This window comes from Paraburkholderia humisilvae (genome assembly GCF_902859855.1).
Lineage (GTDB): Bacteria > Pseudomonadota > Gammaproteobacteria > Burkholderiales > Burkholderiaceae > Paraburkholderia > Paraburkholderia humisilvae.
In genome coordinates, this window is record NZ_CADIKH010000016.1 from 54,186 (window position 1) to 111,856 (window position 57,671).

The following is a 57,671-nucleotide window of genomic DNA, read 5'->3' on the forward strand; positions in this document are numbered from 1 at the left end:
GAGGCGGCGCGCCAGCACTATAGCCATATCCCTGGTCGCGATCGCCGTACCGGTTGTCATGGCGATGATCGTCATGTCGGTATGCCTGCCGGGGGGCGGCGGCGTGTCCCCCGCTATGCCGCTGGTCTCCGCGGTGAGCATCCTCTGCTCGCAGAGGCGTGGTTGCGAAGATGCAGGAAATCGCTAATGCGAAGCCGACTGTCCTCAGGTACTTCGCTCTCGTAGGACGTTTGCCCGGCGCGCGCGTGTTTGGGGTTTTCATGGTGTTCTCCTGTGTGTGGACCGTCGCCTTTGCCATATCGCGCGGTGCCGGTTCGCCGTCGACTGCGGGGCCTGGCCCGGGGTCAACCCTTCTTCGCAGCATGGTGGTGGTCACTGCGGAAGATGAGATCGGCATTGTGCTTCTGCGTGTCCGACATGCTGTTATAAAGCGGTTCGAAGGCCGAAGTGAGTTTTCTGACGCCATCCGCATGAGCATCGACAACCTGGCCGTACGCGCGTAGATCGTCAATCGCGCTCATGCTGTTTGCGGTAGCGGCACGGGACTGTCTGAGCGAATCCATGGTGCTGGCGTTATCGCGCATCGCCTGCGCGACCGGCTGCCAGAGCGATTCCTGAGCAGCGGTAATCTGAAGCCTCGTATGCAGGTTGTCGATGCGCGTATCGACCGGCGTGTGAGCGGCCACGGTCATGACGTGCGCGCCCGGCGCGGGCTGCGCTGGGGAGTCGGCACCTGCCGCATGCACGGACATCGCGATGCCGAGAAACAGGCTCGCGGCGAGCACAGCTTGGGTTCGTAGCTGGAAGAGAGTAGGTGTGTGTTTCATGAGGGTCTCAAAAGGGATTCGAACGGTCTGGGGCGAGCGAGCCGTGCATCCCTGCAGGGCTCTTACGCTTCGCGATTTTCAAAGTGACGCGAGCCGGGTGACCTTGGTGCCTTGCAACGATGCGCCCGCCATCAAGCCAGTGTTAGTGAGAACCAGAACGTCGACCTGTCCGCCGGCGGTGCTGGTGTCGAGCGCGCCGTTCGCGCCGACTTTCAATACGGCTACGGAGGCATCGCCGCCAGCCGACCATCCCTCTGTGCTGCGGAAGCGGTTGAGCGACTCGTCGGTCATGAACAGGAATACGATCGCGCGCGATTGCGCGCCGAGCTGCCAGCCGATCGAACCTGTTGTGGTGCTGTAGTAGCCGATCGTCTTTCCGCCGACGCGCAAAGATCCTTCGCCATACTGACCACCGACCACGAAGCCGACGTCGATCACCGAAGGGAACGTCAGTACGCCATGCGCCTTGGCGACCAGTTCACGCGAACCGCTGGCGACGCCGTATAGACGCGTCAAGGTGGAGTCGACATCGGCATCAATGGCGCGGCGCTTGTCTATCTGCTCACCGCGGCTCGCGTCGGAGGTCGGGGTGGTCGTGCAAGCTGAGATAGCGGCGCCAAGCGCGAGTAGCGATCCCGGTGTACTCCAGATAAAGGTTCGTCTAAGCATGATTTTCTCCCGGTTGATCGACGATAGAGGTCACGCTACGCGCATGCGAAGGAGAATGCGGTACGACAGCGTACAGACGCTGGTCAGGTTGGTCGAGGTTCGACCGCAGCGTCTTTGCCATCCGTCGCGATGCCCTTGTCGCGATGGGTCGCACGCGATTCGGTCCGCGTCAGTATCCACGGCCGGTGCACGCTGGATCGCGTCGATCGCGCTTGATGACATCGCTTATGGCACGCACGCGTACGATGCGTCGAACAAAGACGTCTTTGATTGATCGCCGGGTGAAGCACTTTCGCATGGTGCGTCAGGTACTGGAAAGCGGGTCGCGAATCGCCGCGCGACTAGGATGGATCGTCCGCGGCGGCAGCGCGCATGTGGGCTGTTATCGCAGCCAGAACGGCCGGGAGGTCGGCCGGCTTGACAAAATGGTGGTTGAATCCGGCTGCGATCGATGCGGCCTGCTGGGCGGGCGACGTCAGCGCGCTAATCGCCACCAGTAACGGGGGCGGTGCGGATCGCAGGTGCCGGATCGCTCTAGCCACGGCACGCCCGTCCATACCCGGCATCTGAATGTCGAGCACAACGGCGTCCGGACGCCAGGCGCTGTATTCGGCAAGCGCGTGCGCGCCATGTCCCGTGGTGCGGGTGTCGTACCCGTGAGCGTCGAAGAAGAGCACGTATGCCGCCAGTGAGTCCGGGTCGTCGTCGGCGATGAGCAGACGCGTGGTGTTGACGGGCGACATCGAATTCTCCTGTTTGTTGACAGGCAGCAATCGTCGGACCCGACGACCCCATATCGTGGGTTTGCCAATTGCCAGGGATTCCGCAAAAATGCCTGATACGAAATCAAGACATTTCGGTCCGTCTCAGGGGTAAACATGCGATTAGCTGACTTCATCCTCGACCATATGGAAGCTATTTTGTCGCGATGGGAGGCGTTCGCCGGCACCCTGTTGCCCGCAGCGACCGGCATGAAATCGCTAGCCTTGCGGGACCATGCGCAGCAGCTTTTGCAGGCCATCGCAAAGGATCTGTCCACTCCCCAAAGCGAGGATGACCAGGTCGAGAAGTCGATGGGGCGGGCGTCCAAAATGGCCGGCGCTCCGGAGACAGCTGCACAAACGCACGCGCTCATGCGCGCGCGAAGCGGCTTTGACATCAACCAGCTGGTTGCCGAATACCGCGCTCTGCGCGCCAGCGTGCTCCGGCTATGGACGGAAGGTCGTGAGCCCGACAGTCATCACGTGGATGACATGGTCCGCTTCAACGAGGCCATCGATCAGGCCATCGCCGAATCGATCAGCTATTTCAGCGCGCATGTCGACCAGGCTCGCAATCTGTTGCTTGGAATGCTCGGGCACGACATGCGCAGTCCGCTGCAGACCATCCGGATAACCGCGGCCTATCTCGCGGCGCTGAACGCCGGTGAAAAAGTGTCGAGCGCCGCGTCCCGCTTGATCAGAAGCGGTGTACGCATGCAGGCGTTGCTGGACGATATGGTTGACTACAATCGGACGCGGCTTGGGCTGGATATCAGTATCGCGCCTGCCACCACCGATCTGGCGTTGCTGTTTGCCGATGAGCTGGACCAGTTGCGAGTCGTGCATCCAGACCGTCAGGTCGATCTGGACGTGAGCGGTGACTGCGTCGGGGTTTGGGACGGCAGACGTCTGCAGCAGTTGCTTGGCAATCTCGTCCTGAATGCGATCAAGTACGGCGCGCAAGACTCGCCGGTGCGGGTGACGGTGACCGGCAGGGACGCGGACGTGTTGCTGGACGTCACGAACGCTGGCGTTGCCATTGAGCGCTCGACCCTCGAGCGCATCTTTGATCCACTACAACGTGGCCCGAACCATCAAGGCGGAAATGCCGATGGTAGTCTCGGGCTGGGGCTGTATATCGCGCGCGAGATTGCCAGGGCTCATGGGGGTGAGATTGGTGCGCGATCCGACGAGACCGAAACGGTGTTCTCGGTACGCCTGCCTCGTAGCTTGACAGGCTGATCGCGTTTGCGCGGAACCCTGACCCGGGATTTGCATTGCATTCCTGAATCCAGCAGATCGTATCCGGCCGACACGAGCAGATTGCCGTATTGCGCGTTGAAGTTCTTCGTCACACCAGGCGTAAAGTAATTTCGCCAGTCTCCCGCGATGCCTTTGCGCTCGTGAGACATGCGGTTTTCCTCTTCGGGCTTTCGAAGCAGGTCTTCATAGCGAACGAAATTTTCCCCGGACTAGCCGATCCAGGTGTTTGGACTGCGGGTTAACACCTATCAATCGACGGTTGTGCGTTGCAAGTCTGACCTGCCTGCGCGAATGGTCGGTGGCAGCGCTCGTTTGCGCACCGCGTTCCATGGCTCGGTATACGATATCAAGTCATTGTTTTGTTGAAGGTTTTTGAATCTGGAGCGGGTGCTTGAGATGGCGCAAGTTCAAGGTTAAGTGAACAAAGTTCAAACTTGAGTGAGTCTCGACAGCGGCCTGATTAAGTGCGCTCACGCTTCTTGAATTTGTCACTCCCTCTCCATATAATTAGCACTCGTCGCACCCGAGTGCTAACAGTTTCTCCGGCCGGGCTCGCCGGTCGGGTTGTCCTCAGCGTTCTTCAGTCTCAACCAAGAGAGGAGTATGTATGAACCTTCGTCCTTTGCACGATCGCGTGATCGTCAAGCGTCTTGACCAGGAAACCAAGACCGCTTCGGGTATCGTGATCCCCGATGCCGCAGCGGAAAAGCCGGATCAAGGCGAAATCCTCGCAGTCGGCCCGGGCAAGCGTGACGACAAGGGCGCCCTGATCGCGCTCGACGTGAAGATCGGCGACCGCGTCCTGTTCGGCAAGTACGCTGGCCAGACCGTCAAGGTCGACGGCCAGGAACTGCTGGTGATGCGCGAAGAAGACATTATGGCTGTGGTGAACAGGTAAGTTCACGTCCCAGTTCATTCAAAAGCATTCAAGGAGTTAGAAGATGGCAGCTAAAGACGTCGTATTCGGCGATTCCGCCCGCTCGAAAATGGTCGAAGGCGTGAATATTCTCGCCAACGCAGTGAAAGTCACGCTGGGCCCGAAGGGCCGCAATGTCGTGCTCGAGCGCAGCTTCGGCGGCCCGACGGTCACCAAGGACGGTGTGTCGGTCGCGAAGGAAATCGAACTGAAGGACAAGCTCCAGAACATGGGCGCGCAAATGGTCAAGGAAGTCGCTTCCAAGACCAGCGACAACGCCGGTGACGGTACGACGACGGCTACCGTGCTCGCGCAATCGATCGTTCGCGAAGGCATGAAGTACGTCGCATCGGGCATGAACCCGATGGACCTGAAGCGCGGTATCGACAAGGCGGTGACCGCTGCGATCGAAGAGCTGCGCAAGATCAGCAAGCCGTGCACGACGAACAAGGAAATCGCGCAAGTTGGCGCGATCTCGGCGAACAGCGATTCGTCGATCGGCGATCGTATCGCTGAAGCGATGGACAAGGTCGGCAAGGAAGGCGTGATCACCGTCGAAGACGGCAAGTCGCTGCAAGACGAACTCGACGTCGTCGAAGGCATGCAGTTCGACCGCGGCTATCTGTCGCCGTACTTCATCAACAACCCGGACAAGCAAGTCGCCGTTCTCGACAACCCGTTCGTGCTGCTGCACGACAAGAAGGTGTCGAACATCCGCGATCTGCTGCCGGTGCTCGAGCAAGTGGCGAAGGCTGGCCGTCCGCTGCTGATCATCGCTGAAGACGTCGAAGGCGAAGCGCTCGCGACGCTGGTCGTCAACAACATCCGCGGCATTCTGAAGACGGTTGCCGTGAAGGCGCCGGGCTTCGGCGATCGTCGTAAGGCGATGCTGGAAGACATCGCGATCCTGACCGGCGGTCAGGTGGTCGCGGAAGAAACCGGCCTGTCGCTCGAAAAGGCGACGCTGCAAGAGCTGGGTCAAGCGAAGCGCATCGAAGTGGGCAAGGAAAACACGACGATCATCGACGGCGCGGGCGAAGCCGCAACCATCGAAGCGCGCGTGAAGCAAGTGCGCACGCAGATCGACGAAGCGACGTCGGACTACGACCGTGAAAAGCTGCAGGAACGCGTGGCGAAGCTGGCCGGCGGCGTGGCAGTGATCAAGGTCGGCGCTGCGACCGAAGTCGAAATGAAGGAAAAGAAGGCGCGTGTCGAAGACGCGCTGCACGCTACGCGCGCAGCCGTTGAAGAAGGCATCGTGGCCGGCGGTGGCGTTGCGCTGATCCGCGCTCGCGCTGCAATCGCAGGCCTGAAGGGCGAGAACGCCGATCAGGACGCGGGTGTCAAGATCGTGCTGCGTGCAATGGAAGAGCCGCTGCGCCAGATCGTGGCGAACGGCGGCGAAGAAGCCAGCGTCGTGGTCGCATCGGTGTCGGCCGGCAAGGGCAACTACGGCTACAACGCGGCAACCGGCGAGTATGTCGACATGGTCGAAGCAGGCGTGGTCGATCCGACGAAGGTCACGCGCACCGCGCTGCAAAACGCAGCTTCGGTCGCCGGCCTGCTGCTGACGACGGACGCAGCCGTATGCGAACTGCCGAAGGAAGACGCACCGATGCCTGGTGGCATGCCCGGCGGTATGGGCGGCATGGGCATGGACATGTAATTCGGCGTCAAGCTGGAGAGCATCGGAAGGGCGCGCCGTGAGGCGCGTCCTTCGAAAAGAAAACCCGCAGCGTGAATTTTTCACGGTGCGGGTTTTTTTCTGCGCGCGCGGTTTGCGTGCCGTCTGCTTGTGGGTCTGCGAAGGGCATCTGGCGCGTCGCGTGAAACGCGCGCCACGCTGCCGCACCCCCGGCCACCACGCCGCTGAATCAGTGCCGCGCTTCTCCTCCCGGCGCTCCGCCTTTGCCCGCAGTGGCAGGCTTGTCTTCATCACCCTCCCGCGCCCAGAAGAACCGGTCCGGCAAATACGCACCCATGCCCGGCCTGAACGCGTTCTGCATCGCCTGAAACAGATACTCCTGTGCCTCGCGTACCGCTTCCGCCGGGTCCTGCCCATTTGCGAGCAATGCCGCGATCGCCGCGCCTAGCGTATCGGTCATGCCCGCCACGCGTTGCGTGCCGCGATCCCACATATCCTGGCGCAACTGGCCTTCCTCGCAGTAAAGCGTGTTGACGAGCCGATGCGTGCCCGTTTCCATTGACAGGATGTACTCGCAGCCTTGCGACAGCAGATGCGACACCGCCGCGTCTAGCGTCGGCGCCTCGGCGTCGCCGTCCGGCTGCGCGAGCGCGAGCAGCGTGGCGTGATCGGCAATGAGCAGCGTCGTTTGTGGCGCGAGCAGGTCGGCGATCGCTTCGCGTAATTCGTCGGCGGCGAGCACATGCTCGTCGTCGAGTGTGAAATCAGGCGCGAGGATGAGCGGGATGTCGTCATAGTCGGCGACCACTTCCGCGATGGCGCTCACCACTTCGGCTCGCGTGGCCGCGCCAACCTTGAATGCGGCGATTGGCATGTCTTCGAGCAGCATGCGGGCCTGGGTTGCGACGACTTCCGGGTCCAGCGCGGTGACTTCGTCGCAACTCGCGGAGTCGCGCACGGTATAGCCGGTCAGAACAGTGACACCATGGCAGCCCATGCTGGCCAACGTCATCAGGTCGGCTTGCAGGCCGGAGCCGCCAGTGGGGTCGGAAAGGCCGAAAGTGAGGACGATCGGAGGGGTGTCGCTGGGCATGAAAAGTGGCTGGTAAATGTGCAACGGGTGGACACAACGCATGGCCGCCATTCGGCGAGCCTGTCGAGACCATTCGGGGACCCGGCCGGGACATTCATTCGATTCGCAAGATGCACCCTGTACCCGGCGCGGCCGACTCAATTATGCGGCTTTATGCTGCGGCGGGGCGGTTTTTCGCTGCGCACCGTACGGCTGCACCCGAAGGCCGCGATGCTGCAGCGCATAATCGCGCATGCCTTTCGCTAGGCATGGGGGCGGCAACACGGTACCATCATGGCTCCCGATTTAACGGACTTTTCGACGCGCAAAAGAATGGAATATAGAAGCTGGATGTGCCTGATCTGCGGCTGGATTTACGACGAGGAAGCCGGCTTGCCGGAAGAAGGGATCGCGCCGGGCACGCGCTGGGAGGATGTGCCGATCAACTGGACCTGCCCCGAGTGCGGGGCCCGGAAGGAAGATTTCGAAATGGTCGAGATCTGACCCGTTCGCGGGTTGTTTCCGCGTTGTTGCCACGTATTGTCACCCATTGTCGCAGGCGTGCCGGGGTGCACGCGGCGGCTCGCACCAGAAGCGCGCACGGCGCGCATCACGTGTGACGGGTAATGCGTGGCGCGGCAGCGGTCCAGTGCCGGGGCGTACCGGGGGCGCGAACCCTACATGGTCGGCCGTTGAGATCGTCAAGCGAGGTCGCGTCGACACGTCGCACGTCGGTCAATCGCTGCACTGCTGACGTGACCCTGGTCGATGTGATCGATACGTTGGCGTACATCGCGCACGCATCCCGCGGCCATCCTGGCGGAGGTCCTTGCAGGTATCCTCGGAAGGTCCCTTTTCCGCAGATCCCGCGAGACCAGTGCGGTGATACCGCCGTGTCCGTTTCAGCATCGGTTTCGGTCCGTCGGCGTTCCAGCTAGCGATCCCATGACGACACCTCCATCCGCTCCCGGCAGCACCCTCGAAGCGTTGCCCAATCCGCGCGGCGGCGCCGTGCGCGCGGCCGAAACCGCACTTGCCGACGCCCTTTCCGCACACGAACAGCATCGCGACGCGGCATTGTCCGTTTTGCACGCCGCGCACGCGCTGCGCGAAGCAGGGTGGCTTGCCGCCCATCGTTTTGCCGACGCGTTGGTGTTGGCTTCGCCGCTTGCGTTCGATACTGCCGATGCCGCCCGTCCCGCTCATCTCGCCGGCGCCGCTGCAACGGAGAGTCCGGTCCGCACCGAATTCGGAGCGGCGCTGCGCGCGTTTGCGGCCGCGCTTGGCAGGCGCAACCTGCAGGAGCTGTCGTGCTCGCCGTCCCTGTATGTGCACTATCGCGCGCTGTCGGCGCTGATCGCGCAGCACACGCCGGGCTTTACCGTTGCATTCGAAAATCTCGCGCTGGCGGGTCGGCCGGTTTCGCCCGCGATGTTGCATACCCAGCCGGCGCAGCGGCTCGCGCATCTACGGGCGCGTTACGAGCAGGCACTGCTGCCGGTATTGCGCGCGCAGACGGGTGACGGCGTCATGTCGGCAGCGACGCTCGTCGTGAAGGCCGCGCTCGACGAGCTCGAGGCCTGTATCGCCGAGCTCACCGGTCCCGATCCCTATGATTTTTGGCGTCTTGCAGGCGGTTGCGCCCGCGCGCTGCGCGTGAGCGGTCACTTAGCCGGAGACCGCGCTGGCGACGCGGACGCGCGGCGTTTCTTCGCACGGTGCAACCTCGCGCTGGCGGATCAGGCACGCGGCATCCCGTTCGCGCCGCGCTCGCTGGTGCGCGCGACGCTGGCGTTGTTGTGGCGCGACTACGCGCTGTTTGGCGCAGCGGCCGAAGATACCGACCCGGTCGAACTGCTGCGCGATTACGGTCTGACGGTGGTCTGGCATGTGGCGGGCACGAGCGCATCGGAGGCGCTGTGGGAGGCGCAGGCCGCGGGGGCGGGTGCCCATCCGTCGGCCAGCGAAACGCAAGACCATCCGCGATTCAGCCCGACTGACCCCTCAGCCACCCCATCCGACGCGCATCAAACCCATCCTTCATCCACTCAACCGGCACCGACCCGAGCACTCGGCGCAGTCACCGTTCACGCGAACGCGTACGAAGATTTTCTTCAGACCGCGGATGCATCGATTGCCGCCCTGTCGGAACACGCTCGCGCTGCCGATAACCCGCAAAAGGCCGACCCGAGCGCAGCGTTACAGGCGGGTGACGCCGCGTACCGGCTCGGTGCGTCCGCGTGCGCGCTCGGGCTCGGCCATGTCGCGCTGCTGTCGGATGCGCTAGGCCTTGCGTGGCGACGTCGCGCGCACGCTGCAGCGGTGAAGCCCGACGCGCGGACACTGGTGAACATCGAAGCACCCGATGCGGCGACGCTCGAACATGCGGCGCTTGCGTTGCGCGCGATGCTGCACCAGATCGCGGCAGGTATTGCGCCGCCACAATCGGGCAGCGCGCTCGCGGCGTTGACGCGCGCCATCGAATTGGGCGGCACGGCTACGTGAAGTACCGCGCACATGGCATGCAACACAACGCGCTCGCGCCATCGGCCGGCCGTAAGTGCGTGTTAGAGTGCACCTATGGTCCGCCGTCCGTGGAGCGCGGAAGTGTTGCGTGGCGCATCACGCGCGGTGCATAGGCGGTCTGCACTTCCACTCGTCTTTGCTAGAATTTGACCTATGTCCAAGAGTTCCGACCGCATCAATCTGACCAACCAGTTCCTGATCGCCATGCCCAACATGGCGGATCCGACGTTTTCAGGGACGGTGGTCTACCTTTGCGATCATAGCGAGCGCGGCGCACTCGGTCTGGTCATCAACCGGCCGACTGATATCGATCTGGAAGCGCTGTTCAATCGCATTGATCTGAAGCTCGAAATCGAACCCCTGCTGCATGTCCCCGTGTATTTCGGCGGCCCGGTGCAAACCGAGCGCGGCTTTGTATTGCATGACGCGGGGCAGGGCAGCTCATACACGTCGTCGATGCAAGTGCCGGGCGGCCTCGAAATGACCACGTCAAAAGACGTGCTCGAAGCGGTCGCGAACGGCAAGGGCCCCGGGCGCTTTCTGCTGACGCTCGGCCATGCGGGTTGGGGCGCGGGCCAACTCGAGGAAGAAATCTCGAAGAACGGCTGGCTTACCGTCGAGGCCGACCCGAAGATCGTCTTCGATGTGCCGGCCGAAGACCGCTTCGAAGCGGCGCTTGCGCTGCTCGGTGTATCACTTTCGATGCTTTCCGGCGAAGCAGGTCACGCATGAGCGTTGCGCCCGAACGTGAAGCGACGCTGCTTGCGTTCGATTATGGCGAGAAACGCATTGGCGTCGCCGTTGGCAATTCCCTGACGAAAAGCGCGCGGCCGCTCGTGGTCGTGCAGAACCGCAACCGCGACTATCGTTTTGCCGAACTCGGCAAGCTGATCGGCGAATGGAAGCCGGATGCGCTGGTGGTCGGTCTGCCGATGCATCCGGATGGCACCCCGCACGCGATGACCCAGCAGGCAAAACGCTTCGGCAATCAGTTGAACGGCCGTTTCAATCTGCCCGTGACGTGGGTCGACGAGCGCTATTCGTCGGTCGAAGCCGAAGCCGGTGTGCGCAGCGGCGTGGCCCGTGCGGAACTGCTCGATGCCGAAGCCGCCTGCATCATCCTTCAGCAGTACTTCGAAGAATCCGGATTACCCCGATGAGCCAGAACCTCAGTTCCCTTGACGCGGAGGCGCTTTATCGCGTCGTGCTCGAACAGATCCGTGCGGCTTATGGTGAAGCGCTCGGTCATCCGGACGAGCCCGGCGGTGCGGTGCTGGCCGGCATCTATAGCGGCGGCGCGTGGCTTGCGGAGCGTCTTGCGCGCGACCTGAACGTGCCGGGCTACGGCGTCGTCAACGTCGCGCTGCATCGCGACGACTATGCGAAGAAGGGCCTGCATACGCAAGCGAGCCCGACGTCGCTGCCATTCGACGTCAGCAATCACCGCATTCTGCTGGTCGACGATGTGCTGTATACCGGCCGCACCGTGCGCGCGGCCATCAACGAACTTTACGACTACGGCCGGCCCGCCGCGGTGGAACTGGCGGTGCTGGCGGACCGCGGTGGGCGCGAGTTGCCGGTTGCGGCGCGCTTTGTCGGCGGTGTCGTCGATGTACCGGCCGATGCGACGCTCGTGCTTGCGCGCCATGACGAAGCAGCGGGCGCGCCGCGTTTCACTTTTCATACCGAAGCACGCGCGGATTGAACATAACTGCCGCGGCGAGCGGCACGAAATGGCACGAAGCGGCACGAAGCGGCACGAAGCGGCGCGCGAGCCGATGCGCCCAACGCGTTCACCACGCGCCGCGCTTTGCCGCAACACGTTTGACTCAGGACCACGATGAACAAGCCCAACCCGGTCACCCAGGATTCCACGCAGCGCGCCGCCGAGGCGCGGCATTTTCGTTACGGTTTCCTGAAGGGTAATCCGCAGCTCACGAAGAACGGCGAGCTCAAGCATCTGTTGACGATCGAAGGCTTGCCGCGCGCGATCGTCAATCACATTCTCGACACGGCCGAGCAGTTCGTCAGCGTGACGGACCGCGAGGTGAAGAAGGTGCCGCTGTTGCGCGGCAAGTCGGTGTTCAATCTGTTTTTCGAGAACTCGACGCGTACGCGCACGACGTTTGAAATCGCCGCGAAGCGGCTGTCAGCCGACGTGATCAATCTGAACATCAACGCATCGTCGACGAGCAAGGGCGAGTCGTTGCTCGATACGATCAATAATCTGTCGGCGATGCACGCGGATATGTTTGTCGTGCGGCATGCATCGAGCGGCGCGCCTTATCTGATTGCCGAGCACTGCGCGCCGCACGTGCACGTGATCAATGCCGGCGACGGACGCCATGCGCACCCTACGCAGGGCCTGCTTGTACACGATCCGCCATTACAAGCGCGATTTCACGAATCTGCGGGTGGCGATTGTCGGCGATATTTTGCACTCGCGCGTCGCGCGCTCGGATATCCACGCGCTCACCACGCTCGGCGTGCCCGAAGTGCGCGCGATCGGCCCGCGCACGCTGCTACCGGGCGGGCTCGAACAGATGGGCGTGCGTGTGTTCCACAATCTCGACGAGGGACTGAAGGACGTCGACGTGATCATCATGCTGCGTTTGCAGAACGAGCGGATGAGCGGCGCGCTGCTGCCGTCGGCGCAGGAATACTTCAAGAGCTGGGGCCTGACGCCCGAGCGCCTCGCACTCGCGAAGCCCGATGCGATCGTGATGCACCCCGGCCCGATGAACCGCGGCGTCGAGATCGATTCGCAGGTCGCGGACGGTCCGCAGTCGGTCATTCTGAATCAGGTGACGTTCGGTATCGCGGTTCGCATGGCGGTGATGGGTATCGTCGCGGGCAACCACGACTGATTGCACGCGCAACGATCGACACGGCTGGCGACGGTGTACATATGCACGGAAAGGCACATACGGCACATCAAGGCGGCATCGCAACAAACAACGCACAAGAAGGCAGCGCATGAAGATTCACATCGAGGGCGGCACGCTGATCGATCCGGCCGCGGGCACCGAACGGCAGCAGGACATCTTTATCGCGGCGGGCAAGATCGTTGCGCTCGGTAGCGCGCCCGCCGACTTCCACGCGGCGAAGACCATCGATGCGCGCGGCCTGATGGTCACGCCGGGGCTCGTCGATCTGTCCGCGCGGCTGCGTGAGCCGGGCTACGAACACAAGGCGACACTCGAATCCGAAATGGCCGCGGCGCTTGCGGGCGGCGTGACGACGCTTGTGTGTCCGCCCGACACGGACCCGGTGCTCGACGAACCGGGCCTTGTCGAAATGCTGAAGTTCCGTGCGCGCAATCTGAATCAGGTGCACGTGTATCCGCTCGGCGCGCTGACGGTCGGCCTGAAAGGGCAGGTGATCACCGAGATGGTCGAGCTGACCGAGGCGGGCTGCATCGGTTTTTCGCAGGCGGATGTGCCGGTCGTCGATACGCAGGTGCTGCTGCGCGCACTGCAGTACGCGAGCACGTATGGTTTTACGGTGTGGCTGCGCCCGCTGGACGCTTATCTCGCCAAGGGCGGTGTTGCCGCGAGCGGCGCGCTGGCGTCGCGGCTGGGGTTGTCCGGCGTGCCGGTATCGGCGGAAACGATCGCGTTGCACACGATATTCGAACTGGTTCGCGTGACCGGCGCGCGCGTGCATGTGTCGCATCTGTCGTCAGCGGCCGGCATCGAGCTCACACGTGCCGCGAAGGCGGAAGGTTTGCCGGTCACCTGCGATGTGACGATCAACCATGTGCATCTGATCGACGTCGATATCGGTTACTTCGATGCGCAGTTCCGCCTCGATCCGCCGCTGCGTTCGCAGCGCGATCGCGAAGCGATTCGCATGGGCCTGATCGACGGGACGATTGATGCGATATGCTCGGACCACACGCCGGTCGATGACGACGAAAAGCTGTTGCCGTTTGCCGAAGCGACGCCGGGCGCAACCGGACTCGAACTCCTGCTATCGCTGACCGTGAAGTGGGCCGACGAAGCTAAGGTGCCGCTCGCACGGGCCATCAAGCGCATCACCGCGGCGCCGGCCGGCGTGCTGAAGCTCGCGGCGGGCCGTATCGAAGCGGGTGTGTCCGCGGACCTGTGCATCTTCGAGCGCGACGCTTATTGGCGCGTCGAACCGCGCGCGCTGAAGAGCCAGGGGCATAACACGCCGTTTCTCGGATACGAACTGCCGGCGCGCGTGCGCGCGACCATCGTGTCCGGGCAACTGGCATTCGAACAACGCTGAACTCAAACGCACGGAAGACTTTCAGCATGAAGCACGCGTTCCGCAAGATACGACTTGTTGCCCATCTGGCGTACGGCATGTGGGTAGTCGCCACGCGCTTTTCGCGGGTCACCGCGCAACAGCGCTCTGAACTGAACCGCGCGTGGTCGCTGCGATTTCTGCAGCTCGCGGGCATGCGCCTGGTCGTGCACAACGACGGCGCGCGGCTCGACGAAGGGGCGCTGGTCGTCAGCAATCATGTTTCGTGGATCGATATCTACGTGATCAACGCATGGCGGCCGACGCGCTTCGTGTCGAAAGCGGAAGTGCGCAAGTGGCCGGTGATCGGCTGGTTCGCGGAACAGCTCGACACCGTGTTTTTGCAGCGTGAGAAACGCAGCGACGCGAAGCGCATCGTGCATGAGCTCGCGGATCACCTCATTGCTGGCGACGTGATTTGCGTGTTCCCCGAGGGCACGACAACCGACGGGCGCGAACTGCTGCCGTTTCATGCGAACCTGTTCCAGGCGGCTGTGTCCGCAGCGCGGCCGGTGCAGCCGCTCTGTCTTTACTACGAAGATGCGCGCGGCAATCAGTCGACGGCGCCGTCGTATATCGGCGAGATGTCGCTGGGCGAGTCGCTCGATACGTTATTGCGCGGCACGCCGCTGACTGCGCATGTGGTTGTTTGCGATCCGCTCGCGCCGGGTGCGGAGCGGCGCGTGCTGGCCGCGCAGGCGCAGGCGGCGGTGGAGGGCGCGCTCGATCGTCTGCGGCCGGTTGGCGCGCGTGCGCGGCAGCAGGCGGTGCTTGGGCAAACTGAGCAGGAGGCCGATGCGGCGCACGCCGGCGATACGCCGGCGGCCAACGGACCGCTCGCGCAATAAGGCGGGCGGACACGTAGCAATCGCAGTCGCTCGCGGTCGCTCACAGTTGGGTCAGCGGGCGGCGCGAACGAACGTCTCACGTGCGCCTGTGTCTGATCGAACAGACGGAAACCGACCAATCGATTACCCTCCCCCGATGCTCACGGATCCCGATTTCTTTCTTTGGAATATTTTCGCTAGCGTTGGCGATGCGGCATTCACGCTGCCGATTGCGCTTGTTTGCGCGATCTGGCTGTGGTTTTCCGCACGTCGCGAGGCCGGTCGCTGGATACTGTTGCTCGCGATCGGCATGGCGCTTGTAGGCGCAACCAAGATTCTGTACGCGGGCTGTGGCATCGAAATTCAATCGCTGCATTTCCGCGTGCTTAGCGGTCACACCACGTTGTCGGCGATGGTCTGGACCGTCGCGATGTCGTTGTTGTGCCGTTGTGCGGGCGGTCGCGCACGGACCGGCGTGATCATCGGATTGCTGATCGGTGTGCTGACCGCGGTCGCGCGCGTGTTCGACGACGCGCATTCGGTCACCGAAGTGATTGCCGGCTGGGTGCTAGGCGCGGCGCTCGCGATCGTGTTCGTGCGCAGCTTTGTGCGTTCGCGCGTGAAGCTCGCGAAGCCGCGTTTTGCGGCACTGGGGCTGTTGCTGGTCGCGTCGGTTGCGTATGGGCGCCATGCGCCGATTCAGCAGATGATCGAAGACTATTCGCCGGGGGTGTGTGCGAGGTTGTTTCCGAGTCTGGCTGCGGAGGTGCGTAGGGAGTTATAGCACTGCGCCGTGCGGCCTCGCACCCGCGCAGTGCATCGGCTGATTCCCGCGCTTATTCGGTGTCGGCGGATGCGCGACAGCCTGAGCAATCCATCTGCGTGACTGTGCGGTCCGCCGGTTCACGCGTGAGTCGGACCGCGGATAGCTGATTGCCCCACACGCAGCCGGAATCGAGCCCGATCACGTTGTCACGCATCAGCAGGCCGAGCGCGGCCCAATGGCCGAAAACAACAGTAACCTCCGCGGTGCGCCGCGACGGCACATCGAACCAGGGCATAAAGCCCGACGGCGTCGAATCAAGACCGCCGCTCGACGTGAAATCCATTACGCCGTCCGCGTTGCAAAAGCGCATTCTGGTCAGCGCGGTGCAGGTCACGCGCAGCCTGTCGATGCCTTTGAGGCTCGGCTTCCAGCGGTTCGGCTCGTTGCCGTACAGGCCTGCCAGCGTTTCTTTCCAGTTCGGCGCGCGCAGTGCGCGCTGCAGTTCGTTGGCGAGTTCCATTGTCAGCGTCGCGTCCCACTGCGGCGGCACGCCGGCGTGGACGAGCAGCATGTCGTTATCGAAATGCGCGATGGGGCGGTGGCGGACCCATTCGAGCAGTTCGTCGGCATCGGGCGCGGCAAGAATGTCGTCGATCGTGTCGCCTTTTTTCAACTTGCGGATGCCGGCCGACACCGATAGCAGATGCAGGTCATGATTACCGAGCACCGTAATTGCGCGGTCACCCAGAGCGACCAGCTCGCGCAGCGTGGCAAGCGAGCCGGGACCGCGGTTGACGATGTCGCCGGCGAACCACAGCGGGGTGTCATCCGACGGCGCGGCTTTCGCGAGCAAGCGCTGGAATTCGTTGTGGCAGCCTTGCAGGTCGCCGAAGGCGAGGGGAGCGGGCCGCGTGGAAGTGGTCATCTGAGTCCGGGTTGTGTAAGCGTCACGACAGTCACGCCATGTGCGGAAAAGCACCGACGCATACGTTGCGCCCAGGCCTTAATGCCGGTGCGGACGCTGGCGTGACGCGCTGCGCCGTGCCGACGACGCGCGCGGGGTGACACGACCGGCGGCACGACCGTGCGGGGAGCCGCAACTGAGCCGACTGCACAATATCGCGTGACATAATACCTGGTTTAAGAGGCTGCCACGAGCGTTGAAAAAGGTGCAGCCGTGCAATGGCCGCTGCATGGGGCTGGAGTAAGCGCTGAAGCGCCAACTCTGGCCGACAGCTTTGCATGGGGCTGGAGTAAGCGCTAAAGCGCCAACTCCAGCCGACAGATAGGGGGAAGCATGATTATCGTCACCGGGGGGGCGGGCTTCATCGGCGCCAATTTCGTGCTCGACTGGCTGCGCGATTGCGATGAGCCGATCGTCAACGTCGACAATCTGACGTACGCGGGCAATGCCGAAACGCTTGCGCCACTTGCCGGCGACCCTCGACATATTTTTTCCCAGGTCGATATCTGTGATCGCGCGGCGATCGATGCGCTGTTTGTCACTTACCGGCCCCACGCGATATTGCATTTCGCGGCGGAAAGCCACGTGGACCGGTCGATCAACGGGCCCGCCGAGTTCGTGCAAACAAATGTGGTCGGCACCTTCACGCTGCTCGAGGCCGCGCGCGCCTACTGGAATGGCCTTGCGGGCGACGAGAAAGCAGCCTTTCGCTTCCTGCACGTGTCGACCGACGAAGTGTTTGGCTCGCTCAACCCCACCGATCCAGCTTTCAATGAGCATACGGCGTACGCGCCGAATAGCCCTTACTCGGCAAGCAAGGCGGCGTCCGATCATTTCGTGCGCGCGTACCACCATACGTACGGTCTGCCGACGCTCACCACCAACTGCTCGAATAACTACGGCCCGTATCAGTTTCCCGAGAAGCTGATTCCGCTCACGATCATCAATGCGATCGGGGGCAAGAAGCTGCCGGTCTATGGCGACGGCAAAAATGTGCGCGACTGGTTGTATGTGACCGACCATTGCGCGGCGATTCGCACGGTGCTGCAAAAGGGCGTGCCGGGCGAAACGTACAACATCGGCGGATGGAACGAGCAGGCGAATATCGACGTCGTGCATACGCTGTGCCGTACGCTCGACGAGCTGCGGCCGTCGGCGTCGGGGACGGCCTATGCGGCGCAGATCGAATTTGTGAAGGACCGGCCTGGCCACGATCGCCGGTATGCGATCGACGCGACGCGCATCGAGCGCGAGCTCGGCTGGCGCCCCGCGGAGACGTTCGAGACCGGTATCAGGAAGACGGTGCTCTGGTATCTCGAGCATCCGGAGTGGGTTGCCGGCGTGACGAGCGGCAGCTATCGTCACTGGATGGAAACGCACTACGCGGGAACGGTGTGAAAAAGGACACGCGGATGGCACGGAAGGGAATCATTCTCGCGGGCGGGTCGGGCACGCGCCTGTATCCGATCACGCATGCGATCTCGAAGCAGCTGCTGCCGGTGTACGACAAGCCGATGATCTACTATCCGCTGTCGACGCTGATGCTGGCGGGCATTCGCGAGGTATTGATCATCTCGACACCGCAGGACACGCCTCGCTTCGAGGCGATGCTCGGCGACGGCAGCCAGTGGGGGATGTCGTTTCAATATGCGGTGCAGCCGTCGCCGGACGGGCTGGCGCAGGCATTCGTGATTGGCCGTGATTTCATTGCCGGCGACCCGAGCGCGTTGATTCTCGGCGACAACATTTTTCATGGTCACGATCTCGCGCGTCAGTTGCGCGACGCGAATGCGCGGACCGATTGCGCGACGGTGTTTGCGTATCACGTGAACGATCCGCAACGTTACGGCGTGGTTGAGTTCGATGAGCAGATGCGCGCGGTGTCGATCGAAGAAAAGCCGGCTCAACCGCGCTCATCGTATGCGGTGACGGGCCTGTATTTCTACGATGCGGATGTGTGCGATATCGCGAAGGAGATCAAACCGTCGGCACGCGGCGAATACGAGATCACCGACGTCAATTCGCGCTATCTGGCGGCGGGCAAGCTGCAGGTCGAGATTATGGGTCGCGGGTATGCGTGGCTCGATACTGGCACGCACGATTCGCTGATCGACGCGGCGACGTTTATCGCGACGTTACAGAAACGTCAGGGACTCGTGGTAGCGTGCCCGGAAGAAATTGCGTACCGGTATCGCTGGATCGACGCCGAACAGGTGATGAGGCTGGCTGAGCCGCTCTCGAAGAACGATTACGGGCGGTATTTGAAAAATATTCTGACGGACAAGGTGGTATGGCAATTCAAGTGACGGCGACCGCGCTGCCTGAAGTCAAGCTGATCGAGCCGAAGGTGTTCGGCGATGCGCGAGGGTTTTTTCTGGAAAGCTTCAATGCGCGGGAGTTTGCCGAGCAGGTGCAGGCTGGGGTGGAGTTTGTTCAGGATAACCATTCAAGGTCGGCGAAGGGCGTGTTGCGGGGGTTGCATTATCAGATTGAGCATGCGCAGGGGAAGTTGGTGAGGGTGGTGGCGGGGGAGGTGTTTGATGTTGTGGTCGACATGCGCAGACAGTCGCCGGACTTTGGCAAATGGGTTGGGCAGCGGCTGACTGCGGATAACATGCAGCAACTCTGGATCCCCCCAGGCTTTGCACACGGGTTTGTTGTGCTCTCCGAATTCGCGGATTTTCTGTACAAGACGACAGATTATTGGTTTCCGCACCACGAGCGCTGTCTGCTGTGGAACGATCCCGATGTGGGCATTGACTGGCCCATCACGAGCGATCCGATCCTCGCTCTGAAGGATGCGAACGGACAACGATTTGCGACGGCGGAAAGCTATTGAATGTTCGTGGCGTTGCTTCGCTGCATAACGATTTGAGTCGCTGTCCTGCCAATTTGTATCAGTCTGTTAGGTCGTTTTCTAATAACGCGAGCGAGTATCTATAATCTCGCCTCCGATCCGGGCATCGTTCGGTAAAAACGGGCAGCTCAATCGTGGGCATGGGCAATTTATACCTATGGCTGAGCGCGTTGATCCCGTCGTTCTTGTGACTGGCTCTAACGGACAGGTGGGCACAGCGTTGCTGAGTCGCCTGACAGGGTTTGGCAGGCTCGTCGCTGCCGAGAGGAATTTGCTGGATCTGTCGGATCTGGCGCAGGTGCGTCGGGTCGTCTCGCAGGTGAAGCCGGCGGTCATCGTAAACTGCGCCGCCTATACAGCTGTCGACAAAGCGGAAAGCGACAGTGAACTAACCATGCGGATAAACGGCGAGGCGCCAGGCGTTCTTGCAGAAGAGGCTCGCCGTACGGGCGCATTGCTCGTGCACTATTCGACCGACTACGTGTTTGATGGGTCGAAAGATGGTGCGTATGTTGAGAGTGATACGCCGAATCCGCTGAATGTGTACGGGGCGAGCAAGCTGGCAGGAGAGCGGGCCATTGCTCAAGCGGGTGGCGCCTGGCTGGTGTTGCGTACCAGTTGGGTGTACGGCTTGTATGGCAAGAATTTTCTGTTGACGATGCTGCGACTTGGTGCCCAAAAGAAAGAGATCCCTGTTGTTGCCGATCAGTTTGGCGCACCAACCTGGGCGGGAACGATTGCCGACTTGACGGTGCAGATGCTGCAACAGACGCCTGTCGCCGAAAAAGAGGCGCTCTCATGGTGGACGCAGCGCAGTGGCGTGTATCACATGACAGCGGCCGGCGCCACAAGTTGGGCTGGTTTCGCCGAGGCGATCTTTGCGCAGGCGGAGTTAGACGTCACTCCAACGGTCATGCCGATTCCGACAGAAGCGTATCCGACGCCAGCGCGACGTCCTCGCAACTCGCGGTTGTCGAACGAGAAGGTGGCGCAAGCGTTCAATATTCAATCGCCGGATTGGCTCGTCGAATTGCAGCGCTGCATGTCTTCTCACGGGCAAAGTTGATTGCGGCAGGGCCGATCGACCTTCATCGTCCGCGGCGGTTGCCCGATAGGCGTGCAATAACGGACAATAGCGAGCCAGCCGAGGGTCCGCATGCCGCGCGCCTGACGAAGCGATGGCATCGCGAATCCGTTTCTCGCGTTTTCGACCAAGGACCCGACTTGAGTGCATTATTTGGCGCCCTGATTCGTTACAGGGGTTTCATCGTTGGCAGTGTGAGGCGGGAATTTCAAACCCGCTATCGTACAAGCATGCTTGGTGCCGCTTGGTTGGTGCTGCAACCGCTCGCCATGATTCTCGTGTACACGGTCATTTTCGCGGAAGTCATGAAGTCGCGGATGCCCGGCGTTCAAAGCACGTTCGGCTACAGCATCTACTTGTGCGCAGGCATCCTTACTTGGGGTCTCTTTGCCGAAATCGTGTCACGCGGGCAAAACGTGTTTATCGAAAACGCGAATCTATTGAAGAAGCTCAGTTTTCCACGTATAGCTTTGCCCGTGATTGTCACGGTTTCCGCGTTGGTCAATTTCGCCATCATTTTCTCGCTCTTCACGCTCTTTCTGGTTTTGAGCGGCAACTTTCCGGGTATGCCGTTCATCGCGATGCTTCCGCTGCTTGTCGTGCAGATCATTTTCAGCATTGGCCTCGGTATTTCGATTGGCGTCCTCAATGTGTTTTTTCGCGACGTTGGTCAGTTCATGACCATTTTTCTGCAGTTCTGGTTCTGGTTCACCCCCATCGTCTATCCGTGGCACGCACTTCCGGAAAGGGCGAAGGCGTTTATCAAGTTCAATCCGATGGCGGATCTGGTGATGGGCTATCAGACGATTCTCGTGAATCGGGCGTGGCCCGATTGGACCGTCGTCTGGCCGGTACTCGTGGCCGGGATAGTGTTGTGCACGTTCGGCTTGTATCTGTTTCGACGGCATGCAGCCGAAATGGTTGACGAACTGTAAGAGGATTGTTTTCGCAGCTACTCTTCGGACGGAACCCGAGGGGGCGTCGGATATAATCGATCGAATTCGGCATTATCTGCCCGTGGCGTGCTCAACGCGCCCTCGGGGGCTTTCTCAAGGAGATGGAATTGACGAGCGCAGTTGTGACTGGCATTACTGGACAAGATGGGGCTTACCTTACGCAATTGCTGCTTGAGCACGGCTACGACGTCTACGGTACCTACCGGCGGACCAGCTCGGTCAACTTCTGGCGCCTTGAAGAGTTGGGCGTTCACAATCACCCGAAGCTTCATCTGATCGAACATGATCTGACGGACCTTGGCACGACGATTCGTCTTCTCGAGATGGCTCAGCCGAGGGAGATCTACAACCTTGCGGCGCAAAGTTTTGTCGGAGTGTCGTTCGAGCAGCCACGAACGACCGCTGAAATTACCGGTGTCGGCGCGTTGAACGTCCTTGAGGCGATTCGGATCGTCAACGACTCGATTCGCTTTTACCAGGCGTCCACGTCGGAGATGTTTGGTAAGGTGCAGGCCGTCCCGCAGAAGGAAGACACCCCGTTCTATCCTCGCAGTCCATATGGCGTTGCGAAGCTGTATGCCCACTGGATTACGGTGAACTATCGCGAGTCGTATAACATTTTCGGCTCGAGCGGCATTCTCTTTAATCACGAATCACCGTTGCGCGGGCGCGAATTCGTGACCCGCAAGATCACGGATTCGGTCGCGAAGATCTCGCTTGGCAAACTCGACGTCCTTGAACTCGGCAACCTGGATGCGAAGCGCGACTGGGGCTTTGCGAAGGAATACGTCGAAGGGATGTACAAGATGTTGCAGGTCGATGAGCCAGATACGTACGTGTTGGCAACGAACCGCACCGAGACCGTGCGTGATTTCGTGTCGATGGCGTTTCGTGCGACGGGCACGAGCGTCGAGTGGCGCGGCGACGGCGAGCGTGAGGAAGGGGTTGATCCGTCGAACGGCAAGGTGCTGGTTCGAGTTAACCCGAAGTTCTATCGTCCGGCTGAGGTCGATCTGCTGATCGGCGATGCTGCGAAGGCAAAAGAGAAGCTGGGCTGGCAACCGAAGACGTCGCTCGAGGATCTTTGCAAATTGATGGTCGAAGCGGATCTGCGCAGAAACAAGATTGGCTTTTCGTTCTGAGTTGCCATGCACCATGCCTTGATCACCGGTGCCCGTGGATTCACGGGGGCGTATATCGTCGATGAACTGGCGCGAGCGGGCTATCAGGTCGTCGGGACTTGTGCCGGCGAAACGCCGCAGGACGGAGAGCGTCAGCTCGACATCACGTCGCTGGCGGATTGCCGGAAGGTAATCGATGAGGTTCGTCCCCGATTCATCGTTCACCTGGCCGCGATTAGCTTCGTCGCGCACGACGTGCCGCTGGACATGTACCACGTCAACGTGATCGGCACGTTGAACCTGCTTCAGGCGTGCGCTGATGTCGGTCACCGGCCTGACAAGATTCTTATCACCAGCAGTGCGAATGTTTATGGTAACGCGGACGGTGTGATCGACGAGGGCGTCACCCCGATGCCGGTGAATCACTACGCGGCTAGCAAGCTTGCGATGGAGTGCCTGGTCAGGACCTGGTTCGACAGGTTGCCGATCGTGATAGTCCGGCCGTTTAACTACACGGGCAGAGGCCAGTCGGCGCGATTTCTGATTCCGAAGATCGTTACTCACTTTGTCGATCGCCGCCCCGTCATCGAATTGGGCAATCTCGATGTGGCGCGCGATTTCTCGGATGTGCGGACCGTGGCCCGTCTCTACAGGGCTCTACTCGAATCGAGCGCGGCATCGGAGATCGTCAATGTCTGCAGTGGGACGCCTCATACGCTGCAGGAGGTGCTGCAGATGGTGCGCGAGGCTTCTCGCCATGATCTTGAAGTTCGGGTGAACCCGGCGTTCGTTCGAGAAAACGAGGTGAAGATACTCGTGGGTTCGCCGAAGAAGTTGCAGATGATCGTACCCGACGTTCATCCGGTCGATATTCGTTCGACCATCGACTGGATGGTCAATGGTTGATGCCGTCATTGTCCTGTGGGCGACGATGCGCAGCGGGAAGGGTGGCGGTCTGTACAGAAGATCTGACAAGTAGCGCGGCGGTTGACTTCGCCGCGCAAGCGAGAGGACGCAGTGTGCCATAGCCGGGCGGTCATGGTGCCGTCGGCGATCTTGCGGACATGCACTCTATATGCGGATCAATATTACATGGGCAGTATCTCCGTACAAAAAGTTAGCAAGGCGTACAAACAGTATCCCTCGCGATTTGGCCGGCTTCTGGAGTGGCTTGCACCTGTACCGATTACCCGACACAAGACGAAGTGGGTATTGCAGGATGTGAGCTTCGACGTGAAGCAGGGGGAGGCGGTCGGTATTGTCGGGATCAATGGAGCTGGCAAGAGCACGCTCCTCAAGATGATCACCGGCACTACGCAGCCGACAAGTGGCACCATCGAGATGACGGGCCGCCTCGCTGCCATGCTTGAACTCGGTATGGGGTTCCATCCGGACTTCACCGGCCGCCAGAACGCCGTGATGGCGGGCCAACTGCTCGGTCATTCCATCGACGAAATCAATGCGAACATGAATGAGATCGAGTCGTTCGCCGAGATTGGCGATGCGATTGATCAGCCAGTGCGCGTGTATTCCAGCGGGATGCAGATGCGCCTCGCCTTCAGTGTGGCTACGTTTCGTCGTCCCGATATACTGATCATCGACGAAGCGTTGTCGGTCGGTGATGCCTATTTCCAGCACAAGAGCTTCGATCGTATCCGCACATTCCGTGAGGCTGGGACTACGCTGTTGATCGTCTCTCACGATAAGTCGTCGATTCAAGCGATTTGCGACCGGGCAATTCTCTTGAACGCTGGTCGGCTGATGAAAGAAGGTTCTCCTGAGGAGATTTTCGATTTTTACAATGCACTGCTTGCGGACAAGGAAGCAGCGTCAGTACGTCTGACGACCACAAGCGAAGGCAAAGCACAGACCGTCTCAGGGTCAGGTGAGGCATCGGTAGCTGGTATTCGTCTAAAGGATGCAAAGGGCATTGCTAGCGAGGTCGTCGACGTCGGTAGCGTCGCCACGCTGGAAATTGATGTTGCCGTCCATGCGGACATCGATGAGTTGGTGGTCGGTTACATGATCAAGGACCGGCTCGGTCAGCCTATTTTCGGCACTAATACTCATCATCTCGAGCGATCGGCGACCACTCTGAGAGCTGGTGATCGCATCCGATATCAGTTCACGTTTCCAATGAACCTAGGTGAGGGCTCGTATTCGATCGCGATAGCGTTGCATGCCGGGCAGTCACATGTGGGAAAGAACTATGAGTGGCGCGATCTCGCGGTGGTCTTCCAGGTAGTAAACATGTCTAGAAAAAAGTTCGTCGGTTGTGCCTGGCTCGAGCCGGAGTTCAACGCCGAACGTTACTAAAGACAGAAAGGCAGGGAACGCTATGGTTACGGATGATTTTTATCGCGCGCTCGAAGACCGCTTTCGTGGTAGTCGGGATGTCATAAAAAGACGGCAAAGTGTCTATTTGCCGTTTGTAGAGGCACTTGCGCCGCGTGTACAGAAAAAAATGCTGGATGTTGGTTGCGGCCGAGGTGAATGGTTGGAGTTGATGGCGGAACGGGGCGTTCCGGCCGAGGGGCTTGACCTGAACGAGGATTTCGTGAAGGCCGGCGTCGAGATGGGACTGTCGGTATTCAAAGCCGACGCCATGCAGCACTTGAAGACACAGGCCGATGGGTCCTATGCTTTGCTCAGCGCCTTTCATGTCGTAGAGCATCTTGGGTTTAATCAGCTGCTGGCATTTTTGAAAGAGGCTTACCGGGTTGTCGACGATGGCGGCGCGATATTGCTAGAGACGCCGAATCCGGCAAATCTGGTTGTGGGAGCGTGTACGTTTTACCTCGACCCGACGCACGAAAGACCCATTCCGTCGATTTTGCTGGCGTTTGCCGCGGAGTATTCAGGCTTCGCGCGTGCCATAGTTGTGCCGGTAAACAGAGGCGAAATCGACAACAGCTTGCAGCTTATGCCCGGTGAATTGCTGGGTGCAACAGTTATCAACAAAGTCGTGTCCGCACTAGATCAGAATTTGATGCAGGCGCCGGACTATGCGGTCATTGCATTCAAGAATCAGGATGCTGAGTTGATCAGGATCGCTGAGTCACTCGTGAGCGCTTCTCCACTGTCAGTCTCGAAGGACGAGGAGGAAGACGTGAATGCGTTGATAGAAAGAGTTGTTGAAGCTGAGAAGGAAGCTGTGCTCTGGAGGGAGAAGGCTTCGCATGCCGAAGAGGCTGCACGCCGGACGGAGCAGATATCGCTGGAAATGAAGGCGAGCGTCGAAGCGAGTGTGGCGAAGCGGATTGCGACAGGCCTCGCGGAGGCGCAGGCGCGCGCGGCGGCGGCAGAGGAGACTGCTATCCACGCGCAGCAGCAGGTCCAGGCACTGACTAGCAGCACGATCTGGCGTGCAACTCGGCCGATTCGAGCGGGCGTTAACGGGCTTAAGGCGATTGGTTTTTCGCGGACCGGACTCAAGCGTGTCGCGCGGCCGGTACTGGTCTATAGTGCAGCCTATTTGCGGGCGCATCCGGCGTTGAAGGAGCGCGTTGCAAGCATTATTGCTCGGCATCCTAAGCTCCGTGCACGACTGATTCGTGCTGCCGGCCAGGACGCGGTATTCGGTGCGGTGGCAAAGTCTGCGGTTGACGATATTGAGTCAGTCGACCAATTGACAGAGCAGGGAAGAGCCGTCTACCTGGACCTCATTCAATCGAAAAAAACTGACGACGAATAATCGACCACCATACTTCAAGACACTATGCGCATAGTTCTGGATTTGCAGGGTTGCCAGTCTGTCAGCAGGCTGCGCGGGATTGGACGGTATAGCATGGCGCTGGCGAGGGCTATCACGCGCAACGCGCGGGAACATGAAGTATGGATCGCACTTAACGACCTTTTTCCTGACTCGGTCGATACGATTCGGTATGCGTTCTCGGACTTACTGCCCGCAGATCGGATTGTTGTCTTTTCGCTGCCTAAGTTGACTCTGTTCCGCGGAATTGACGATTGGCGGACGCGAGCCGCAGAGATGATTCGGGAATACGCGCTAGCAGAGCTACAGCCGGATGTAGTTCATATAAGCTCTTTGTTCGAGGGCTACGTAGACAATTCGGTCACGTCGATCAAAACAGTGTATCCGGAGATACTCACTGCTGTAACGCTATACGATCTGATTCCATATCTGAATCCCGATAAGTACCTGACGGATGCAGGCTTCAGACGGCACTATTTGGGAAAGATTGAGGCGCTGAAACGAGCAGACATTCTTCTTGGCATCTCGGCCTATTGCGGCCAGGAAGCTGCGCAGGAACTAAACATTCCGTGCGAACGGATTACCAATATTTCATCCGCGGTATCAGACGCATTCAAGACGATCAAATTCTCTGAAGGAGAGCGGTTGGAGATTCTTGAACGCTTTGGCATTAGTCGACCCTTCGTGATGACTACAGGTATCGTTGAGCCTCGCAAAAATCTTGAAGGTCTGATCGTCGCCTACTCAAGGCTGCCCCAGAACTTGCGGCAGCAATACCAGCTTTTGATGGTGTGTCAGGCTACGGAGTCGAATTCGTTGCGACTACGCCGTTTGGCCAGCTCCTGTGGAATGGCCTTAGACGAATTAATTCTAGCGCCGTACGTAACTGATCGGGACCTGATTGCTCTCTACAACCTATGTCACCTATTCGTGTTTCCTTCACTGCACGAAGGGTTTGGTTTGCCGGCGCTCGAGGCGATGGCATGCGGGGCCGCAGTAGTCGGTTCCGCGACCACGAGCATTCCCGAGGTAATTTGTAGACAGGATTCGCTATTCGATCCACTCGACACCGCCCAAATGGCGGCCGTAATGCAGCGCGCTCTGGCTGACGATTCATTTTGGCGGTCCTTGCGTGGCGATGCGATCGAGCGTGCACGCAAATTTTCTTGGGACGCAACTGGGCAACGTGCACTGAGTGCATTTGAGCGAGCATATGAAACTCGTTGTGCAGCCAAAGAAGTGCCTCTGGGGGAGTTGCGCGCACCTAGGATCATGATTGAAAGCAAGCGAGAGTCAGCAGCGGATATTCGTTACAACCATCTGATCAAGTCCCTAAGATCGATCGGCTTGGCGTCGGGTGAGACAGATTTAATGTCGACTGCGAATGCAATTGCAGCGAATCAGCGCTCTGGGCGCGTTCCGCAACTGTTCATAGATGTCTCGGTTTTGTGCGAACATGATGCGAAATCGGGCATTCAGCGGGTCACACGTTCTATCTTGCTGCAATTGCTCGAATCTCCACCGGCCGGTTGGCATGTGCGCCCTGCCAGGTTGGACCGTAGTGTCATGGCGTATCGCTATGCCAATGAGTTTTGGCGAACGATTGGTGTGGGTTCGGCGGCGGCGGACGACTCCGACGAGTGGCTGGATAGTCAGCAAGGCGATATATTCCTCGGTCTCGATCTTGTTGCAGACTGTGTACCTCTGGCCGAGCAATGGTTTGCCAATCAACGGCGTCGCGGGTTGAAGATTTATTTTGTGGTCTACGATCTGCTCCCCGTTAAACACCCCGATTGGTTTCCCGAAGTCATAGCGTCATGTTTTCCGCCATGGCTAAAGACGATATCCAAAGTTTCTGACGGGCTGATCGGAATTTCGCGGGCAGTTACCGATGACCTGCGGGTCTGGATTGATACTAACGCCATCGAACGTCTGCAACACTTGAACTTGGGGTTCTTTCACTTGGGTGCGGATATCGAAAGCAGTCAGCCCTCGAAAGGGATGCCTCTCGACGCGGAGTCAACGCTGCAAAAACTGCGCTCCAAACCCACGGTCCTGATGGTGGGCACGGTAGAGCCTCGCAAAGGGCACATTCAAGCTGTCGCTGCTTTTGAAAGGCTGTGGGCTTCGGGCGTGGAAGTCAACCTTGCGATAGTTGGAAAAGCAGGGTGGCGGGTGGATTCCTTTGCGAAGGTGCTGGAGCAACATCCGGAAAGTGGCAGGCGTTTATTCTGGTTGCAAGGAGTTAGTGACGAATATCTTGACCATGTTTACGGAGCCGTAAGTTGCCTGCTGACAGCATCCAATGGTGAAGGATTTGGACTACCGCTTATCGAGGCCGCACAGAAGGGACTTCCCATCATCACGCGCGACCTTCCGGTTTTTCGGGAAGTCGCAGCTGATCACGCGTTTTATTTCGAAGGGGACTCAGCCGCAGTCTTGGCAAATGCACTTCGGGAGTGGCTTGAGTTGAATGCTATAGGCCGAGCGCCAGTTTCGTCAGGCATGCATTGGCTAACATGGGCTGAAAGTGCGGAACAGATCAAGAATGTGGTGCTGGCCGGCAATTGGTATCAGAAGTGGGCTCCGTTGGAAGTCGGCGCGTAACATCAAAGAACGACAACGAATTTGTTCACCGATTGTGCGGTGTATTCGATCTAAACAATGTTTTTTAGGGAGGGAGATATGTTTCTGAAGCGACGCAAGGGGGATAGTTCACATGAGACATTGAGCGGGCGTGTCACGCCAGACAGTTCAACGTATTCGCTCGACTCTTTCCCGTTGCGCGTACCATTGCCGCTGCCAGAAGGGGTGCAACGAGAAGAACTGTTCGACTGGCTAACGAGCGTGCGTGTTGAGGACGCTCCGGAGTCGATATCAAGTTACTGCATTCAGGACTTCGAGCGATTTGTCCACACATTTGGGCTCGTTCGGCGGGCGGTTTCGGGGGCGACCAAGCCGATCGTCGGGCTTGAACTCGGCGCTAACCCGTATTTCACTACGATGTTGGTGAGTCATTTCACAACCGTCGAATGGAGGCTGGCAAACTACTTTGGCCCAAACTTCGCGAATAGGACGGCATCGCAACGAGTATTTTTCAGACAGTTCCGTAATCCTGAAGTTAAGCAAGACGTAGAATTCAAATTTTCACATTTCAACATCGAAGAAGACGAGTTCCCATTCGAATCGGGCTCGCTCGATGTGGTTTTGTTTTGCGAGATCATCGAGCACCTTCTAAACGACCCGTGTCGCGTGTTGAGAGAAATAAGACGGGTTCTCCGCGATAACGGGACACTGGTACTCACGACGCCGAACGTAAGTCGGATTGAGAATGTCGCACGCATGATTGTGGGCACAAACGTGAATGATGCATACAGCGCGTTCGGTCCATATGGTCGCCACAACCGAGAATACAACAAACACGAACTGTACACTTTACTGAACTACTTGGGCTTTGAGGTGGAGGAGATATTTTCGTCTGACGTCCATTACAACAACACAGACGCCCACCTAAACACGTCGGCCTTCGCGAATCTGATTGAGTATCGTAAGCACGACCTCGGCCAATACATTTTCATCAGAGCAAAAAAGAATGGCGTTGACGGAGGCAAAAAGCCCGAATGGCTTTACCGCTCTTACGATCCGTCGGAGACGGACTAAAATAGGAGACCATTAGCACATGTTAGCGGGGCATGGTTAGAAAATGTACGCTCCTGATCCCATGGTGGAGATAGGAGCGCCCGCGCCGCGAAAACGGTGTCATGCTTTTTTGCGTACAACGATTCCCGCTGATGTGGTCACGTGTCGTCCAAATTTGATCTTTAGATGAGGTGCGTCTGCGTACGGAGGAAGGTCAACATGGAAATCGAGGAAGTGTGAATCCGGCGCGACGATGAACGGTTGCACGTCGTGGCCTGCATCTCGCAGGCGTGAGACAAGGTTCTCCATGTCTTTGCGGCGGTAGAGAACCGTGTGACCTTCGTCGATCGTGTCGTCGTTAGATGACAAATTGAACTCAGTTGTATGAACGGCAACACCTCCGCGCTTCAATGTCTTTTCGACGCTGTTGATCACAAACTCCAGTCCCGCTTCGAGGGAGCCCAAATGCTCGAAGCTGCAGCAGGACCAAGTGAAGTCAAAGTCCGCCAAATCGTCCGGGATGGCATTCATGTCGCAGAAGCGATGCTTTACATTCGCGGCGAAGATGGCGTCTGAAACGATCGCGGGGTATTTCAGTTGAGAAAGGTTGTCGCTATGCTGCCCTGTCGCGGTCCAACCGCTCGACGCCCCAATTTCTGGTGGGGCATCTGTTGCAAGCACGGTCGTACCATGACTCGCGAACACGGCGGGTAGGCGTTCTTGACCGACACCAAATCCTATTCCACGACTCCCCTCTATAAGCACCCCCGCACATTTGAGATGGTGATACACGAAAATCCATTCCCAAAGCTTTCGATGAAACTGAAGTCCGTGGTCCAAAACTCCGCAGATTTCGGCATATCGAGGGTGCAAAAAATCCGCAGCGCTGCAAGTCGAGTATGGCATGAAGGGCTTATCAGCTGACCAGTGCGATGGCAGCGGCAAATAGAGGTGTTCACGCAACGCGGTGGAAATTCGGTTATCGATGGATTCTTCCAAAGCCTTGATCTGCTGGCGCAGGGATTCAATTTCTCCGTCTGCCGTTTGTGGCGGTGAGATTGACGGTGGCGACGTTTGCGACGCCATGTTTTTTTGGCGAAGGACTTCCGAGAGCGTTTGATTGATATTCAAAAGGGCGGAGTACGCATGGTTCAGTTGGCGAAACGGCGTAAACTGCTTAAGTACCATGTGGTCGCTCCGATAACAGACATGTCAACAAGGTAGTGTGTGCCTTTCTTGCAACAAACCGTTGCGCGAGCAGCGCACGGTCTAGTGCATTGACCAGATTTTACCAAATCCTTCAAAGCAACAGGTATTTTGGGAAGACGTGTCAAAGGCACTACGAAGATTGGAAGATCTCTTGACCGGAAAAAGGTCCCAAGACTAGAGTGAGCGCGATGATAGCCACATGGCGTGTTGTATCGCACCGAAATCGCAGCAACGTGCGTAGTGCCTCCTTGAACGGAAAACAACCACCACCATGCTGCTGTTGTGCGTACATGAATGTAAGCGCCCGTGACCTGCCCCGGAATTTTCGGACCAGCTGAAACTTGAGAGAATGGCTTCCAACGGAGAAAAGGAAGTCATGAAGAAGAGCCGGTTTACCGAAGAGCAGATGGTCACGATCCTGCGGGAGGCGGATAAGACGCCGATTGCCGAGGTGGTGTCAGCGTCGGATAGATACTCCCCACTTTCGTCGAAGTAATTTTCCCCAGTTTTTTATCTGACGGCGCCGCGCTAGCGGCGCCGTCCTGTCGATCACCGACCATATCGCCCTTCGAGTCCGTCGCGGGGGTATCGGTGGTCGAGCTGGGAGAAGTGATGACGATTCTGGAATTGCACCGGCAGGGGCTGAGTATCTCGGCCATCGCCGCTCGACTCGGTATGGATCGCAAGACGGTTCGCAAATACATCAGGAACGGCGTACAGGTGCCGCGTTATGGTCCGCGTGCGCCGCGGCCGTGTGTAGTGGACCATTTCGCCAGTTACGTGACCGAACGCGTGCGTGAGTTTCCCGATTTGAGCGTTGAGCGTCTGCTACGGGAGGTTCGGGCGATGGGTTATGTGGGCGGTCGCACGGCGCTGGGCGACCTGGTTCGCGAAGTGCGGCCGCCACGACAACGCGGCTTCGAGGTCCGCTTCGAGACACCTGCCGGTCACCAGGCCCAGGTGGACTTCGCGCACTTCAATGTTGAATTCGATGACGTCCCGGGCCAGCGCCGCTCGATCTGGCTGTTCTCGATCGTGCTGGGGCACAGCCGTTACCTGTGGGGCCGCTTCGTCGAGCATCAGGACCTGCAGACGGTGCTGCGCTGTCACATGGAAGCGTTCGGGCACCTGGGCGGCGTGCCGCGAGAGATTCTTTACGACCGGATGAAGACCGCTGTGCTCGGTGAGGTAGAGAAGCACATCGTCTACAACGCGAAGCTGGTCGCGTTTGCACAGCATTACGGTTTTGCACCACGTGCCTGGGTAATCCGCCCGTCCAGTAAGCGAGATCAGAAGTAGAATTTCCAGCAAAGGGAGTTCTACGCAATGAAGAAGTCGAAGTTCACAGACAGCCAGATCATGGATGCGCTCAAGCGAGCGGAGTCGGGCGTCGCCGTACCGGAGATCTGCCGCGAGTTGGGCATCAGCACGGCGACCTTCTACAACTGGCGCGGCAAGTACGGCGGCATGGACGTGTCGCTGATGGCTCGCATGAAGGAGCTCGAGGCGGAGAACGCGCGGCTGCGCAAGATGTACGTCGAAGAGAAGATCAAGGCCGAAATCGTCGCGGAGGCGCTGGCAAAAAAAGACTGAGGCCATCTACCCGCCGCGAGATGGCCAGAGACGCAGTAGCACGCCGGGGCATATCGATCCGGCTTGCGTGCGAGGCATTCGGCATCAGCCAGACGTGCTACCGCTATGAGCGGTTGCGAAATGAAGAGAATGAGCAGATCGCCGACTGGCTGCTGAAGCTGACCGACAATCACCGCAACTGGGGCTTCGGCCTGTGTTTCCTGTACCTGCGCAACGTAAAGGGCTTCGGTTGGAACCACAAGCGTGTGTACCGGATTTACCGGGAGCTCGAGCTGAACCTGCGCATCAGGCCTCGCAAGCGGCTTGTACGGCAGGCGCCGCAGCCACTGGTGGTGCCGGTGTCAGTGAATGCGGTGTGGTCGATGGACTTCATGCACGACCAGTTAAAGGACGGTCGCAGTATCCGGCTGCTCAACGTGATCGACGATTTCAACCGCGAAGCGCTGGGCATCGAGATTGACTTCTCGCTACCCTCGGCGCGCGTCATACGGGCTCTGGATCAGATCATCGGCTGGCGTGGAAAGCCGATGGCGATACGGTGCGATAACGGCCCGGAGTATCTCAGTGAAGCGATCACGCAATGGGCAATGACGAACGGTATCGCGCTGAACTACATCCAGCCGGGCAGGCCGCAGCAGAACGCGTACGTGGAGCGATTCAACCGGACGGTGCGATATGAATGGCTGTCGCAGTACTACTGGGATGATCTTGCACATGTGCAGGACTTCGCGACCGAATGGATGTGGCAATACAATCACGAGTGCCCCAACATGGGCCTTGGCGGCGTGACGCCGAAACAGCGGCTCGCGGCCGCAGCATAGTCTCTACTTCTGTCTTGCGTTAAAAGCGGGGGGATTACCATTCGGTGGAACCGTTTTGCTGTAGTCTCACTTTCGGCCGATTCGTTTTGAAAACCTTGCGCGTCAATGAGGCGTGGACTGTGAATTCACGGGTAACAGCGAGATCTGATTAATTGGCAAATCCACTGATTCGCCTTCGGCTTTGGCTCGATGCAGTGTAATAGTGTTTAGCCCATGATTTAGTATTGAGCGAGGCACAAATGCGGTAATTTGCGACGCGAAGATGACTACGCTAGATAATCTGTTTCCATTAACTTCTATGAAAAGGTTTGACTTGACATACTCTGACATGCCAAGCGTTTTTATCGAAAGAGTGTAGCGTTCGTCGATCGGATCTAAGTCGAAAAGAAAATTCGGATTCGCATTGACTGCCAAAAAATAGCTTTTCCGAACGTCCTCTCGGTACCTTCCATTCGACCAACCGACTCCCCGGCAAAAGCCCGAGTATCCCCAGTCCGAATCAGCGTCGCACTTGTACGACGCTAAGTTGTTCGCATCGGGTTTGAACAGGGAGTCTCTTGGTGTGAAGCTCGCGCGATCATTCCACGTAGAATTTCTCGACATATAGTGTGAATCGAAGTTTCGACCGATACGAATAACCTGCACCTCCTGTGCCGAGACGGGAGGCTTATTCTTTGTAAGTCCTGTCATATACCACACTCCGGCCTTGAGTTTGCATGTGGCAAAAAACAATTCAGTCGTTGGGGGGGCGTCCATGCATAACTCGAAAAAGCCGTCCGTGTTCTGCAATCTATCTGCTGGACCAGCGCGAACCTTGGTAATATACATGCCACTGTAATAGCCTGCAACGCCGCTGTCATCATTTACCAGATGAACAGGCTTCGTGTCGTCGACACGATCTACTATCATCGACATGTAAGGCCTGGTGTATGTCACGTACGATCGCGTATATACGTCAAATTGGTAGAGCTGGGCGACAAATCCGATATATACGATTACCCCCGTGAGTAACACACCAATTCGCTCGAAGCGGCCGGCAACGAATGCGATAAAGACGATGATCGCGACCGACGCACCGGGGGCGACGCTTATAAACGTGCGTTGTGTAATTAGCATATAGCCAGTCGAGACCATATACGGCATGAACGCAGCGATGGCCATCATTAGTCCAGCGAGAATAAGACGCGCTGCGCGGCCGCCGCCTATACCACGGGGTACATTTCGTCGCGGTACGATGTAGAGTATAGCGATGACGGCGGCGGCGAGAACCAATAAATATCCATAATGTGCTACTCGGAAAAGCCAGATCTCAATCGTGTCACGCCAAGCTTCGAAGAAGGCCCGGTATGCAAGTGTTTTGAAAAGATATTGACGATTTTCGATAATCGATTGAAGTATTCCATGTTGCGATAGGGCGAGTTGGTATGCGCTCTTCGCGACTAGCATTGCCCAAGCGAGATAGAGGACGTTGATCGCCGGGGCAATAAGCCAAAGAATACATTCGATCGATCTGCGATGAATAATGCGAATGCAGCACTTGATGCCGTATCGACCCGCGAGTAGGAGAATGGGCATTACATACAATGCAATTACACCCTCGTACATCAGTGCTGCGAGGCATGACGCAAGACTACCGACTAATACAGCAACTATGCGTTGACGACGCCCTCTTGCGACAACGCCACGCAGCGACAACGCAGCGCCGGAACTGGCCAACCCGACAGCGAGGCAAATACTCATCGTGCGAAACGTCATCTGTTGAGTATCGGCCGGAAACACGAGAAACAGCAAGCCGATTGCCAACGCATATGCGCGATTGCGAAGCAGGAAGTAACCTATCGAGGCACCGGATATTACGCGAATAAAGCATGAAAGTATTAATATCAGGTGGAATCCGATAAACGAATGATGATCGATGAATCTTCCTATTGCATAGGGCGTCAATTGTAATGGTCTCGCCGCGAATAAGTCAGACAAAGCGGCGCCTGGAAATGAATTCCAAGCACCGGCCGCCTGGTTCATTGTATAAAGGAAGTCCCATTCCTCGATCATGGCACCTAGTGTGAATCCGAACGGATACCAAAGAAATGCAATAAGTAATAATGCTGGTACGCACGCCCATAACCAAAATGGACCCGCTAGCAGATGTCTCGTTGTCCGTTTTGCGAACGTAGTCAATGTTTTTCGGATCGTCTGATTAAGGGTTTCCTGGCGAACCTTTGACTGTGCGTCGGCATAACTGTCTTTAAGTTCACGCATATATCAACTGGCGTCCCTCACCTCAGATACGAGATTGCGTGCGGTGGATATCCGCATTACGAAGCGCTTTCCCGGAATTTCAATAAAGCGGTGAGCCAGCGCTGAAAAAAACACAGTCAGTGCCAAGAATCCAATTAGAAATATACCTACGTTGTACGGCAAAGGAGTCGTGATGAACGACGCCAGTAACAGAGTTGCTACCAGCAATACAAAGTGTGTCAAATAGATTGAGTAGGAAATTTCTCCGAGATACACAAGCATGGGAGTTCTCAGTACGCGTCTGATGATGCCGCCGCGTATCGCAGATGCAATGATTGTCGGAAAAAGGATGAACGATACGGCCGCGTCGGTAATGCTCGTGGCGGACCGATGCGCCATGAATACCAATACCGCGAGTATGGCAGTGATGCAAATGACATCATGAATTCTTGCGTGAGTGCGTGGCGTGTCAATCGCTGAGTGCATAGCATTATAGAGGGCAACTCCTATAAAGAAACCCGCAACTGTCCGATGAATGCCTGGATTAATACCAAACGTAAAGTAATTTGTAATTAATCCGTGTTTCGCGATTGCATATGCTGAAAGCACCCATGCAGACACCATAAAGATGATGGCTGTTCTCCGGCGAAACGTGATCGCAAGAAGAAAGAAAAGGTTGACAAGCATTTCGGTCGAGATTGACCATGCCGGAGTGTTAAATGAAAATCCCTGCTCCAATCCGGAATTATTGAGCAGAAAGACATTCAGAGTAAAATGGTAGGCGTTATTATACTTGAATAGATAATCAAGAGGACCTATTCTATGTTGCAATGCGAACTGTATTGGAATGACAGAAATAAGCGTAACAAAATGTAGTGGGTAAATTCTCGCAATACGTTCAATGATGTTCCGTGCCGTCGACTCACGGCGGTGATCGTTCCAGTATGCGCGCGCCAGTACGAATCCTGACAAAACAAAGAAAAAGTCTACTAGCAGTAATCCATATGTGTAGAACGGCGCAAAAATTCCCGCTAGCGGTGTGGTATGCCACATGTTGGTATAATGCCAACAGACAATGCCGACGGCAGCAAGGCCGCGTAGGCTGTCGAGTTCATAAAGACGTTTGTCGTTCGGTAGCATGACGGACTTTAGTGTTTCTGCTTCGCACACGATTGTATCTGAATCTAAGAGGGTTACCCCTGCTTAACATTCTCATCGGGGCACCACTGGTCCGACCTTCATATTTAACAATCGCCATAATGACGGTGGTAAGCCTTTCAACCTGAATGTTCTTTTACAGCGACCGCTTATGAACCTGTCCGGGACGGCGTCATTTTCTGTTCCTGAGATAAATTCACCGCGTTTCGTCAGGTGCCGTCTGACGCGCCTGTCGTTACGAAGCGGAACGTACAACAAGCGCTTTTAGGCCGAAACCAAGTACACGCTGATCATTCGGACCACCATCCTGAGCGGGCGAGACGGCGCCAGGAGCCTTGAATACAATGTTCATCGCATCTCCTTTGAGGATGTCTGATGAAAAGGAGGCAGTTCGCAAGCCTCCGGGTGATTGCTTGTTAAAATTCCATTTCGCGACTTCGGTTCCGTTAATTTCAACAATTATGGTCTGCTGGTCGTGACGAGGTGTGATGTAGGCCATGCCATCGACCTCGAGAAGGAGTGGTTCATGCGCAAGATTCGGAAGAGTTAGATGAATTTCACCACCAAGGTTAGCGAGGGACCACGTACCCCAAGGTTCGGGGGTACTCCAACCTCGGCCTTGATATATTCTCCCGTTTCCTGTGGACGAAAAGTTGAGAGAAGAATTAGGCATGTACGAAATTAAGCATGACGTGTCAACGACGGCGTACTTGTCAGTTATGGCGTGGGGTTTCGTGCACGCTACATCGGACGAAGATGTACGGCGAATCATCGCGTACTTGACGCCGTCCGTTATTTTCATTCCGTACCACCATTCAGTGTTCAACGGATGATTGAACGCGATTCGCGAGATGAGGGCGTTCGATAGTAACGGCAAAGAAACATCCGATGCGACCGTGTTATCCGAAGTGATTTGTGGAAACTGATAGGTTGCGATTTGTCTCGCATAATCGAGCGCTCGAATCGTAGGAGCGAGTGGTTCGGTGAAACCACACAGGACACGGGAAGCCATATATGCCGCCACCAATGGTGTTGCACATTCGGCCAACATTTGGCCGCGGCCCTTGGATCTATCGACGACGTCTCCTACCAGTCGGACGCAGTTCATCATCCCTACGGTTACGACGATGAACATATGTTTCTTGATTGCATACGGTGAGCCGTCTTCGAGAAACGTCCACGCCATAAACTGAGTCAATGCGAGAAAATATGCGGCAATACCGGCAGCACTTATAACAAGATCTGTCATATTACCGTCGCGAAAAACGTAGCGAACGGCATTGGCTGTGCAGATCGCTCCGCAAAATGCAGCCACCAGCATGATGTGTTTGTAGCGAAATTCCAGAGCGCCGTTATTGGTGGAGATTTGTCGCATTATCTTCAACTCTGGATGCACGAAGAACACGACGCCGGCTACGATTACCGCGACTAGGGCACTTACAGCGTAACGAGAGGGGAACGCGCGCTGGTCACGCCAAAGTCGAATTCCTTCCAGCGCAAGCAAAATGCAACCAGCACCGATAATCTGAATCGCGCTGAGTGGTTGAAGCCACATGGTGACACCACCGGCCACGATGAAAATTGCCGATCGGTAGGCTAACCGATTCGTTTTGGTCAGAGACCATAAAACGAAGAAGTAAAACGCATCGCCAACGAGCTGAGGGTAGAAGAAGTTCGAGACGATTTCCCATCCTACAAGGGACAAGCTTTTTGAGAGTACCAGGAAGGCACCAAGGAAAAGCACCAGTTTGATTGGCGTATCGGCGGTGATGCGAAGAGCTAGAAGATAGCTCAAAAAAGCCGCCGCGATCGAAACCATACTCATACCGATTAGTCCCGATCCGCTTACCCACCCAATGAGGGCGGCCATCCAATGAGCAACGGGGGGATAGAATGCCATCACACTGATACGATCAGCCGCGTCAGCAGGGACTTTGCCCCAGTGCATGATTTCATCCACCAATGTGAAATGGAGGATGTAGTCAGGACTACCGTTCTGGAAGAACGGGCCATACCTAAACAACAAGAACAGGAAAGCGCAAGCGGTGACGGCTACCGGCAAAAGGCTTGATTGCTTGTTTGTCATATTAGAAGGCTGTTCTTGGACTCAAGTCTCATTTAGACAGGCGGCGGCGAAATGAAAACAACTGAGATTTGCCGATTGCGATGATCATTCCGTATTTTTCCGAAACGAGGATGCCATAAATAGACGGCACGGATTTTGGCCGCCGACTACTCTCCCACATTGAATCGTGCGTTGACCACATAAGATCGGTAACCATACTTTGGGCGATGGAGCTTAGCGACGCGTGACGGAATTGGCATCCCTTATAATTGCTCAAAAATTAATCCGTTCCGCCTCAACAACTAGCGGTAAATTGCGCACTTGCGTCTGGATGGCCCCGATATACTCGCCGAGCAGCCCAAGAAACATCATCTGCAGTGCACCGAAAAAGAATATCCCGATTAGGACAGGTGCCGTTCCAAGAACGAACGCATTCCAGAACAGTAGCTTTGCCATCAGATAACCAAAGGCGATAAGCAAACTGACGAACGCTAACAAAAATCCCGAAATCGTCATCAATCGAAGCGGGACCTTCGAGTGCTTGGTAATACCAAGCATCGCCATGTCATACAGCGAATAAAAATTCTGGCTACTAACCCCGCGTACCCGGCGCGGTTGCTTGAACGGAACAGTCGCGATCGGAAACCCGACTTCACAGACAAGCCCGCGGAAGTACGGATACGGATCCTGAATCGATCGCAACACGTTCAACACTGCACGGTCAAACAACCCCGACCCCGTGGCATTCTGCACCAACGGCACCTCGGAAATCCGCGTGACGATCTTGTAGTAGAACTTGCGTAGCCGGAACATGATCTTCGATTCTTCACTAACCGGCTTGACGGCCATGACTGTCTTGAAGCCTTCTTCCCACTTCTGCACGAACTCACGGATCATTTCCGGAGGATCCTGCAGGTCCGACGCGATCAACACCACAGCGTCACCATCTGCCTGCAGCAAAGCGTGAAACGAGGATCGGATGTACCCAAAATTCCTGGCATTGACGATCACTTTCACATGGGGATCCGATGCGGCAATGTTGCGCAGGATTGACACGGTGTCATCCGATGAACAATTGTCGATACACAGATGCTCATAGTCGTAGGGCATCGACTTCATCACTTCGGCCACTCGCTGGCAAAGCTCGACGACATTGCTTTGCTCGTTAAACAGCGGTGTCACAACACTGATTTTTTTCATGTCTTGAACACAAATTGGCTATTCAAACGATAGGCCAGTATCGCGAGCGGCAGGATCATGATCATGCCGCTGTAGTAGGCGTTCAAGCCTAGCCGGATCAGCATGCCGACGCCTAGCACGTTCACGCAATAGACAACGCCGTAGACCAGCAGAAATCGCACAATCTTTGAGTTGTCGTGGGACTTGAAGACGAGCGCGCCGGTACTCTTAAAATTGAACAGGGTCCCGAGTATCGTTGAGCCCGCGATCGCCACACTGTAGTGGCAACCCAAGTAAATCAATAGCGTGAATACTCCGTATCCGAACAGCGTATTCAGGCCACCAACCAGCAGATAGTTGAAAAACCGCACCTCGCCGCGTACCACCGCTTTTACAAGCGACCACAGCCGGTTGGGCAGCGCGCGCGCGGCAGTCATTGCGGGTCAAGAACTTTGAGCGTGAGCTGAGCTTGAGCACGCAGGTACTCCTGGCTGCCCGACACGCCGATGAATCGATTCGGGATGGCAATGCGGCGCACTTTGGGCATGCGCGCGATACCGCCCGCACAATACAAATCACTCAGCGCTTCAACAATTGAGCCACCGAACCCACCGTTCAACTGATGTTCTTCGACGGTGATCACGGTATCGAACGACTGAGCAAGTGCGACCATAGCACTCTGCGAATACTTCCCGATGAACGGTACACTGTAGATGGCATAGTCGCGCCCGCTATCGCGTACCTCATTCACGACGCTGCCCAACATCGCGCCGGTCACGAGCACAGCAGCGCCACGTCCAGCGCGAACCGGAATAATCTCTCCCGGCGTAAGCTTGAGAGGTGCACCTGCGGGATGCACGGCCGGCTCTCCCGATTTGTTGATCCGGACGTATCCAGGCCCGCGATGGCGCACCATGAACTCTGCCGCCGCGCGGGCTTCGATCGGATCAGCAGGGGCGCAAACCGTCATGTTCGGAATTGCACGAAGCATCGCGATGTCCTCGGTCGTGTGATGCGACACGCCTTGCGGCCCGTACGCATAGCCAGCGCCGACTGCCACGACCTTCACGCTGGCCTCGTGGTAACAGACGTCGTATCGAATCTGTTCCATGCAACGAAGCGTCGGAAAGTTGCCGATGGAGTAAGTGAAGACGTTGTATCCTTCGCGAGCCAACCCCGCGGCGACTTGTGTCATGTTTTGCTCAGACACCCCAACGTTAAGAAAACGGTCGGGATACGCTTTGGCGAACGGCTCAAGTACCGAGTATCCGAGATCACCGCAGAGCAGAAACACGTCTTCGTGCGTGGCTGCCAGGGAGCATAAGGTATTGATGAACGTATTACGCATTACTTCGCCCCCAGTTCGATACGAGCGTTCTTGTAGTCGTCCTCGTTCGGCGACCGGTAGTGCCAGAGGAGTTCCTGCTCCATGAAGCTCACACCCTTGCCCTTGACGGTATGCGCGATCACGCACTTGGGCTTACCCGAGCGGTCGGCTTTGGCCGCGCGCAGAGTTTTGGAGAGAACCTCGATATCGTGGCCGTCCACGTCATGCACGGTCCAGTTGAATGCGCGAAATTTGTCGGCGAGCGGCTCGAGGTTCATCACCTCGGCTACCGATCCAAAGCTCTGGATCTTGTTGTAATCAACGATTGCAACAAGATTATCGAGTTTCTGATGCGCCGCGAACAGGATCGCCTCCCAGTTGGAGCCTTCGTCCAGTTCGCCATCGCTCAGGACGGTGAAGACCGTGTACGGCATTTTTCGTCGAAGGCCAGCGAGGGCGGTGCCGCATGACACGCCGAGCGCATGACCAAGACTTCCGGTGGAAAGCTCGATACCCGGCACGCGATGATTTACGTGTGAGGTGAAATAGCTTCCATCCGTCGCAAAGCCTTCGGACAGTTCGCGGTGCTCGAAGAAGCCGCGCAATTCCAACGCGGCGTATAGCGCCGTGCACGCATGCCCCTTGCTGTAATACAGGCGGTCGCGAGAAGGCGTTTTTACCGTCGCCGGTGCGATATCGAGCACTTCGTTATAGAGCACCGCAAGAATATCGGTAGCGGAAAACGCGCCACCGATGTGAGACGTTCGCTTGAGGTGGCACAATTCGAGTGCCCTCAAGCGCATGGCGTTCGCAAAAGAAGCAGTGTCCATGGCAATTGATCGCATTAGCTTGGTTGATTGCGGTACCACTTATAGGTCCGGCGGATCGCTTCGTCGAGCGGTACGCCGAGTCGCAGGCCGAGTTCGTCGGCCGCCCGGCGGGTATTGGGCAGGTATTGATTCGGCGCCGCGCCAGGGGCGGGTTGGCCCAGCACTTGTATTGTGTCTTCTGAGCGACCCGTTAGGCGCGCAATGGCGGCGGCCAATTCGCGAATCGAGACGCCTTGGTCGGAGCCCACATTGTAAGCGCGGGCAGCTTTCCCGCGGACCAGAACAGCTAGCAGCCACGTCACGAGATCGGTCGCGTACATGTATGAACGCACTGCCGTGCCGTCCCCCTTGATCACGAATGGCTCATCGCGCAGCGCGTTGAGCAGGAAATTACCCGCGGCGAACTGCTTGTCGAGCGCGAGGGTGGGGCCGATCTGCGCAAAGATGCGTGCAGACGAACAGGTCATCTCGCCCGACTCGCCGTATGCGGCGCCGAGCCACTCGCTCGCAAGCTTGCCGATGCCATACGCCGAAGCCGGGGCATCGGTCGAAGGCGCTCCGGTGTAGTCTTCCCCGATGCTGCTGACTCCCGGTGGAAACTTGCCGTAGACCGCACCGGAACTCATTAGGAGCACGCGCTTCGCGCCGCGCTGCTTGGCGAAATCAAGAACCCGGCGTGTACCCGCGACGGTGACATCGAATGTTTGCAGCGCCGTCTGTTGGGCAACTACGTCGGTCGCGCCGTGAATGACGTGTGTGAACGCACCGGCCGGAAAAGCGAAATCGCGGATGTCGCCTTGGACGAGTTCGACTGCTTTGTGATTTGCCAGATGCGGATAACGCTCGGCGAATCGATGAGGATCTCGCGATAGCGTTGTGATGCCGAGTTCGAGCTTCAACTTCGAGTCGGCATGAAGCAGACACGTCAGCATCCAACAGCCTATATAGCCGGTCCCGCCGGTCAGGAACACGCGAGCGTTTTGCAACGCTCGCAGGTCTTGGTCGGCGGCGACCAGCACTTCATCCAGATCGTTTTGACTAACGTGCATCGACTGCAGTCCTGTTTCGATCGTCCTGCCTTCATGCAAGGGCAAGGACCTCACCAATCCGTTGCTCAACAGAAATCTGATTACCGGCGAGGGTATTTGCGCGCAGCGACAGCTCGCTCTTCAGGAGCAGGATCATCGCGAGCAACGCCACTTCAGCTTCTACACCCAATGGGGTGCGCCCGAGGATGTCCTTGTTGTAGTGCCGACGATTTTCGAAGAATGTCAGCCAATAGAGATAGTCGTATCCGTCAACGCCGCAGAATGCATCTTCCCAGTCGATCACCACGGGGCGGCAGTCGGCAGCCATGATGTTGTGTGGTCCCAAATCGCCGTGCGCGACGCAAGAGGAGAAGGATTGCCACTTCTGCGTGAGATATACAAGGCGCGAGCTCAATTCATGCTTTATGGCGGAACTGAGCTGGCCTGCTGATACGAGATTCGAGATGCCTCGGCTCGCTTCGTGGATAAGGGTTCCCAGCGTATCGGTAGTCTGAAGCGCATCCGCCGGTAGTGACGCTAGCTGCGCACGGTATGCTTCAACAAGCCCCTGCGTGTCGCGCGGACCCAGCGGTGCATCGAGCGGCCGAAGTGCGTCCATGAACAGCCATACGCGCGTTTGCTCTTCGTCTTCGGGTACTTCGATTCGCCGGATGCTCAGCATCTCACCATAGAGATGCGTCAGAATCCGAACTTCCTTCTCGAGATTCGGTTTGCCTTGAACGGACGCGTACGACTTTAGGAATCGATCGCGCCCGTCTACAGTCGCTATGAAGCAGACGCCCAGCGTTCCACCGCTCACCGCGACGAACGGTGCATTGGGCGCACCTACCGCACCCAATGCCGGCCGCACGTCGACACGAGACCGAAGGCTCGCCAGATCGCTGCCTCCGCCGTCAGTGAAATGACGGAGCTTACTGAGCACGATAGAACTTCGCGAGGTACGGCACCTGGTCGTACTTGAAGTGGCGAGCCAGTGCCGTGGTGCCTTGCGCAATCTGCGTCTTTTCGGCGTCGTTCAGTTCGTCGATGATCTCTTCGTTGTATGCCGCGGTGCTCTTCAGAACCGTGCCCCAAGGAGCGATGTTGTCCTTGATTTCGACACCATTCCAGCTCGGGTACAGCATCGATTTCTCGAAGCCGACGCCGATGAACTTCGAGACGTCATTCATGAATGCTTCCTTGTCCGCGACCAGATCCTCGTAGCGGAAGATCTTCACGTTGCGCGGGTACATGCGCGCATACATTTCCACCGTCGAGTGATAGATGTTCCACGTGATCAGGTACATGCTGAGCGGCTGCGGAAACGGGCGGCGCTTCGTATCGCGGTAAGCCGAGAACGGGTTGCGCACGATATGCACGATCTTCGCATCCGGGAAATCGCGCACGATGCGGTCTGCGTCGATACCGATCGCGGGCGAGTAGCCGACGTACGTCATGTCCTCAGAGGGCGTCGTGTAGTAGTTCTTCCATGCCGAAAACGTGGAGCGGAAGAAGGCTTCAACAACCTGGCGACGCGTGTACGGGCCGTCGCCGAGCAGCTTCTTGAAGTCCGCGATACGATCCGCTTCGTTGAGAACCAGATCCGCATCCTTGAACTTCGAACCGTTCCGCTTGCGCAGGAACGTTTTCATTTCCTCGTCGATCAATTGCTCATAGAGCTCAGCGGCGGTCAGTCCTTCCGGAAACTCCGGATAGCGATATTGCACACGCTCAACGGATGCCAGAAAGTCATTGAACCGGCGGTTTCCCAACTGTGATTCAAACGGGTAGACCAGCAGTTTCGAATGGCCGTCCAGGTGACGGTGCGTAACGTTGCCACCGTGCTCGAAGCCGGCGGAGATCATGACGAAGTTGAACTTGCTCATATCAATGGTTCCCGTGAAATCGAAATGCACGCCAGGAGATCAGGCGTTGTGCATGTAATCCTCAATTTGTGCGAGCGTGCAGGCACGCATGTCTTTACCGCCGACATATGCCTGATGCCACGCAACGATGCGTTCAAGCGAATCCGCCAGAGACCAGCGTGTCCGCCAACCCAATACCTGCCGTGCTTTGGAAGAGTCCAACTTCAAATGGGCCGCTTCATGCGGATGATCTCCGCCGTCGGCGACCCAAGTCGCACCCGCTCCCCACTGACGGGTAATCTGCTCGACGATCCATTCGACCGGCCGAACATCGGTGTCGGATGGTCCGAAGTTCCAGCCTTCCGCAAAGGCGGCGCCATCCGTAGACAATCGCTGCGCAAGCAACAGGTACCCTGACAGCGGTTCTAGGACATGTTGCCAAGGCCGGATTGCCTTCGGATAGCGAATCTTCACCGCCTCCTTTTGAGCGATCGCGCGGAGGATATCAGGAATCAGGCGAGCCTCTGACCAATCGCCACCGCCGATCACATTTCCCGCCCGGGCAGACGCGACGGCACAGCGATGCTTGTCGAAGTTGTCTGGCGAAAAATAGGAGTTGCGGAATGCCGAGATGACGAGTTCCGCACAACCCTTGCTACTGCTGTAGGGATCGAATCCGCCCATTGGGTCTTGTTCGCGATACCCCCACACCCACTCGCGGTTCTCGTAGCACTTATCGCTAGTGACGTTCACGACGGCGCGTACACTCGATACGCGCCGCAGCGCGTCGAGCAGATGCACTGTGCCGAGGACATTAGTGTGGTACGTCTCGATCGGGTTTTCGTACGAATACCGCACCAAGGGTTGCGCGGCCATGTGGAATACGATTTCCGGTTGAACGTCCGCAACGAGTGAAGCAATCTCAGCGGGATTGCGGATGTCTCCGATGACTGAGCGCATCCCTTCCGCAGCACGTGTGAGCTCAAACATGCTTGGCTCGGTGCTGGGTGCAAGGGCGAATCCGGTGACTTCTGCTCCGAGTGAATGCAGCCAGAGGGAAAGCCACGTGCCTTTAAAGCCCGTATGACCTGTGAGGAGAACGCGCTTGCCGCGCCACCATTGCGAGTTCATTTTTGCCACACCTTCCACGGGGCGTCACCTTTGTGCCATAGGTCCTCAAGGAGAGTCTTGTCGCGCAGGGTGTCCATTGGTTGCCAGAAGCCGTGATGCTGATAAGCGGATAACTGACCTCGCTCGGCAAGCGTTTCGAGCGGTTCGCGTTCCCAGACGGTGCTGTCATCGACGAGCAATTCCATGACTTTGGGAGATAGCACGAAAAAGCCGCCGTTGATCATGCCACCGTCACCCCGTGGCTTTTCCTGAAACGTCATCACACGGTGATCGGCTTGAATGTCGAGTGCACCGAAACGGCCTGGCGGATAGGTCGCGGTCAATGTAGCGAGCGTGCCTTGCTTGCGATGAAACGCGACAAGCTCGGTAATGTCGACACTGCTTACCCCGTCGCCGTATGTGAAGCAGAATGCATCTTCATCGCGCACGTAAGGTGCTACACGTTTGAGACGACCACCGGTCATCGTGTCTTCGCCTGTATCGATCAACGTAACGCGCCATGGTTCGGCGTTGCGCTGATGGACATCCATGCGATTGTCCTGCATGTCAAACGTGACATCGGACATATGCAAGAAGTAATTGGCAAAATACTCTTTGATGATGTAGCCCTTGTACCCGCAGCAGATCACGAAGTCGTTAATCCCGTGGTGGGAATAGATTTTCATGATGTGCCACAGGATGGGTTTGCCCCCGATTTCGATCATCGGTTTCGGTCGCAGGTGCGTCTCTTCCGAGATACGGGTTCCCAGACCGCCCGCGAGAATGACCGCTTTCATTGGATTTCCTCGGCTGTTCCAATTGTCCGGCCAATGCGCGCCGCAACCGCGACATGCCGTACCAGGCACAGAAGATGATTTTGGGTGGTTGGGTTTCCCCAACGACGCGTGATGCTGTTTTGCAAAGCAGTGTCGAAGGTGGGCGCCATTATAACAAATCCGAAAGTAGCCAAAACCATATCCCGAAAGGATTTCGGCTATCCTATCGCGCGTCCTTGTTCGCTATTTGCATGTACAACGCTACGTACGACTCCACCATCTTGTCGGCAGTGAAGTAGTGCTCAAAACGTTGACGGGCCGCGGCACCAAGTTGCGCGGTTAGCGCATCGTCCATCCATAGCCGCGTCAATGCCGCGCACAATGCTTGAGCGTCGTTGGGCGGTATCACGAGGCCCGTTACGCCAGCAGCATTGACATACGAGGTCCCCGTGCCGATTTCTGCTGAAATCAGCGCCTTGCCGAACATCGCTCCTTCCAGGAGCGAGATTCCGAATGCCTCGGAGCGTAAGTGCGACGGGAATGCAAGCGCATGGCATAGCGTGAGCAACGCGACCTTGTCTTCATCGCCGACCGGACCAACAAACTCGACCTGCCGGAGGTTGAGGCGTGCCGCTTGCTCTCGCAATTTGTTCTCCACCGGTCCGGCGCCCACTATTACTGTCTTGAAGTCAGTTCCGTGCAGCGCGTCGAGCAATATATGCAGCCCTTTGTAGTACCGCAAATTCCCGACAAACAGGAAGAACTTCGATCCCGCTCGTTCGTGCCAATATTTCAGCTTTTCGGTAGATGCAGGCGGGTAGGCTTTCTGATCCAGGCCAATCGGAATGATGTCGACTTTATCCTTGAACCGCTGCAGCACGTTGCTTGTCGCAAGATAGTTCGGTGATGTCGCGACGATTCGATCGACGCTGGCCAAAAAACGATCTCGCAGTGGCTTGTAGATCTGCAGCAGGATCTTCTGCCGCACGATATCCGAGTGATAGGTGACGATTGATGGCTTGCCCGTCCGGGTCGCAAAGTGGACGACATCGGCAAACGGCCATGGGAAGTGATAGTGAATCACATCAGCTCGCGCGGCCAATTCGGCGAAACGCTTGAATGCGGAAATCGAGAATGCCGACGAGGCAATTTCCACATTGCGCTTTGCCCGATAGTGCACGTGGTCACCGAAGTCGACAGTGGACGTATCGTCGCTTACCGTCAACACGTCGCTGGTCACGCCGTGCCTTGCCGCGCCTGAGCATATCTGGCCGATCAGCTCTTCTACCCCGCCCATCGAATCGGGCTTGTACGTCTTAAAGAAATGAAGAACGCGCATGTGTCTCGCAGGTCGCCTTGTTCGTCGGTCTGCGTCCGCTGATGCAGGCAAATGCAGATCCGCGCCGCGACTGCAAACGGACCTGATCAAATTGAGCGTTGTAGTACGTTTCTACGTGTAGCTTGGAGTCAGGCAACCGGCGCCCGCCCGTACACATCCTCAAAGCGAACGATATCGTCTTCTCCGAGATACTCACCGCACTGCACCTCGATCAACACAAGGTCCACCACCCCCGGATTGATCAACCGATGCTTATGTCCCGCCGGAATATAAGTCGATTCATTCGGCTGCAGAGAAATAAGCTGGTCACCGTTCACAATATCCGCACACCCGCGCACGACAATCCAATGTTCGCTGCGATGATGATGCATCTGCAACGAAAGCGACGCACCTGGCTTCACCACAATCCGCTTCATCTTGAAGCGCTCACCTTCCTCGAGTACCGTGTAAGTGCCCCAAGGGCGATGAACCGTGCGATGCAGCCGATATGCATCGTGATTCGTCCGCTTGAGCTTTGCGACAATCTGCTTGACGTCCTGCGCACGGTCACGCGCGGCGATCAGCAATGCATCAGCCGTATCGACAACGATGACATCGCTGACACCCACCATGCCGATAAAGCGCTCATCACTTCGCACGAAGCAATTGTCGACGTCGAACAGCTCAGCCTCACCGTGAACCCGATTACCGCGTTCGTCCGGCGCGGTCAGCTCGCTGATCGCGAGCCACGAACCGATATCGCTCCATCCTAGGTCGCAGGGTACGACGGCCACGTTATCGGACCGTTCCATCACCGCGTAATCGATCGAGATGTCCTCGGCTTTACGGAACTGCGCGGCATCAAGTTCGATAGTCGAGCAGTCATCGGATTCGCTGCGCTTCGCTTCCAGCACCGCGGCGAGCACGGGCTCCGCAACCGTCGGCGCATGCTTTTCGAGTTCGTTGAGAATGGTCTCCGCGGTAAAGCAGAAGATGCCCGCATTCCACACATGGCGACCGCCTGCCACCAGCTCTTGTGCGACGCTAAGCTCCGGTTTCTCGACGAAGCGAATCACCTGATGCACGTCGGCCATGTTCGCCAGCGGTTTCGTGTCGAACTCGATGTACCCGTAACCGGTTTCGGGAGCAGTGGGGCGAATGCCGAAGGTGACGACGTGCCCTTGCTGCGCTGCCTGTGCCGCATGTTCGACAGCGCTTCGAAATGCTGCCTGATTCTCGATCAATTGATCCGCCGGCATCACCAGCATGATCGCGTCCGGCCCATGCCGCTCACGCACGACGGCCGCGGCGACGCCGATTGCCGCAGCGGTATTGCGTGCTACAGGCTCGAGCACATAGTCGACACGTTCGACATCCGTTCCGACGCAGACGCATTCGTCCTTCGTCAGGAAGTACGTTTCACGATTCGTGACGATCAGCAATTCGTGGATCGTTGCGACATCCGCCGCGCGAGCAAAAGTTTTCTGCAGAAGGCTTTGCCCGTCAGCCAACTTGAGCAGTGGCTTCGGAAATGTTTCTCGCGAAACCGGCCATAGGCGCGTGCCAGCGCCTCCGCAAATGATCACGGGAATGATGTTCATGAATTTATTCAGAAAATTGGCGCCAAAACGGTCACGCAGACGGCGATTCTAGCGGATTTCGCAATTGAAGTCGCCAAAACAAGTACATCTGGTTACGCTTTTTGCAACATTTGCCGCTTGTCCGAGTCGTCAACACGGCCCGCTCGCGGTATCTTTGTCGCCGTCACCGGGCTTACCTGCAAAGCCGCACACTCAGTGACACGTTTGTTTGCCCACGAGGCGGAGCCCTTGGCATAATGCTTGCTGTTCGAAGGCTCGTTTAATTCCGCAATGCGACCGACCGTGCCACAGTCGGTCGGGACATCGAGTGCCGGGAGAGCGGCACGCGGAATCAGATTAACCATATAAATCCACAAACCTCAGAGGTACCCCGGGATATGTATCGATTCAGGTCGTCGTGGCTATCTCTATGCGCGTTTGGCTTCGATACGTGCGCGGTGGCGCTCGCATGGATTTCGGCGTATGTGCTGCGTTTCAACGGTGACGTCCCTGACGCCTTTCGCATGGGCGGCATGCATGCGCTGTCCGGCGTCGTCGTCACCTATGCAATCCTATTCCGCATCTTCGGGCTGTATCGCGGCATGTGGGTGTTCGCGAGTCTGCCCGATCTGATTCGCATATCGAAGGCGGTCGGTGTCGGCGCATTGGTTGTGATGATCGGCGCGGTGATGCTGCAACCCTTGCCTATCATCCCGCGCTCGGTGCTGCTAGTGTCGCCGTTGCTGCTCTTCCTGATCATGGGCGGTTCGCGCGCGCTTTACCGCACCGCGAAGGAATTCCGCCGCTATGGCGGGTTGGTCGCCCAGGGCAAACCCGTCATCGTGTTAGGTGCCGGTACCGCCGGTGCGAGTCTCGCACGTGAGCTATCCCGTTCGGCGGAGTGGCGGCTCGTTGGCTTGCTCGACGATGAGACTTCCAAACAAGGCCGCGAGATCTACGGCTACAAGGTGTTGGGCAGCATCGGCGACTTGCCGCGCCTTGCCGCCGAACTGAAGACCGAATTCGCGATCATCGCCATCCCGTCCGCGTCAGTCGAGGCGCAGCGCCGCGCCGCCACGCTGTGTGTGCGCGCTGGCGTCAAGGCGATGGTATTGCCGGCGCTGACCGCGGTGTCGCAAGGCCAGGGCTTCCTGTCGCGTATCCGTCAGATCGACCTCGAAGACCTGCTCGGCCGCGAACCTGTCCGTATCGACACTCCCCACGTCGAAGCACTGCTGCGCAACCGCGTCGTGATGGTCACCGGTGCAGGCGGCTCGATCGGCTCCGAACTCTGCCGCCAGATCCTGCGCTTCGATCCGGCACAACTCATTGCCTACGACATTTCCGAATTCGCAACGTACCAGTTGACCGAGGAACTGCGCGATCGCTTCCCCGGCGTCCCGCTCATTCCAGTGATTGGCGACGCGAAAGATTCATTGCTGCTCGACGAAGTCATCTCGCGCCACACACCGCACATCCTCTTTCACGCCGCCGCCTACAAGCACGTGCCGCTGATGGAAGAACAGAACGCGTGGCAAGCGGTCCGCAACAACGTGCTCGGCACTTATCGCGTCGCGCGTGCGGCAATCCGTCATGGCGTGAAGCACTTTGTACTGATCTCCACCGACAAGGCGGTCAATCCTACCAATGTGATGGGCGCGAGCAAGCGGCTCGCGGAAATGGCTTGCCAGGCGTTGCAGCAAACCACCACGCGCACGAAGCTCGAAACAGTGCGCTTCGGCAACGTGCTCGGCAGCGCCGGCAGCGTGATTCCCAAGTTCCAGCAGCAGATCGCCAAGGGCGGCCCGGTGACGGTCACCCATCCCGAGATCACGCGCTTCTTCATGACCATTCCGGAGGCGTCGCAACTGGTGCTGCAGGCGTCGAGTATGGGCAGGGGCGGTGAGATCTTCGTGCTCGACATGGGGCAGCCGGTGAAGATTGTCGATCTCGCGCGCGATCTGATCCGTCTGTACGGCTTCACCGAAGAGCAGGTGCAAATCGTGTTCACCGGTTTGCGCCCCGGCGAAAAACTCTACGAAGAGCTGTTGGCCGACGACGAGGCCACTGTGCGTACGCCTCATCCGAAGCTGCGCATCGCCCGTGCGCGCGAAGTGCCGAACAACCTGCTCGACGAGTTGTTGCCGTGGCTGATGCAAAACCGTGTGCTGCAAGATGACGAGGTGCGGCGCGACCTGCGGCGTTGGGTGCCGGAATATCAGCCGGTCACGCCGCCCGCGTTGCAACCCGTTCAGCCCGTGCGCCAGGTCATGCAGGGCTGACACGCGGTTGCACGCTTTCCAGTCTCACACACCAGCAATCCAATATCGCTGCGGCGGCGCCTGCATGAATGCGCCGCGCGTCGCTCCGTTGGCCCGTCACCCATCGGCACCACACGCAATCTGATGAAACTGCTTTACGATTTGAATTCGCTGAGGCCGCCCAGAAGCGGCATCGGCTACTACACCCAGCATCTGCTCGAAGGACTGATCGGAAAGACGGACGTCGAAGATATCGCAGGGTGGGTCGGGTCGACCGTCTATCAGGGAGAGAGCCTCGACACGCTGATGCGCGACGAGGCCGCGCTCGGAAAAGCCGCACAATTCAGCGAAGGCTGGACCGCATCGGCATTACGGGCCGCGCGCTACGTGCCGGGCATCTATAAGTCCCGAACCATCGTGCGCAGCATCAAGTCCGCGCAAGTGCGCAAGCATTTCGAACAGCGCGGCTATCTGTACCACGAAACGAATTTCATCGCGTCGCGCTACAAAGGACCGAACGTCGTCACGATTCACGATCTGTCGCATCGTCGTTTTCCGGAATTCCATCCGCGCGTTGCCGTCGATTATCTCGACGACGGTTTGCCGCGCACGCTCAAACAGGCGCACAAGGTAATCGCGGACAGCTTCTATACGAAGAAGGACATTCACGAAATCTACGGCTTGCCCGATGAGAAGGTCGTCACGATCCATCTTGGCGTCGAGCCAACGTTTCGGCCTTATTCAGAAGAAGAGTGCGTGCCTGCGCTGGCCGATCTCGGTCTGCGCTATCGGGGTTTCGTGCTGTCAGTGTGTACACTGCAACCGCGCAAGAACCTGCGGCGCCTCGTCGAAGCGTTCGCGCGGCTGCCGGCGGATTTGCGACATGCCTTCCCGCTCGTGCTGATCGGCGCGGACGGCTGGATGAATACCGCCTTGATGCGCGATGTCGAGCCGCTCCTGCAGGCGGGGCAACTGGTCGCGCCGGGGTACGTGTCGCGTGCGGCACTGTTGAAGCTCTACGCGTCGGCCGCGGTGTTCGGCTACCCGTCGCTCTTTGAAGGGTTCGGTTTGCCGGTGGCGGAAGCGTTGGCGAGCGGCGTGCCCGTGCTGACGTCGAACGTCACATCGATTCCGGAAGTCGTGGATGGCGCCGCGCTGGAGGTCAACCCGTATTCGGTCGAAGAGATCGCGGCCGGACTCGAACGGCTGCTCAACGACGAGCCATTGCGTAACGAGTTGATCGCGAAGGGTTTGCGGCGCGCGGCCGAGCTCACGTGGGAGTCCACCGTCGAGCAAACCGCCAATGTCTATCGTTCAGTAGTCGGGTGAGGGCGCTCACGCAAGCGTATGCAAATGGAACGCATGCAAAAGGATCGTGAATGCGGATCGCAGTAACAGGAGCAAACGGCTTTGTCGGCCGCGCGCTCTGTGCGCTGTTGTGCGACACGGACCACGACGTGACCGCGTTGGTGCGGCATGTTGGCGTACGCGACTCGCGCGTTCGTGAAGTCATCGTCGCCGATGACAACTTCGCGAGTCTTGCAGCCGGCGACCCGGCGCTCGCACCATGCGATGTGCTCATCCATCTCGCGGCGCGCGTGCATATGATGACCGACGACTCGGTCGACCCGCTCGCCGCATACCGGGCGACCAATGTCGACGGTACGCTGAACGCAGCACGCGCCGCACATCGAGCGGGCGCACGGCGCATCGTCTTTGTCAGCAGCGTGAAGGCGCTCGGCGAAGGCGAGCCGGGCCGCCCCTGGCGCGAAGACGATCCACCCGCGCCGGTCGATCCTTATGGCATTTCGAAGTTCGAAGCCGAGACCGCGCTGACCGCGTTCGGCCGTGCGAACGGCGTGGAGATCGCGATCGTCAGGCCGCCGCTCGTCTACGGGCCCGGCGTGCGCGCGAACTTTCTCGGCTTGATCAAGGCGGTCGAACGCGGCGTGCCGCTGCCGCTCGGCGCCGTCGATGCACGGCGCAGCATGGTCTACGTCGGTAACCTCGCGGACGCAATCCGCACCTTGGCGACGCACGCTGGCCCCGTCGGCGGAGTCTTCCATGTGAGCGATCTCGACGACTTGACGGTCACCGGCATGATTCGCGCAATTGCAGGCGAGCTGCATCGTCCGGCGCGGCTATGGCCGGTCCCTGTCGCGTGGCTGCGTGCGGCAGGCAAAGCGGCAGGCAAGGGCCCGCAAGTCCAGCGGCTGACGAGCTCGCTGCGACTCGATTGCACACGTCTGCCGCGCGAATTGGGCTGGACACCACCGCGCTCGGTGTCGCAAGGGCTGGCGGAAACGGTTCGCGCATTTAGAGAGTCGCGCTGATATGCATACGGCCTCCCCACTCGCGTTACTCGCGGTTGCCGCGTTGGCCGCGGTGCTCTGTTTCGGCATTCTCGCCATGCTGTTGCGCACCGGCTGGGCGTGGAAGATCGCGATCGACGTGCCAAACCAGCGTTCGCTTCACACGCGCCCGGTGCCGCGCATCGGCGGCTGGGGCGTATTGCCGGCGGCCTTGCTGCTAATTGCGTTCGAGGCTCCGGCATTGCGTCTTTTCGCCGCCGGCGCAGTGGTGCTCGGCGTCGTATCGCTGATCGACGACCGGCGCGGACTGCCGGCGCGCGTACGCTTTGCGGCGCACATCGTGGTGGCGGCCGCGGCGGTCGCGCTTGCGGCGGTGGATATCAGCTGGTGGCTCGCGGCGGCCGCAGTGATTGCGATCGTCTGGCTCGTGAACCTGTTCAACTTTATGGACGGTTCGAACGGCCTCGCGGGCGGCATGGCGGTATTCGGCTTTGGGACCTATGCAGTGGCCGCTGTGCCGGCGCAGCCAGAACTGGCGCTCGCTGCGGCGGTAATTGCGGGTGCGGCGTTGGGCTTTCTGGTGCTCAACTTCAACCCTGCGCGGATCTTTCTCGGTGATGTCGGTTCGGTTCCGCTCGGCTTCTTCTCCGGCGCGCTCGGCTTCTGGGGCTGGCAGCACGGGGTGTGGCCCGTGTGGTTTCCCGCGCTCGCGTTCGCGCCGTTTATCGCCGATGCGACCGTCACGTTGCTGCGCCGGCTCGCGCGAGGCGAGAAGGTCTGGCAGGCGCACCGTGAACATTACTATCAACGGCTCGTTCGACTGAGCGGCACGCATGTGCCGGTCGCGCTGCTCTACTACTGGCTGATGCTGGTCGGTTCATCGATCGCACTGATGGCGCTGAATCTGCCGGAAGTGGTGCAATGGGTGATGGTCGCCGTCTGGTATGGGGTGCTCGCGATCGTCGGCTGGACCATCGACCGACGCTGGCAAGGGTTCATGCGCGCGCAGCGCGAAAGCGGCGGCAACTAGGAGCGCCGCCCCTTGCGCACCACCATCCACCGCGGCGACTTGAACCGCACAATGCTCACATACAGCCAAACATAAGTCGCCGCGAACACCACGACGAAGCAGAACAGGTGCACCGTGTGTCGCCAGAACAGCGTCGCCGGAATCACCGCAATCAGGCAAAGCAGCCACAGATAAGGCGACGTCAGCGAATTGCGCTGCGTGAGCTCACGCGCGGTCTTCACGCCCACCGCCCAACGCATCAGCCGCTTGTAGACCAGCATATGCAGATGCACGCCGTCCGGAATACCCGGTGATATCCCGCGAATAAACTTCTTCCGGTAGATAGAGAAACACGTCTCGAAGATCGGGTACATGAACAGCAGCACCGGATACCACGCGGACACATCGCGATTGCGCATCACGAGCATGATTGACAGCTCGGCGAGCATGAAGCCGATGAAATACGCGCCACCGTCGCCAAGAAAAATCAGCCCCGCCGGGAAGTTCCAGATAAAGAAGCCCAACACCGCGCCCATCATGATCAGCGACGCGGACAGGACGATCGGGTCATGCACCTGGAACGCGACATAACCAAGCGACGCGAACATCATCATCGCGACCATCGACGCGAGCCCGTTGAACCCGTCGATGATATTGACCGCATTCGCGAGCGCCGCGACCGCGAGCACGGTGACCACGAATGAAATCGCCGCATACGTCAGCAGAAAATCGAGTGGCGGCACGCTGATGCGCGTGACCGCGATGTCGAGCAGAAAGTACGCAAGCGCGGCGGCGGCCATCGTGCAGAGCAGGCGCGTCAGCGGCGAAACACGCTTGGTCATGTCCTCGACCAGCCCGGCCCCGAACGCGGGCAGCCCACATGCAACCAGAAACAGAATGCCGGTGGAGACGGCCGGATAAGCGTGGTGCAATTCCACGGCCGACGCCACCAGACCGATCAGAATGCCCAACCCGCCGACCCGCGGCACCGGCCGCACATGGAATTTCTGGGCGCCGGCCAGATCCGTGTCCAGAGAAAACCGTTCGTGCAAATGCGCGTAGCGCACGATCAGCAGCGTGGTCAGCAGGGAAACGATAAATCCGAGCGCGAAGCTAAGCATGGAAAGGAACGGGAAGGGCCGGCCGGAGCACGAAACACGCGATTATACAAATGATCTATTGCGCATCCGTGCGGCGCCTCATGGATTCCCCCTATCCGCCGATGCGGCTGCGCTGCCGTTATGACGAGATCGGAGATTCCAATACACGTCCGCCACCATGATCCGGAGACCTCATGCTCAATAAGATAACAATCCGCGGGGGACTGACTTTCATCATCGTCCTGTTCGTCGCACTGCTGCTGACGGTGATCGGCGTCGGCTACGGCGCGCTGAAGGAGGTCAACGACGGCCTGCGCGACGCACAGCGCGGCTCGGTGTCGCTCGCGTCACTGAACGCGAGCTCGGAGAAGCTGCTGCAGGTGCGGCTCGCGCTCGGCAGCTACGAGACGCTCTTCAGCGTCGGCAAGGCGACCGAGGACATGCTCAGCGCCGCGCACAAGCTGCTCGCCGATTCGAACAATGACTTCAATGCCTATGCGGACGGCCCGTTCGGCAGCGATGCGGAGCGCGCGCTCGCGCAGGAGGCGGCGAAAGCGCGCGCGGCGCTGGTGGCCGACGCGCTCGAGCCCGAATACAAGGCGCTGGTCGAAAACGACTTCAACACGTTCCGCACGATTCAGGGCGAAACCGCGGACCGCTACTACGCGCCTTACGCGAAGGCGATCGAAGCGCTGCAACGCCTGCAGGCCGATAACCAGCGCGGTGACGCCGAAACGGCCGCGCGGCGTTTCCAGGTATCGGGATTCGCGTTCGGCGCGGTGGGTCTCGCGGCGATCGTGATCGGCGTGCTGGCGCGTGTGGCGATGTCGATTGCGCTGGTGCGACCGATCGAGCAGACGATCGCGCACTTTCGCAGTATCGCGGCCGGCGACCTGACGGTCGGCGTGGTGAGCCGTTCGCGCAACGAAATGGGCCAGCTATTGGCCGCGCTCGCGCAGATGCGCGACGGGCTCGCGAACACGGTCGCCGGCGTGCGCAGCGGTAGCCATGCGAT

Annotated in this window: 50 protein-coding genes and 2 pseudogenes (2 of these 52 cut by a window edge); 30 read left to right on the plus strand and 22 right to left on the minus strand. The window is 58.4% G+C overall.

Annotation, left to right across the window (positions count from 1 at the left end; translation table 11 throughout):
- The 4 genes from HV796_RS18355 to HV796_RS18370 form a co-directional block, all read right to left on the minus strand.
- Positions 1-262, minus strand: the 5' portion of a protein-coding gene (locus HV796_RS18355) for a hypothetical protein (RefSeq protein ID WP_175227914.1). The gene continues 53 nt to the left of window position 1, outside the view; the window shows 262 of its 315 coding nt (coding positions 1-262); it begins with the start codon at positions 260-262; the stop codon falls past the left edge of the window.
- Between the two features lie 82 nt (positions 263-344).
- Entirely contained in the window at positions 345-827 is a 483-nt protein-coding gene (locus tag HV796_RS18360; protein WP_246355918.1) for a Spy/CpxP family protein refolding chaperone, read from the minus strand.
- 78 nt (positions 828-905) lie between these two features.
- Positions 906-1,496: a BPSL1445 family SYLF domain-containing lipoprotein gene (locus tag HV796_RS18365; protein ID WP_175227915.1), complete on the minus strand. Its 591-nt coding sequence runs from the start codon at positions 1,494-1,496 to the stop codon at positions 906-908.
- Between the two features lie 341 nt (positions 1,497-1,837).
- Positions 1,838-2,239 (minus strand): response regulator, encoded by a 402-nt coding sequence (locus tag HV796_RS18370; protein ID WP_175227916.1) that lies wholly within the window; start codon positions 2,237-2,239, stop codon positions 1,838-1,840.
- A 135-nt stretch (positions 2,240-2,374) separates the two neighbouring features.
- Between HV796_RS18370 and HV796_RS18375 the strand changes: the two genes are divergently transcribed.
- From HV796_RS18375 to groL, 3 genes are all read left to right on the plus strand, one after another.
- The gene (locus HV796_RS18375; RefSeq protein WP_175227917.1) at positions 2,375-3,499 is read left to right on the plus strand and encodes a sensor histidine kinase; all 1,125 of its coding nucleotides are present in this window, start codon (positions 2,375-2,377) and stop codon (positions 3,497-3,499) included.
- Between the two features lie 628 nt (positions 3,500-4,127).
- Entirely contained in the window at positions 4,128-4,418 is a 291-nt protein-coding gene (groES, locus tag HV796_RS18380; RefSeq protein ID WP_175227918.1) for a co-chaperone GroES, read from the plus strand.
- 43 nt (positions 4,419-4,461) lie between these two features.
- Positions 4,462-6,102, plus strand: coding sequence for a chaperonin GroEL (gene groL, locus HV796_RS18385; protein WP_175227919.1), 1,641 nt, complete (start codon positions 4,462-4,464; stop codon positions 6,100-6,102).
- 208 nt (positions 6,103-6,310) lie between these two features.
- Here the strand turns inward: groL and HV796_RS18390 are convergent, their stop codons facing one another.
- Entirely contained in the window at positions 6,311-7,174 is an 864-nt protein-coding gene (locus HV796_RS18390; protein ID WP_175227920.1) for a hydroxymethylpyrimidine/phosphomethylpyrimidine kinase, read from the minus strand.
- A 312-nt stretch (positions 7,175-7,486) separates the two neighbouring features.
- On the opposite strand from HV796_RS18390, the gene HV796_RS18395 reads away from it, so the two are divergent.
- The 9 genes and pseudogenes from HV796_RS18395 (at position 7,487) to HV796_RS18435 (ending at position 15,562) form a co-directional block, all read left to right on the plus strand.
- Entirely contained in the window at positions 7,487-7,657 is a 171-nt protein-coding gene (locus tag HV796_RS18395; protein ID WP_175227921.1) for a rubredoxin, read from the plus strand.
- 441 nt (positions 7,658-8,098) lie between these two features.
- The gene (locus tag HV796_RS18400; RefSeq protein ID WP_175227922.1) at positions 8,099-9,658 is read left to right on the plus strand and encodes a FimL-related protein; all 1,560 of its coding nucleotides are present in this window, start codon (positions 8,099-8,101) and stop codon (positions 9,656-9,658) included.
- A gap of 174 nt (positions 9,659-9,832) precedes the next feature.
- Positions 9,833-10,411, plus strand: a complete 579-nt coding sequence (locus HV796_RS18405) for a YqgE/AlgH family protein (protein WP_175227923.1) — start codon at positions 9,833-9,835, stop codon at positions 10,409-10,411.
- A complete protein-coding gene (gene ruvX / locus HV796_RS18410) occupies positions 10,408-10,839 on the plus strand; it encodes a Holliday junction resolvase RuvX (protein ID WP_175227924.1) in 432 nt (143 codons plus the stop codon). The genes HV796_RS18405 and ruvX overlap by 4 nt, the downstream gene beginning before the upstream one ends.
- A complete protein-coding gene (pyrR, locus tag HV796_RS18415; RefSeq protein ID WP_175227925.1) occupies positions 10,836-11,384 on the plus strand; it encodes a bifunctional pyr operon transcriptional regulator/uracil phosphoribosyltransferase PyrR in 549 nt (182 codons plus the stop codon). Before ruvX ends, pyrR begins: the two co-directional genes overlap by 4 nt.
- A gap of 135 nt (positions 11,385-11,519) precedes the next feature.
- A pseudogene (locus HV796_RS18420) lies at positions 11,520-12,546 on the plus strand (aspartate carbamoyltransferase catalytic subunit).
- 109 nt (positions 12,547-12,655) lie between these two features.
- Complete coding sequence (locus HV796_RS18425; RefSeq protein ID WP_175227926.1) at positions 12,656-13,933, plus strand: dihydroorotase; 1,278 nt, start codon at positions 12,656-12,658, stop codon at positions 13,931-13,933.
- Between the two features lie 26 nt (positions 13,934-13,959).
- Positions 13,960-14,799, plus strand: a complete 840-nt coding sequence (locus tag HV796_RS18430) for a lysophospholipid acyltransferase family protein (protein WP_175227927.1) — start codon at positions 13,960-13,962, stop codon at positions 14,797-14,799.
- Positions 14,800-14,935: 136 nt separating this feature from the next.
- Positions 14,936-15,562 (plus strand): phosphatase PAP2 family protein, encoded by a 627-nt coding sequence (locus HV796_RS18435; RefSeq protein WP_175227928.1) that lies wholly within the window; start codon positions 14,936-14,938, stop codon positions 15,560-15,562.
- 52 nt (positions 15,563-15,614) lie between these two features.
- On the opposite strand, the gene HV796_RS18440 is transcribed toward HV796_RS18435, so the two are convergent.
- Complete coding sequence (locus HV796_RS18440) at positions 15,615-16,469, minus strand: symmetrical bis(5'-nucleosyl)-tetraphosphatase (protein WP_175227929.1); 855 nt, start codon at positions 16,467-16,469, stop codon at positions 15,615-15,617.
- Positions 16,470-16,841: 372 nt separating this feature from the next.
- Here HV796_RS18440 and rfbB point away from each other — a divergent pair, with 372 nt between their 5' ends.
- The 11 genes from rfbB (at position 16,842) to HV796_RS18495 (ending at position 29,898) form a co-directional block, all read left to right on the plus strand.
- Positions 16,842-17,906: a dTDP-glucose 4,6-dehydratase gene (gene rfbB / locus HV796_RS18445; RefSeq protein WP_175227930.1), complete on the plus strand. Its 1,065-nt coding sequence runs from the start codon at positions 16,842-16,844 to the stop codon at positions 17,904-17,906.
- Between the two features lie 14 nt (positions 17,907-17,920).
- On the plus strand, positions 17,921-18,814 hold the full coding sequence (gene rfbA, locus HV796_RS18450) for a glucose-1-phosphate thymidylyltransferase RfbA (protein WP_175227931.1): 894 nt from the start codon (positions 17,921-17,923) through the stop codon (positions 18,812-18,814).
- Entirely contained in the window at positions 18,799-19,347 is a 549-nt protein-coding gene (gene rfbC, locus HV796_RS18455; RefSeq protein WP_175227932.1) for a dTDP-4-dehydrorhamnose 3,5-epimerase, read from the plus strand. Before rfbA ends, rfbC begins: the two co-directional genes overlap by 16 nt.
- A 175-nt stretch (positions 19,348-19,522) precedes the next feature.
- A complete protein-coding gene (rfbD, locus tag HV796_RS18460) occupies positions 19,523-20,431 on the plus strand; it encodes a dTDP-4-dehydrorhamnose reductase (protein ID WP_175227933.1) in 909 nt (302 codons plus the stop codon).
- Between the two features lie 158 nt (positions 20,432-20,589).
- Positions 20,590-21,384: an ABC transporter permease gene (locus HV796_RS18465; RefSeq protein ID WP_175228017.1), complete on the plus strand. Its 795-nt coding sequence runs from the start codon at positions 20,590-20,592 to the stop codon at positions 21,382-21,384.
- Between the two features lie 122 nt (positions 21,385-21,506).
- Entirely contained in the window at positions 21,507-22,547 is a 1,041-nt protein-coding gene (gene gmd, locus HV796_RS18470) for a GDP-mannose 4,6-dehydratase (protein WP_175227934.1), read from the plus strand.
- A 6-nt stretch (positions 22,548-22,553) separates the two neighbouring features.
- The gene (locus HV796_RS18475) at positions 22,554-23,432 is read left to right on the plus strand and encodes an NAD-dependent epimerase/dehydratase family protein (RefSeq protein WP_175227935.1); all 879 of its coding nucleotides are present in this window, start codon (positions 22,554-22,556) and stop codon (positions 23,430-23,432) included.
- A 186-nt stretch (positions 23,433-23,618) separates the two neighbouring features.
- Entirely contained in the window at positions 23,619-24,842 is a 1,224-nt protein-coding gene (locus HV796_RS18480; RefSeq protein WP_175227936.1) for an ABC transporter ATP-binding protein, read from the plus strand.
- Between the two features lie 22 nt (positions 24,843-24,864).
- On the plus strand, positions 24,865-26,220 hold the full coding sequence (locus HV796_RS18485) for a class I SAM-dependent methyltransferase (protein WP_175227937.1): 1,356 nt from the start codon (positions 24,865-24,867) through the stop codon (positions 26,218-26,220).
- A gap of 93 nt (positions 26,221-26,313) precedes the next feature.
- Entirely contained in the window at positions 26,314-28,845 is a 2,532-nt protein-coding gene (locus tag HV796_RS18490; protein WP_175227938.1) for a glycosyltransferase family 4 protein, read from the plus strand.
- A gap of 78 nt (positions 28,846-28,923) precedes the next feature.
- Complete coding sequence (locus tag HV796_RS18495) at positions 28,924-29,898, plus strand: class I SAM-dependent methyltransferase (RefSeq protein ID WP_175227939.1); 975 nt, start codon at positions 28,924-28,926, stop codon at positions 29,896-29,898.
- Between the two features lie 99 nt (positions 29,899-29,997).
- On the opposite strand, the gene HV796_RS44180 is transcribed toward HV796_RS18495, so the two are convergent.
- On the minus strand, positions 29,998-31,065 hold the full coding sequence (locus HV796_RS44180) for a hypothetical protein (RefSeq protein ID WP_246355919.1): 1,068 nt from the start codon (positions 31,063-31,065) through the stop codon (positions 29,998-30,000).
- 633 nt (positions 31,066-31,698) lie between these two features.
- Between HV796_RS44180 and istA the strand changes: the two are divergent.
- Both istA and HV796_RS18510 read left to right on the plus strand, forming a co-directional pair.
- Positions 31,699-32,346, plus strand: a pseudogene (istA, locus tag HV796_RS18505) (IS21 family transposase); the annotation flags it as partial.
- A gap of 66 nt (positions 32,347-32,412) precedes the next feature.
- Positions 32,413-33,500 (plus strand): IS3 family transposase gene (locus HV796_RS18510; RefSeq protein WP_175227940.1). Its coding sequence is split into 2 segments (ribosomal slippage): positions 32,413-32,674 and positions 32,674-33,500, totalling 1,089 coding nucleotides; the frame shifts between segments, so codons are not numbered across the junction.
- A gap of 102 nt (positions 33,501-33,602) precedes the next feature.
- Here the strand turns inward: HV796_RS18510 and HV796_RS18515 are convergent.
- The 14 genes from HV796_RS18515 to HV796_RS18580 all read right to left on the minus strand — a co-directional run bounded on the left by HV796_RS18515 (position 33,603) and on the right by HV796_RS18580 (position 49,995).
- Positions 33,603-35,759, minus strand: a complete 2,157-nt coding sequence (locus tag HV796_RS18515; RefSeq protein WP_175227941.1) for a hypothetical protein — start codon at positions 35,757-35,759, stop codon at positions 33,603-33,605.
- A gap of 3 nt (positions 35,760-35,762) precedes the next feature.
- Positions 35,763-36,878, minus strand: a complete 1,116-nt coding sequence (locus tag HV796_RS18520) for an acyltransferase family protein (protein ID WP_175227942.1) — start codon at positions 36,876-36,878, stop codon at positions 35,763-35,765.
- Positions 36,879-37,131: 253 nt separating this feature from the next.
- The gene (locus HV796_RS18525) at positions 37,132-38,982 is read right to left on the minus strand and encodes a hypothetical protein (RefSeq protein ID WP_175227943.1); all 1,851 of its coding nucleotides are present in this window, start codon (positions 38,980-38,982) and stop codon (positions 37,132-37,134) included.
- Between the two features lie 252 nt (positions 38,983-39,234).
- Positions 39,235-40,161 (minus strand): glycosyltransferase family 2 protein, encoded by a 927-nt coding sequence (locus HV796_RS18530; protein ID WP_175227944.1) that lies wholly within the window; start codon positions 40,159-40,161, stop codon positions 39,235-39,237.
- Positions 40,158-40,577, minus strand: coding sequence for a GtrA family protein (locus HV796_RS18535; protein ID WP_175227945.1), 420 nt, complete (start codon positions 40,575-40,577; stop codon positions 40,158-40,160). The genes HV796_RS18530 and HV796_RS18535 overlap by 4 nt, the downstream gene beginning before the upstream one ends.
- Complete coding sequence (locus HV796_RS18540) at positions 40,574-41,488, minus strand: transketolase family protein (RefSeq protein WP_175227946.1); 915 nt, start codon at positions 41,486-41,488, stop codon at positions 40,574-40,576. Before HV796_RS18540 ends, HV796_RS18535 begins: the two co-directional genes overlap by 4 nt.
- A complete protein-coding gene (locus HV796_RS18545) occupies positions 41,488-42,297 on the minus strand; it encodes a transketolase (protein WP_217477932.1) in 810 nt (269 codons plus the stop codon). The genes HV796_RS18540 and HV796_RS18545 overlap by 1 nt, the downstream gene beginning before the upstream one ends.
- 14 nt (positions 42,298-42,311) lie before the next feature.
- Complete coding sequence (locus HV796_RS18550; protein WP_175227947.1) at positions 42,312-43,316, minus strand: NAD-dependent epimerase/dehydratase family protein; 1,005 nt, start codon at positions 43,314-43,316, stop codon at positions 42,312-42,314.
- 61 nt (positions 43,317-43,377) lie between these two features.
- Positions 43,378-44,268: a phosphotransferase gene (locus tag HV796_RS18555; protein WP_175227948.1), complete on the minus strand. Its 891-nt coding sequence runs from the start codon at positions 44,266-44,268 to the stop codon at positions 43,378-43,380.
- On the minus strand, positions 44,258-45,211 hold the full coding sequence (locus tag HV796_RS18560; protein ID WP_175227949.1) for a sulfotransferase family protein: 954 nt from the start codon (positions 45,209-45,211) through the stop codon (positions 44,258-44,260). Before HV796_RS18560 ends, HV796_RS18555 begins: the two co-directional genes overlap by 11 nt.
- A gap of 39 nt (positions 45,212-45,250) precedes the next feature.
- Entirely contained in the window at positions 45,251-46,321 is a 1,071-nt protein-coding gene (gene rfbG / locus HV796_RS18565; RefSeq protein WP_175227950.1) for a CDP-glucose 4,6-dehydratase, read from the minus strand.
- Positions 46,318-47,097, minus strand: coding sequence for a glucose-1-phosphate cytidylyltransferase (gene rfbF / locus HV796_RS18570; RefSeq protein WP_175227951.1), 780 nt, complete (start codon positions 47,095-47,097; stop codon positions 46,318-46,320). The genes rfbG and rfbF overlap by 4 nt, the downstream gene beginning before the upstream one ends.
- Positions 47,098-47,299: 202 nt before the next feature.
- Positions 47,300-48,415 carry a glycosyltransferase family 4 protein gene (locus HV796_RS18575; protein ID WP_175227952.1) on the minus strand — a complete coding sequence of 372 codons (1,116 nt, stop codon included), beginning with the start codon at positions 48,413-48,415 and terminating at the stop codon, positions 47,300-47,302.
- A gap of 128 nt (positions 48,416-48,543) precedes the next feature.
- On the minus strand, positions 48,544-49,995 hold the full coding sequence (locus HV796_RS18580) for a mannose-1-phosphate guanylyltransferase/mannose-6-phosphate isomerase (protein WP_175227953.1): 1,452 nt from the start codon (positions 49,993-49,995) through the stop codon (positions 48,544-48,546).
- A 377-nt stretch (positions 49,996-50,372) separates the two neighbouring features.
- Here HV796_RS18580 and HV796_RS18585 point away from each other — a divergent pair, with 377 nt between their 5' ends.
- From HV796_RS18585 to HV796_RS18600, 4 genes are all read left to right on the plus strand, one after another.
- Positions 50,373-52,256, plus strand: a complete 1,884-nt coding sequence (locus tag HV796_RS18585) for a polysaccharide biosynthesis protein (RefSeq protein ID WP_175227954.1) — start codon at positions 50,373-50,375, stop codon at positions 52,254-52,256.
- 123 nt (positions 52,257-52,379) lie between these two features.
- Positions 52,380-53,564 (plus strand): glycosyltransferase family 4 protein, encoded by a 1,185-nt coding sequence (locus tag HV796_RS18590; protein ID WP_175227955.1) that lies wholly within the window; start codon positions 52,380-52,382, stop codon positions 53,562-53,564.
- 50 nt (positions 53,565-53,614) lie between these two features.
- On the plus strand, positions 53,615-54,568 hold the full coding sequence (locus HV796_RS18595; protein WP_175227956.1) for an NAD-dependent epimerase/dehydratase family protein: 954 nt from the start codon (positions 53,615-53,617) through the stop codon (positions 54,566-54,568).
- Position 54,569: 1 nt separating this feature from the next.
- The gene (locus HV796_RS18600) at positions 54,570-55,577 is read left to right on the plus strand and encodes an MraY family glycosyltransferase (RefSeq protein WP_175227957.1); all 1,008 of its coding nucleotides are present in this window, start codon (positions 54,570-54,572) and stop codon (positions 55,575-55,577) included.
- Here the strand turns inward: HV796_RS18600 and HV796_RS18605 are convergent.
- Positions 55,574-56,677, minus strand: coding sequence for an MraY family glycosyltransferase (locus HV796_RS18605; RefSeq protein WP_175227958.1), 1,104 nt, complete (start codon positions 56,675-56,677; stop codon positions 55,574-55,576). The two genes, HV796_RS18600 and HV796_RS18605, sit on opposite strands and share 4 nt — an antisense overlap.
- 173 nt (positions 56,678-56,850) lie before the next feature.
- Here HV796_RS18605 and HV796_RS18610 point away from each other — a divergent pair, with 173 nt between their 5' ends.
- A protein-coding gene (locus HV796_RS18610; protein ID WP_175227959.1) for a methyl-accepting chemotaxis protein crosses the window boundary here: on the plus strand, positions 56,851-57,671 show its 5' portion. 811 nt of this gene lie beyond the right edge of the window; only the first 821 of its 1,632 coding nucleotides appear in the window; it begins with the start codon at positions 56,851-56,853; its stop codon lies beyond the right edge, outside the window.

Excerpts from the sequence above, each read along its gene's own strand:
- HV796_RS18365 (WP_175227915.1), bottom strand. The coding sequence starts at position 1,496 with ATGCTTAGACGAACCTTTATCTGGAGTACACCGGGATCGCTACTCGCG.
- HV796_RS18360 (WP_246355918.1), bottom strand. The coding sequence starts at position 827 with ATGAAACACACACCTACTCTCTTCCAGCTACGAACCCAAGCTGTGCTC.
- ruvX (WP_175227924.1), top strand. The coding sequence starts at position 10,408 with ATGAGCGTTGCGCCCGAACGTGAAGCGACGCTGCTTGCGTTCGATTAT.
- rfbD (WP_175227933.1), top strand. The coding sequence starts at position 19,523 with ATGGCTGAGCGCGTTGATCCCGTCGTTCTTGTGACTGGCTCTAACGGA.
- HV796_RS18375 (WP_175227917.1), top strand. The coding sequence starts at position 2,375 with ATGCGATTAGCTGACTTCATCCTCGACCATATGGAAGCTATTTTGTCG.
- HV796_RS18575 (WP_175227952.1), bottom strand. The coding sequence starts at position 48,415 with ATGCGCGTTCTTCATTTCTTTAAGACGTACAAGCCCGATTCGATGGGC.
- HV796_RS18600 (WP_175227957.1), top strand. The coding sequence starts at position 54,570 with ATGCATACGGCCTCCCCACTCGCGTTACTCGCGGTTGCCGCGTTGGCC.
- rfbF (WP_175227951.1), bottom strand. The coding sequence starts at position 47,097 with ATGAAAGCGGTCATTCTCGCGGGCGGTCTGGGAACCCGTATCTCGGAA.
- HV796_RS18405 (WP_175227923.1), top strand. The coding sequence starts at position 9,833 with ATGTCCAAGAGTTCCGACCGCATCAATCTGACCAACCAGTTCCTGATC.
- HV796_RS18495 (WP_175227939.1), top strand. The coding sequence starts at position 28,924 with ATGTTTCTGAAGCGACGCAAGGGGGATAGTTCACATGAGACATTGAGC.
- rfbB (WP_175227930.1), top strand. The coding sequence starts at position 16,842 with ATGATTATCGTCACCGGGGGGGCGGGCTTCATCGGCGCCAATTTCGTG.
- HV796_RS18480 (WP_175227936.1), top strand. The coding sequence starts at position 23,619 with ATGGGCAGTATCTCCGTACAAAAAGTTAGCAAGGCGTACAAACAGTAT.
- HV796_RS18425 (WP_175227926.1), top strand. The coding sequence starts at position 12,656 with ATGAAGATTCACATCGAGGGCGGCACGCTGATCGATCCGGCCGCGGGC.
- HV796_RS18580 (WP_175227953.1), bottom strand. The coding sequence starts at position 49,995 with ATGAACATCATTCCCGTGATCATTTGCGGAGGCGCTGGCACGCGCCTA.
- groES (WP_175227918.1), top strand. The coding sequence starts at position 4,128 with ATGAACCTTCGTCCTTTGCACGATCGCGTGATCGTCAAGCGTCTTGAC.
- HV796_RS18440 (WP_175227929.1), bottom strand. The coding sequence starts at position 16,469 with ATGACCACTTCCACGCGGCCCGCTCCCCTCGCCTTCGGCGACCTGCAA.
- HV796_RS18590 (WP_175227955.1), top strand. The coding sequence starts at position 52,380 with ATGAAACTGCTTTACGATTTGAATTCGCTGAGGCCGCCCAGAAGCGGC.
- HV796_RS18515 (WP_175227941.1), bottom strand. The coding sequence starts at position 35,759 with ATGCGTGAACTTAAAGACAGTTATGCCGACGCACAGTCAAAGGTTCGC.
- HV796_RS18395 (WP_175227921.1), top strand. The coding sequence starts at position 7,487 with ATGGAATATAGAAGCTGGATGTGCCTGATCTGCGGCTGGATTTACGAC.
- rfbG (WP_175227950.1), bottom strand. The coding sequence starts at position 46,321 with ATGAACTCGCAATGGTGGCGCGGCAAGCGCGTTCTCCTCACAGGTCAT.
- HV796_RS18390 (WP_175227920.1), bottom strand. The coding sequence starts at position 7,174 with ATGCCCAGCGACACCCCTCCGATCGTCCTCACTTTCGGCCTTTCCGAC.
- HV796_RS18485 (WP_175227937.1), top strand. The coding sequence starts at position 24,865 with ATGGTTACGGATGATTTTTATCGCGCGCTCGAAGACCGCTTTCGTGGT.
- HV796_RS18525 (WP_175227943.1), bottom strand. The coding sequence starts at position 38,982 with ATGACAAACAAGCAATCAAGCCTTTTGCCGGTAGCCGTCACCGCTTGC.
- HV796_RS18545 (WP_217477932.1), bottom strand. The coding sequence starts at position 42,297 with ATGGACACTGCTTCTTTTGCGAACGCCATGCGCTTGAGGGCACTCGAA.
- HV796_RS44180 (WP_246355919.1), bottom strand. The coding sequence starts at position 31,065 with ATGGTACTTAAGCAGTTTACGCCGTTTCGCCAACTGAACCATGCGTAC.
- rfbA (WP_175227931.1), top strand. The coding sequence starts at position 17,921 with ATGGCACGGAAGGGAATCATTCTCGCGGGCGGGTCGGGCACGCGCCTG.
- HV796_RS18435 (WP_175227928.1), top strand. The coding sequence starts at position 14,936 with ATGCTCACGGATCCCGATTTCTTTCTTTGGAATATTTTCGCTAGCGTT.
- HV796_RS18595 (WP_175227956.1), top strand. The coding sequence starts at position 53,615 with ATGCGGATCGCAGTAACAGGAGCAAACGGCTTTGTCGGCCGCGCGCTC.
- HV796_RS18520 (WP_175227942.1), bottom strand. The coding sequence starts at position 36,878 with ATGCTACCGAACGACAAACGTCTTTATGAACTCGACAGCCTACGCGGC.
- HV796_RS18370 (WP_175227916.1), bottom strand. The coding sequence starts at position 2,239 with ATGTCGCCCGTCAACACCACGCGTCTGCTCATCGCCGACGACGACCCG.
- HV796_RS18430 (WP_175227927.1), top strand. The coding sequence starts at position 13,960 with ATGAAGCACGCGTTCCGCAAGATACGACTTGTTGCCCATCTGGCGTAC.
- HV796_RS18560 (WP_175227949.1), bottom strand. The coding sequence starts at position 45,211 with ATGAGCAAGTTCAACTTCGTCATGATCTCCGCCGGCTTCGAGCACGGT.
- HV796_RS18585 (WP_175227954.1), top strand. The coding sequence starts at position 50,373 with ATGTATCGATTCAGGTCGTCGTGGCTATCTCTATGCGCGTTTGGCTTC.
- HV796_RS18540 (WP_175227946.1), bottom strand. The coding sequence starts at position 41,488 with ATGCGTAATACGTTCATCAATACCTTATGCTCCCTGGCAGCCACGCAC.
- HV796_RS18535 (WP_175227945.1), bottom strand. The coding sequence starts at position 40,577 with ATGACTGCCGCGCGCGCGCTGCCCAACCGGCTGTGGTCGCTTGTAAAA.
- groL (WP_175227919.1), top strand. The coding sequence starts at position 4,462 with ATGGCAGCTAAAGACGTCGTATTCGGCGATTCCGCCCGCTCGAAAATG.
- rfbC (WP_175227932.1), top strand. The coding sequence starts at position 18,799 with ATGGCAATTCAAGTGACGGCGACCGCGCTGCCTGAAGTCAAGCTGATC.
- HV796_RS18530 (WP_175227944.1), bottom strand. The coding sequence starts at position 40,161 with ATGAAAAAAATCAGTGTTGTGACACCGCTGTTTAACGAGCAAAGCAAT.
- HV796_RS18490 (WP_175227938.1), top strand. The coding sequence starts at position 26,314 with ATGGCGCTGGCGAGGGCTATCACGCGCAACGCGCGGGAACATGAAGTA.
- HV796_RS18475 (WP_175227935.1), top strand. The coding sequence starts at position 22,554 with ATGCACCATGCCTTGATCACCGGTGCCCGTGGATTCACGGGGGCGTAT.
- HV796_RS18400 (WP_175227922.1), top strand. The coding sequence starts at position 8,099 with ATGACGACACCTCCATCCGCTCCCGGCAGCACCCTCGAAGCGTTGCCC.
- gmd (WP_175227934.1), top strand. The coding sequence starts at position 21,507 with ATGGAATTGACGAGCGCAGTTGTGACTGGCATTACTGGACAAGATGGG.
- pyrR (WP_175227925.1), top strand. The coding sequence starts at position 10,836 with ATGAGCCAGAACCTCAGTTCCCTTGACGCGGAGGCGCTTTATCGCGTC.
- HV796_RS18605 (WP_175227958.1), bottom strand. The coding sequence starts at position 56,677 with ATGCTTAGCTTCGCGCTCGGATTTATCGTTTCCCTGCTGACCACGCTG.